This is a genomic window from Alcanivorax sp. MD8A (genome assembly GCF_002888555.1).
Taxonomy (GTDB): Bacteria; Pseudomonadota; Gammaproteobacteria; order Pseudomonadales; family Alcanivoracaceae; genus Alcanivorax.
On sequence record NZ_AQOQ01000028.1, the window covers coordinates 1 to 43,553 of the forward strand.

At 53.5% G+C, this 43,553-nt stretch carries 34 protein-coding genes and 3 pseudogenes; 18 read left to right on the forward strand and 19 right to left on the reverse strand.

Going from position 1 to position 43,553, the window contains the following annotated elements; all coding sequences use genetic code 11:
• Window positions 1-101: 101 nt before the first annotated feature.
• The 4 genes from A15D_RS13290 (at window position 102) to A15D_RS13305 (ending at window position 4,396) form a co-directional block, all read left to right on the forward strand.
• Window positions 102-965: a YicC/YloC family endoribonuclease gene (locus A15D_RS13290; protein WP_102792345.1), complete on the forward strand. Its 864-nt coding sequence runs from the start codon at window positions 102-104 to the stop codon at window positions 963-965.
• A gap of 292 nt (window positions 966-1,257) precedes the next feature.
• The gene (locus tag A15D_RS13295) at window positions 1,258-2,475 is read left to right on the forward strand and encodes a site-specific integrase (RefSeq protein WP_063508271.1); all 1,218 of its coding nucleotides are present in this window, start codon (window positions 1,258-1,260) and stop codon (window positions 2,473-2,475) included.
• 314 nt (window positions 2,476-2,789) lie between these two features.
• A complete protein-coding gene (locus A15D_RS13300) occupies window positions 2,790-3,239 on the forward strand; it encodes a helix-turn-helix domain-containing protein (protein WP_199175918.1) in 450 nt (149 codons plus the stop codon).
• Between the two features lie 233 nt (window positions 3,240-3,472).
• A complete protein-coding gene (locus tag A15D_RS13305) occupies window positions 3,473-4,396 on the forward strand; it encodes an alpha/beta hydrolase (RefSeq protein WP_035248713.1) in 924 nt (307 codons plus the stop codon).
• 74 nt (window positions 4,397-4,470) lie between these two features.
• Here A15D_RS13305 and A15D_RS13310 read toward each other — a convergent pair whose 3' ends face one another.
• The 7 genes and pseudogenes from A15D_RS13310 to A15D_RS13335 all read right to left on the reverse strand — a co-directional run bounded on the left by A15D_RS13310 (window position 4,471) and on the right by A15D_RS13335 (window position 11,677).
• Window positions 4,471-5,040 carry a LysR substrate-binding domain-containing protein gene (locus A15D_RS13310; RefSeq protein ID WP_231866110.1) on the reverse strand — a complete coding sequence of 190 codons (570 nt, stop codon included), beginning with the start codon at window positions 5,038-5,040 and terminating at the stop codon, window positions 4,471-4,473.
• 189 nt (window positions 5,041-5,229) lie between these two features.
• Window positions 5,230-5,356, reverse strand: a pseudogene (locus A15D_RS17375) (LysR family transcriptional regulator); the annotation flags it as partial.
• A 194-nt stretch (window positions 5,357-5,550) separates the two neighbouring features.
• Window positions 5,551-5,712: pseudogene (locus A15D_RS13315) on the reverse strand (integrase core domain-containing protein); the annotation flags it as partial.
• A gap of 19 nt (window positions 5,713-5,731) precedes the next feature.
• Window positions 5,732-6,106: pseudogene (locus A15D_RS13320) on the reverse strand (iron-containing alcohol dehydrogenase); the annotation flags it as partial.
• A gap of 148 nt (window positions 6,107-6,254) precedes the next feature.
• Window positions 6,255-7,436 (reverse strand): lipid-transfer protein, encoded by a 1,182-nt coding sequence (locus A15D_RS13325; protein WP_102792346.1) that lies wholly within the window; start codon window positions 7,434-7,436, stop codon window positions 6,255-6,257.
• 23 nt (window positions 7,437-7,459) lie between these two features.
• Window positions 7,460-10,447, reverse strand: coding sequence for a peroxisomal multifunctional enzyme type 2 (locus A15D_RS13330; RefSeq protein ID WP_199175920.1), 2,988 nt, complete (start codon window positions 10,445-10,447; stop codon window positions 7,460-7,462).
• A 54-nt stretch (window positions 10,448-10,501) separates the two neighbouring features.
• Entirely contained in the window at window positions 10,502-11,677 is a 1,176-nt protein-coding gene (locus A15D_RS13335) for an acyl-CoA dehydrogenase family protein (RefSeq protein WP_022983802.1), read from the reverse strand.
• A gap of 161 nt (window positions 11,678-11,838) precedes the next feature.
• Here A15D_RS13335 and A15D_RS13340 point away from each other — a divergent pair, with 161 nt between their 5' ends.
• On the forward strand, window positions 11,839-12,504 hold the full coding sequence (locus A15D_RS13340) for a TetR/AcrR family transcriptional regulator (protein WP_022983803.1): 666 nt from the start codon (window positions 11,839-11,841) through the stop codon (window positions 12,502-12,504).
• Between the two features lie 186 nt (window positions 12,505-12,690).
• Here the strand turns inward: A15D_RS13340 and A15D_RS13345 are convergent, their stop codons facing one another.
• The 4 genes from A15D_RS13345 to A15D_RS13360 form a co-directional block, all read right to left on the reverse strand.
• Entirely contained in the window at window positions 12,691-13,923 is a 1,233-nt protein-coding gene (locus tag A15D_RS13345) for an NAD(P)/FAD-dependent oxidoreductase (RefSeq protein WP_022983804.1), read from the reverse strand.
• A gap of 97 nt (window positions 13,924-14,020) precedes the next feature.
• Window positions 14,021-15,676: a GMC family oxidoreductase gene (locus A15D_RS13350; RefSeq protein ID WP_102792348.1), complete on the reverse strand. Its 1,656-nt coding sequence runs from the start codon at window positions 15,674-15,676 to the stop codon at window positions 14,021-14,023.
• The gene (locus tag A15D_RS13355) at window positions 15,676-17,088 is read right to left on the reverse strand and encodes a cytochrome P450 (RefSeq protein ID WP_102792349.1); all 1,413 of its coding nucleotides are present in this window, start codon (window positions 17,086-17,088) and stop codon (window positions 15,676-15,678) included. The genes A15D_RS13350 and A15D_RS13355 overlap by 1 nt, the downstream gene beginning before the upstream one ends.
• A 14-nt stretch (window positions 17,089-17,102) precedes the next feature.
• Window positions 17,103-17,423 carry a 2Fe-2S iron-sulfur cluster-binding protein gene (locus A15D_RS13360; RefSeq protein ID WP_022983807.1) on the reverse strand — a complete coding sequence of 107 codons (321 nt, stop codon included), beginning with the start codon at window positions 17,421-17,423 and terminating at the stop codon, window positions 17,103-17,105.
• Window positions 17,424-17,580: 157 nt separating this feature from the next.
• On the opposite strand from A15D_RS13360, the gene A15D_RS13365 reads away from it, so the two are divergent.
• Window positions 17,581-18,585: an AraC family transcriptional regulator gene (locus A15D_RS13365; protein ID WP_102792350.1), complete on the forward strand. Its 1,005-nt coding sequence runs from the start codon at window positions 17,581-17,583 to the stop codon at window positions 18,583-18,585.
• 72 nt (window positions 18,586-18,657) lie between these two features.
• Here the strand turns inward: A15D_RS13365 and A15D_RS13370 are convergent, their stop codons facing one another.
• Window positions 18,658-19,263, reverse strand: a complete 606-nt coding sequence (locus tag A15D_RS13370) for a TetR/AcrR family transcriptional regulator (protein ID WP_102792351.1) — start codon at window positions 19,261-19,263, stop codon at window positions 18,658-18,660.
• Between the two features lie 181 nt (window positions 19,264-19,444).
• Between A15D_RS13370 and A15D_RS13375 the strand changes: the two genes are divergently transcribed.
• From A15D_RS13375 to A15D_RS13420, 10 genes are all read left to right on the forward strand, one after another.
• Entirely contained in the window at window positions 19,445-20,389 is a 945-nt protein-coding gene (locus A15D_RS13375; RefSeq protein WP_008930237.1) for a metal-dependent hydrolase, read from the forward strand.
• Window positions 20,386-21,213, forward strand: coding sequence for an SDR family oxidoreductase (locus A15D_RS13380; protein WP_008930238.1), 828 nt, complete (start codon window positions 20,386-20,388; stop codon window positions 21,211-21,213). Before A15D_RS13375 ends, A15D_RS13380 begins: the two co-directional genes overlap by 4 nt.
• An 86-nt stretch (window positions 21,214-21,299) precedes the next feature.
• Window positions 21,300-22,211 (forward strand): alpha/beta hydrolase, encoded by a 912-nt coding sequence (locus tag A15D_RS13385; protein WP_231880744.1) that lies wholly within the window; start codon window positions 21,300-21,302, stop codon window positions 22,209-22,211.
• Window positions 22,208-23,851 (forward strand): NAD(P)/FAD-dependent oxidoreductase, encoded by a 1,644-nt coding sequence (locus tag A15D_RS13390; protein ID WP_102792352.1) that lies wholly within the window; start codon window positions 22,208-22,210, stop codon window positions 23,849-23,851. Before A15D_RS13385 ends, A15D_RS13390 begins: the two co-directional genes overlap by 4 nt.
• A gap of 334 nt (window positions 23,852-24,185) precedes the next feature.
• Window positions 24,186-25,547 carry an OmpP1/FadL family transporter gene (locus tag A15D_RS13395; protein ID WP_063509526.1) on the forward strand — a complete coding sequence of 454 codons (1,362 nt, stop codon included), beginning with the start codon at window positions 24,186-24,188 and terminating at the stop codon, window positions 25,545-25,547.
• 34 nt (window positions 25,548-25,581) lie between these two features.
• Entirely contained in the window at window positions 25,582-28,662 is a 3,081-nt protein-coding gene (locus A15D_RS13400; protein ID WP_008930242.1) for an Ig-like domain-containing protein, read from the forward strand.
• Window positions 28,663-28,835: 173 nt separating this feature from the next.
• Window positions 28,836-29,792: an alpha/beta fold hydrolase gene (locus A15D_RS13405; protein WP_008930243.1), complete on the forward strand. Its 957-nt coding sequence runs from the start codon at window positions 28,836-28,838 to the stop codon at window positions 29,790-29,792.
• Window positions 29,789-31,300, forward strand: a complete 1,512-nt coding sequence (locus A15D_RS13410) for an NAD(P)/FAD-dependent oxidoreductase (protein WP_008930244.1) — start codon at window positions 29,789-29,791, stop codon at window positions 31,298-31,300. The genes A15D_RS13405 and A15D_RS13410 overlap by 4 nt, the downstream gene beginning before the upstream one ends.
• 10 nt (window positions 31,301-31,310) lie before the next feature.
• Window positions 31,311-32,177, forward strand: coding sequence for an SDR family oxidoreductase (locus A15D_RS13415; protein WP_007150445.1), 867 nt, complete (start codon window positions 31,311-31,313; stop codon window positions 32,175-32,177).
• Window positions 32,178-32,218: 41 nt separating this feature from the next.
• Window positions 32,219-33,103: a metal-dependent hydrolase gene (locus tag A15D_RS13420; RefSeq protein WP_007149555.1), complete on the forward strand. Its 885-nt coding sequence runs from the start codon at window positions 32,219-32,221 to the stop codon at window positions 33,101-33,103.
• Between the two features lie 146 nt (window positions 33,104-33,249).
• Here the strand turns inward: A15D_RS13420 and A15D_RS13425 are convergent, their stop codons facing one another.
• From A15D_RS13425 to A15D_RS13455, 7 genes are read right to left on the reverse strand one after another with little or no spacing between them, the layout of a single operon-like run.
• On the reverse strand, window positions 33,250-34,851 hold the full coding sequence (locus A15D_RS13425; protein WP_035248738.1) for a GMC family oxidoreductase: 1,602 nt from the start codon (window positions 34,849-34,851) through the stop codon (window positions 33,250-33,252).
• Window positions 34,838-35,953: an acyl-CoA dehydrogenase family protein gene (locus A15D_RS13430; RefSeq protein ID WP_035248740.1), complete on the reverse strand. Its 1,116-nt coding sequence runs from the start codon at window positions 35,951-35,953 to the stop codon at window positions 34,838-34,840. Before A15D_RS13430 ends, A15D_RS13425 begins: the two co-directional genes overlap by 14 nt.
• A gap of 8 nt (window positions 35,954-35,961) precedes the next feature.
• Window positions 35,962-37,122, reverse strand: coding sequence for an acyl-CoA dehydrogenase family protein (locus A15D_RS13435; protein WP_007150215.1), 1,161 nt, complete (start codon window positions 37,120-37,122; stop codon window positions 35,962-35,964).
• A 47-nt stretch (window positions 37,123-37,169) separates the two neighbouring features.
• Entirely contained in the window at window positions 37,170-38,720 is a 1,551-nt protein-coding gene (locus A15D_RS13440; RefSeq protein ID WP_035248742.1) for a long-chain-fatty-acid--CoA ligase, read from the reverse strand.
• Window positions 38,721-38,778: 58 nt separating this feature from the next.
• On the reverse strand, window positions 38,779-39,759 hold the full coding sequence (locus A15D_RS13445) for a PaaI family thioesterase (protein ID WP_231866193.1): 981 nt from the start codon (window positions 39,757-39,759) through the stop codon (window positions 38,779-38,781).
• The gene (locus tag A15D_RS13450; protein ID WP_052042942.1) at window positions 39,734-40,735 is read right to left on the reverse strand and encodes a BtrH N-terminal domain-containing protein; all 1,002 of its coding nucleotides are present in this window, start codon (window positions 40,733-40,735) and stop codon (window positions 39,734-39,736) included. Before A15D_RS13450 ends, A15D_RS13445 begins: the two co-directional genes overlap by 26 nt.
• A complete protein-coding gene (locus A15D_RS13455; protein ID WP_035248744.1) occupies window positions 40,735-41,604 on the reverse strand; it encodes a metal-dependent hydrolase in 870 nt (289 codons plus the stop codon). Before A15D_RS13455 ends, A15D_RS13450 begins: the two co-directional genes overlap by 1 nt.
• An 877-nt stretch (window positions 41,605-42,481) precedes the next feature.
• Here A15D_RS13455 and A15D_RS13460 point away from each other — a divergent pair.
• Window positions 42,482-42,814, forward strand: coding sequence for a membrane protein (locus A15D_RS13460; protein WP_035248785.1), 333 nt, complete (start codon window positions 42,482-42,484; stop codon window positions 42,812-42,814).
• 79 nt (window positions 42,815-42,893) lie between these two features.
• A complete protein-coding gene (locus tag A15D_RS13465) occupies window positions 42,894-43,388 on the forward strand; it encodes a RadC family protein (RefSeq protein WP_063508940.1) in 495 nt (164 codons plus the stop codon).
• Window positions 43,389-43,553 lie beyond the last annotated feature (165 nt).

Here is a 43,553-nt window from a genome sequence, read left to right on the forward strand (position 1 = left end):
CACGCTGAGTACGCAAGGAGTTATTCAGAAGCTCCCTAGGGAGCCGGCAAGCTCCCACATATCCGGGGCGGCCCTTCCATCGCCAACATTGAGGTTCTCCCATGATCTGCAGCATGACCGCCTTTGCCCGTGCCGACCGCCACCTGCAAGGCTACAGCCTGGCCTGGGAGATCAAATCGGTGAACCACCGCTACCTGGAGGTCAGCCCCCGCCTGCCCGACGCCCTGCGAGGCCTGGAAAATGGCGTGCGCGAGAAGTGCCGCAAGGCGCTGGCCCGTGGCAAGGTGGAAGTGACCCTGCGCTATCAGCAGGACGACAGTGAGGCCAACCTGGAACTCAACGAAACGCTGGTCAAGCAACTCTCTGATGTGTCCCGCCGGGTTGGCGATATCGTCCAGCACCCCGGCCAGGTCAACCCGATGGAAATCCTCCGTTATCCCGGTGTGCTCAGCAGCCAGGAACTGGATGTGGAGCTGCTGCAGCGCGAAGCCCTGTCCCTGCTGGATGAGGCCCTGCACGCCCTGATCGACACCCGCGCCCGTGAAGGCGAGCAGCTGGGCAAACTCATCGAGGACCGCCTGGATGGCATCGGCACCCAGGTCGAGATCGTCAAGGCGGCCATTCCGCGCATCAAGGAAGCCCAACGCGAACGCCTGCGTCATCGCATTCAGGAAGTGGTGGAGTCACCAGACCCGGACCGCCTGGAGCAGGAACTGGTGTTGCTGGCGCAAAAAATGGACGTGGAAGAAGAACTGGATCGGCTGGTCACCCATGTGGCGGAAGTGCGCCGCATTCTCAAGAAAGGCGGCCACATTGGCCGCCGGCTGGATTTCCTGATGCAGGAACTCAACCGCGAAGCCAACACCACCGCCAGCAAATCCGTGGACAGCGAAACCACCGCTGCCGCGGTAGAGCTGAAGGTGCTCATCGAGCAGATGCGCGAGCAGATCCAGAATATCGAGTAAAATCCAGGTAAGTCCATAATCGTATTTAATACGTTGTTTTTAAAGAATTAAATTCGAAACTCAATCCATGGAAATCCACTGCCATCCACCACTATCCAGACAAAAGTGGTGGGCAAAATGGTGGGCAAAAACGTGACTTTTCCCTCCCTGACACCTATATTGACCTGAAATGGTGGGCAGCCATCAAGAGACTGCCTGCATACCATTGATAACAGAGAATTTTTCTCTTTAATCAACAAAAAAAAAGTGGTGGGCAGCCTGTTTTTATAGGCTCAAACGCCACAAGGTCAAAATGAGCAAACTCAGCGCCACTCAGATCAAGTCCCTGGCAAAGCAGGCCCCCAAGAAGCATACCGATGGTGGCGGCCTCTATTTCTGCGTGCGCAAGTCAGGCACGCCCTACTGGATGCTGCGCTACAGCGCCCAAGGCAAGCGCCACGAGATTACCTTGGGCCAATACCCCCAGATGTCCCTGGGTGACGCCCGGGAAGCCGCTGTGCTGACCAAGCAAGGCATCCGAACGGGCACCGACCCAATCCAGGAAAGGGCCAAAGTTGTCCAGCCCGACATCCGCACCGTCAAAGACCTCTTCCAGGACTGGCATGAGACCGATCTGTCCCGGCGCCTGAAACACCCCAACATCCCCAAGCGCATCTACCAGAAAGAAATCCACCCGGTGATCGGCCTCTACCCGATTGCCGACGTCACCCCAAGGGATATCCGGGCAGTCCTGCAGCGCGTTCAGCGCAGCAACCGCCCCACCATCGCCAATGACACCCTGATGTACATGAAGCAGCTGTTTCGTCATGGCATCAAACTGGACCTGTGCCAGAACAACCCGGCCAGTCCCTTCACCGTCAGCGACGCCGGCGGCGTCGAAGCCAGCCGGGAGCGCACCCTGACGCTGGAAGAAATCGAACATTCCTTTGGGGTCTTCCGGGAGCACATCAGCAGCTTTGGTCGAGACAACTATCGGGCCTGCTGCTTGTTCCTGGTGCTAGGCGTGAGAAAAAGCGAGCTATGCGAGGCCCGCTGGGAAGAATTCGACCTCGAGGCCGGAATCTGGGATCTCTCCAAAGAGCGCAGCAAGACTGGCGCATCGATCACCATCCCTCTGCCAACCCAAGCCATTGAGTGGCTAAAGGTACAGCAAGGCCATGCCTGCGGCTCCCCCTATGTGTTCCCTGCCAGGCGCGCCAGCAAACGCCCCCACATGGGCCCTGACACCCTGAACCGCGCCATTTCCAAGCTATTTGGCCGAGAGGCTGGCCGGAAGGTGCAGCCACCCAACAAAATGGACGACTTGGAACACTTCACCATCCACGACCTGCGACGCACCTTCCGCAGCCTCGCAGCTGCGGAAGGTGTGCCGAGCCATGTGGCGGAGAGGTGTTTGAATCACAAGCTGAAGGGGGTTGAGGGGATTTATGATCGGTATGATTATTTTGAGGAGCGAAAAATAGCTCACCAGCGAGTAGCCAACGCCATAGAAGCCTTAATACACCTATGATGTACAGGTGTGTTTAGGCTGTATTTATTGACTATCGACAACCATAAGCCAAGACCCTGAACTACAACCTATACAAAGAATCGGGATTTTGATGGACTCGCTTGGACACCTCTGGACAATCAGCAGCCTGCATCACACAACAGCAAATGTGGCCACGAATCGCTGTCCTGCTACCCTGCGCCGCCCAATGGCTTATGCATAATCTTTTAACCTGATCCAGCTCCCTAGCGCCACAGGTTGTCGCTTCTGCCTCGGATTCATTTTTGCCAGCCAGGTTGTTTAGTCAATCTATAACCGCTCAAGATACTGGCCGCTTGCGAAAAGATGGCGCCGCTTATACGCAGGGAAATTTGTTGGAGCCTGTTGTGCTCGCCGCTGGGGGGGGGCGGCGGCGTTACACCAAATCGGCAGAAAGACAGCGACATCACTCGCATCGGTCGGGTCACGACTTGGATGCATGCGAATTATCAAAAGTCTTTCAAAGTCGGGGAGCTGACCGCTATGCCGAATATAAGCCCCGCGTTTTTCATCGGCATTTCAAGACCATCAGCCAGCTAACCCAGGTGCAGTTCCAGGAGCGGGTGCGTTTGCAGGAAGCCTGGCGGCTGCTATTCAGCGAGCAGGACGTGGCCAGCGTTGATTACCTGGTCGGTTATGAAAGCCCGTCCCAGTTCAGCCGCGACTACCACAAGCTTTTTGGTGCTCCGTCAGATCGAGACAAGGCGATGATGCGGTCTAGTTTGGCGATTGAGAGTGGGGTTTAGGTGCTCGTAGACATGGAGCTGGCCTACCCCCCTTTGGGGTACGAAATAAGAGATCTGGGAAGATATTGCATCATGCAGTAAAGCGCAGTGTCGAAAATGTAGTACTGCCTTAATTCATTGGCTAAGCTAATAACCCCTTCCTTAAATTGCCATCTAATCAGAACAATCCCCGCTTGCTACCGTGAATCCCATAGTCACTGACCAACCTAATGGATTCACAAGAGGGTAAGACCATGAAAGCTGTGAGCTTCAAGAACCGTAATGTCGATGTGGCCGCCAATCTGTACTTCCCGGAAGGCTTTGATGCGTCCCGGCAGTACCCCACGATTATCTGTGCGCACCCGATCAGTAGCTGCAAGGAGCAGACCTCCGGTGCGATCTATGCCGCCCGGCTGGCGAAAATGGGGTATGTGACGCTGGCGTTTGATGCGTCCTTCCAGGGGGAAAGTGGTGGCGAGCCACGTTTTCTGGAAGACCCGGCGACCCGGGTGGAGGACTTCCGCTGTGCGGTGGACTATCTGGTGACCCAGGATTTTGTGGATGAGAGCCGCATCGGGGTGCTGGGTATTTGTGGCGGTGGCGGTTATGCCGTGCATGCGGCCATGACGGAGCGTCGTATCAAGGCGGTGGGCACCGTGGTGGCGGCCAACTATGGGCGGCTGATGCGCGAGGGGGATATGTCCCCGAATGCAGCGATCCAGACCCTGGAGGCCATTGGCCAGCAGCGTACCGCCGAGGCCCGTGGGGCGGAGCCGCTGATCACCGGCTATATTCCCAACTCGAAAGACGAGTGTGAGCAGGCAGGCATTACCGATATTGATGTGGTGGAAGCGGTGGATTACTACACCACGCCGCGCGGGCAGCAGCCGGGTTCCCCCAACAAGCTGCGTTTCTCAGGGCTGGCACCGGCAGTGGCCTTCGATGCGTTCCATCTGGCTGAGCATCTGCTGACCCAGCCGCTGCAAGTCATCATCGGCAGCAAGACCGGGGCCTTCGGTTCTCACCGGGATGGCTACGAGCTGTATGGCCGTGCGGCGTCGAAAAACAAGGATCTGCTGGTGGTCGATGGTGCCAGCCATTATGACCTGTACGATCAGCCGCAAGCGGTGGATCAGGCGTTGGCAAAACTGCAGCAGTTTTATCAGGATCACTTGTAACACATCGCGACAGCATCAAGGGCGGCCAGGTTGGTCGCCCTTTTTTATATTCGGTCGATTGGTTTCGAGAGCTCTCAGGTAAGGCGCAAGGCATCAACCACCATGGCAAAGGCAGTGGAGGCCTTGCGGCGGCTGGTGTAATAGAGGTGATAGCCGGGAAAGGTGTGGCTATAGCGATCCAGCACGGAGATCAGGCTGCCGTCGTCCAGTCCCGGCTGGGCCAGGGCTTCTGGAAGGTAGGCCAGGCCCATGCCGTCTTTGGCCGCTTGCAGCACTTGCAGGATGCTGTTGAATACCAGTTGTCCTTCCGTGTGGGTTTTCACTTCTTTCTTGCGTACCTGAAACAGCCAGGGGAAGACGCCGCCCTGGGTGGGCAGGCGCAGGTTGATGGCGTTGTGTGCCACCAGGTCCTGGGGTTTTTGCGGTGGCGTGTGTCGGTTGAAGTAGTCCGGTGAGCCCACCACGACCATGCGGATCGGCGGGCAGATCGGTACTGCAATCATGTCCTTGGCAATCAGTCCGGCGCGGCGTACCCCGGCATCGAATCGTTCCTTGGCAATATCCACCAGTCCATAGTCCACGCTTAGTTCCACCTTGATATCCGGGTGGTCACGCAGCAGGGGCTGCAGGGCTGGCCACAGCACGGTGGAGACGGCAAATTCATCGGCGGTGATGCGTACGGTGCCGGCGGGTTTGCCCTTGAGCGAGTGCAGCTCCGCCAGCCCGGCGTCGATATCGTCCAGCGCCGGCCCTACCAGTTCCAGCAGCCGGTCGCCGGCTTCCGTGGTGGTGACGCTGCGGGTGGTGCGGTTGAGCAGCTTCAGGTCCAGCCGCTCCTCCAGGTTACGCAGGGTCTGACTGAGGGGACTGGGACACACCCAGCCCGGCGGCGGCGCGGGTAAAGCTCTGTTCCCGAGCCACGGCCATAAAGGCGATCAGATCGTTCAGGTTCTCTTTCATGACTAATTAGCTGCGCTAATGGCTGATTCGGTATTGATCATGAAAGCATGAAGCGCGGAAGGGTGCCAGATTTAGTGATTCATGCGTGTCACCGACGTCTATCACGGAAAGCAGAATCGTTCTACGGGCTCACTGAGGAAGCAATCCATGAAGGTGTAATCCACCCATTTTTCATCGCTCGTTTGAGTATAGAGTCACTGTAGCAATCGGGCCGGAGGCACTCCGCCAATGGCCGAATTGGGCCATCCGTTATTGTATTGCCACCGCCACTGTGTGGTTAATAGCTGGGCATGGGCAACGCAGGTGAACTCGTGGAGATCCAGCCACTCGCGCCATGTCGTTCGATTAAATCGTTGTCCCCGTTTCCACAAAACCTCAGGCCTGCATCTTCTTCAACAGTGCCTCACACACCGTCTGATTCATATAGCGCGGTACCGCATAACTGAAATGCGCTTCCTGCAATGCAGCCCTGGCAATGTCGGGAACATCTTCGCTGCGCAATGCGTCCAGCTTCTCGGGAATGCCAAGCTCCTGTTTCAGTTCGCGGACACGTTTGATGAATTTTCCTGCCAGCGCTTCATCGGTTTCACCGCCCTGCTCCAGGCCGCTGACGCGGGCCAGTTCGGCCAGGCGCTCAATGCAGGCGGGGGCGGAATATTCGAGTACGTGAGGCAGCACAATGGCATTCGCCAGGCCATGGGGCGTGTGATAGTGGGCGCCGAAGTTGTGGGCAATGCCGTGGGCGTAGCCAAGACCGGCGCGGTGAGAAGCTGGCCTTTACTACCTTGCTTTTACTTTTTGTCGTTACCGCATTCATCCCGGACCTCCTTAACAGGGAAGCCGGCCTGCGAACCGGCAGGCCGGCACCCTGTATGTGACAGTTCAGTCTTTACGGTACTCAGTCATTGCGATACATGGTTACCACACAGGCACCACCCAGACCGAGGTTATGCTGCAAGGCCACCCGTGCACCGTCTACCTGACGCTTGTCCGCCTGACCGCGCAACTGCCACACCAGCTCAGTACATTGCGCCAGCCCGGTGGCGCCCAACGGATGGCCCTTGGACAGCAGGCCACCGGATGGATTGGTCACATACTTGCCGCCATAGGTGTTGTCACCATCCCAGATGAATTGCTCCGCACCGCCTTCCGGGCACAGACCCAGGCCTTCATAAGTGAGCAGCTCATTGGCGGTAAAGCAGTCGTGCAACTCGACCACATTGATGTCTTGCGGGCCGATACCGGCCTGCTCGTACACGCTGTCGGCGGCGGAACGGGTCATGTCGTAACCGACCATCTTGATCATGGATTTTTCATCAAAGCTGCTGGCGAAATCCGTGGTCATCGCCTGGGCGGCGATATACACCGGGTTAGCAATGCCATGCTTCTTGGCGAACTCGTCCGAACACAGAATCGCGGCGCCGGCACCACAGGTGGGCGGGCAGCATTGGAAACGGGTGAGCGGATCAAACACCTCGTCTGACGCCATGATCTCTTCCAGCGACAGCACCTGACTGAACAGTGCGTAAGGATTGTTGGCGGCATGCTGACGCGCCTTCTCGGCAATCTTGCCGAAGGTTTCCCGTTTGGTGCCGTACTTCCAGCGGTATTCACGCCCTGCGCCACCGAACATCTGTGCCGCCGGCGGCGCCTGATTGAAGCCCTGCGTATCCATCATCACCTGCGCATGCTGGCTCATGGGGTTCTCGCGATCATTGAACTTAGCACCAAGCGCGCCGCGCTCCATTTTTTCAAAACCCAGGGCGATGACACATTCAGCCAAACCGCCTTCGATGGCCTGGCGCGCCAGGAACAGGGCCGACGAACCGGTGGAACAATTGTTGTTCACATTGACCACGGGAATGCCGGTCAAGCCCAGTTCATACACGGCACGCTGACCACAGGTGGAATCGCCGTAGACATAACCACAGAACGCCTGCTCAACATCGCTGTACTGGATGCCGGCATCCTTCATTGCGGCGAGGCCAGCCGCTTTTGCCATCACATGGTAATCATCGCAGGCACCGGGCTTGGCAAACTTGGTCATCCCGACACCGATCACATTCACTCTACGTTTCATTCTCTGTTCTCCGAATTATGGCGTTACAGGATTTGTTCAAGTTTGCGCACCAGCGCCAGGTCACCGTCGACGCGCATGTCGCCCTTCTGGTACAAGGTGCTCAAGGCCACCTTGCCGGCAATCAGGTCGGCAAGCTTGCTGTCGTCCAGCGTGATCACCGCCGCCGCGTCCTTCTCGCCGCTGACGATGCCGGGCGACGAGGCGGATAGATCGATAAACCAGGCACTGTCTGGGCTCCGCACCTTGATCTGCAACACACCACCCTGTCCACCAATGGCCGACAGTTTTTCCGCCAGCTCCGGCAGCACTTTCTCCGCCTGCGGTGCTTTCTGCTTTTTCGGTTGTGCGGTAGCGGTATCCGGCTGGCCGGAGGCCAATCGCTTGTCGCGTGCCTGCTCCACCAGCTTAGGGTCCATGTCCTGCAACACGGTGAGCTTGTTGGAGGCCATCACGTTACCTCCGATCTTCAGATCGCCACCAAAAAACAGTTTCTGTACCGCAGCCAGATCACCGCCAAACAGGGTCGGGGCATGTTTGCTGTCCAACTCCAGCGTCACATCCGCCTTGTCCAGCTGGCCCGCCCCGGCGGTACCCGGTGCGTTTTTCAGATCAATATAGAAATCCTGATCCGGGTTGCTGAACGCAAACTGGAAGCTGGTAGCGGCCTTCTCGATCAGATCCGGGTTGTCAGCGATGAAGTGGCCGATGGCACTGAACACATCCGCCATGGTCGGCTCCTGCGATTCGACCGGTACTGCGACAGCTTGTGAACCACCACCGTCAGCCACGCGCTTGTCACGCGCCTGCTCGGCCAGTTTCGGGTCCATGTCCTGCAACACGGTCAACTTGTTGGACGCCATCACGTTGCCGGAAATTTTCAGCTCGCCACCGAAGAACAGTTTCTGCACCGCCGCAAGATCGCCACCAAACACGGTCGCCAGATGCTCGCTGTCCAGCGCCAGAGTCACGTCCGGTTTGTCGATCGTGCCAGGCCCTGCCGCGCCTGGTGCATTTTTCAGATCAATAAAGAACTGCTGATCCGGATTGCTGAACTCGAACTGGAAGCTGGTACCGGTCTGATCAACCAGTTCCGGTTTCTGCTTGATGTAGGTCGCCACCGCCGCGAACACATCGTCAGGCGTCACCGCCTGCTCCACCTGCGGCGCAGACACTTCCTCGGCGGACACCTGTTCCGGCACCGGCGCTTCTGCCGGAATCTCCGAGAACAACTCGATGGCGGCATTCTTCAGCACCACCTCGTTACGCTCTTTCACCCAGGTTTCGAAGACGATGCGGTTATCGGATTCCTTCCACATGCGGGTTTCCAGGGTTTCACCCGGAAAGACCGTCTTGGCAAAGCGCACCTTGATGCTCTTGAAATAACGGCCATCGTTATTGCTGAACGCCTTGATGACATGGCGTCCGGCATAACCGAAGGTACACAGCCCATGCAGGATCGGCTTGTCATAACCGAACGCCCTGGCAAACGCCGGGTCGGCGTGCAGCGGATTCCAGTCACCGCACAGGCGATACAGCAGCGTCTGGTTGGCGTCGGTTTTCTCTTCGATCACCGCATCCGGTTCACGTGCGGGCGGCACATTGATCTCGCCGGAATCGCCCCGCTCACCGCCCCAGCCGCCGGCGTCTTTCACGAACGAGGTCATCTCGTTATAGGCCACCTCGTTACCGTTTTCGTCGGTGGAGGTAATAGCAAAGGTAACTACCGCATTCGGATCCTTGTCCAATGCCTTCTTGAATTTGAAGGTGTGCTTCAGCTTGGCGTGCGGCGGCAGCGGCCGTTTGATTTCGGTGTATTGCTCGCCATGCAGCAACCGGTCGAAGCCAAAGTTCATCCCTGGCAGAGCCAGCGCGCCTTCTTTTGCTGCCTTTAGCATCGCGCCGATCTGTGGCATGACGCCATAGGTGGGCAACGCCTGGAAATTGCCACCCAGCTCGTAGACGAACTTCAGTTCATCCTTGTCGAGCGGATCACGTGCGGCGCCCACACTTAGGGCATACAACGACAGGTCATTTTCATCATAGGACGATTCCAGCTCGAGGCTTTCCTTGCTGGCCACATCCAGATCGATGAATTCGTTGCCGCCCAGTGACGGGTTGTTGATGTTGTCGAGAATCGGCGAGAAGGATTCGTTGACATTGGATGGATGCTCCGCATCGGTGAAGTCGGTGATCTTGCCCCAACGACGCGCTACATCATCAACACTGAAGGCCTTGCCAAGGGGGAAGCTATTGCCCTGGCTACGTTCCCAGCGCAACTTGCTGATGAAGCCGGCACCCACTTCGAAGATACCCTTGGTTTCTTCGCACTTTTCATGGCACAACCAGGCCACCAGCGGACTGACCGCTTCTGGCTTGAGGTTTTCCAGCAAATTCGGCGGCATGATGGTTTCAGTCAGCCGCGAGGCCGCAATCGGCGCAATGGTATTCACATGAATTTTTTTGCTGCGACCTTCCTCCGCCAGACAGTTGGCCAGCCCGGCCAGACCCAACTTGGCAGCACAGTAGTTGGCCTGACCAAAGTTACCGTAGAGGCCGGCTGCCGAGGTCGTCATGATGATGCGGCCATAGCCCTTCTCACGCATGATCGGCCAAGCCGCATGGGTGACGCTCATGGAACCTTCCAGATGGACTTTCAACACCAAGTCCCAGTCCTGCTTCGACATCTTGGCAAAACTGACGTCACGCAGGATGCCGGCATTGTTGACCACGATGTCCACAGTGCCGAAGCTATCCAACGCGGTTTGTACTATCGACTCGCCGTTTTCCACCGAGTCATAGTTGGCAACCGCCTCCCCTCCCATGGCCCGGATCTCATCCACCACCTTGTCTGCGGCAGACGACGACTTGCCATCACCGTGGGCGCTGCCACCCAGGTCGTTAACCACCACCTTGCAGCCACGCGCGGCCAGGGTCAGGGCATGCTGCCGGCCCAGCCCGCCCCCGGCACCGGTGACAATGGCTACACGATCATCAAAACGAAGTTCTGCCATGATACTTTCCTCTTTTCAATACAGGGCACACATGCCGTGCAGGGTCGAGAATCCTCAGATAGAGCGTGAAATAAGTTCTTTCATGATTTCGTTGGTGCCGCCGTAGATGCGGTTGGCACGGGTGTCGATGTAGGCTCGGGCGATCGGATACTCGAGCATGTAGCCATAGCCACCATGCAGTTGCACACAGCGGTCAACCACCTTGCTGAGCAAATCGGATACCCAGTACTTGGCCGCACAGGCAGCCTCGGGCGACAGGGAATTCTTCACCACCAGCTCCATACAGCGATCAACATAAACCCGTGCAATCTGGATTTCAGAACGCATCTCGGCCAATTCAAAGCGGGTGTTCTGGAATGCCGCCACCGGCTTGCCAAACGCCTGGCGCTGTTTCACATATTCCACGGTGGTTGCCAGCGCATGCTCGGCAGCCGACGAACAGATGATGGCGATCATCATCCGCTCCCAGGCCAGCTCCTTCATCAAGGCAATGAAACCCATGCCCTCGGCACCCAGCAGGTTTTCCTTGGGCACCTTGACGTTGTCGAAGAACAACTCGCAGGTGTCCTGCCCGCGCATGCCGACTTTCTTCAGCGGCTTGCCCTTGGAGAAGCCCTCGCGATCCGCCTCAATAATCATCAGGGACACACTTTGTGCACCCAGCTCAGCCGGCCCGGTACGCACCGCCACCACCGCCATGTCACAGAGGTAACCGTTGGTGATAAAGATTTTCGAGCCATTTACCACGTAGTGATCGCCCTCAAGGGTGGCCGTGGTCTTGATACGTTGAAGATCGGAACCGGTACCCGGCTCGGTCATGGCCACGGCAGTGACCGCTTCACCGGTGGCCATTTTGGGCAGCCACTGGCTTTTCTGTTCATGGGAACCAAAGTTGTTGATGTAGTTGGCAACAATGTCCGAGTGCAGGGCAAAGCCGCTGGCCGAATCCCCCACCCTCGCCTGCTCCTCCATCAGTATCATCGAATAGAGACGGTCAACGCCGCAGCCGCCGTACTCTTCAGGCATCGTTGGACACAGCAGCCCCAGCTCCCCCGCCTTATTCCACAGTTCACGATCAATATGTTGCTGCTCCTCCCACTTCTCGTGGTAAGGGGAGATTTCAGTCTCGAAGAAACGCCTTGCTGTGGCGCGGAACGCCTCATGGTCTTCATTGAAGAGAGTACGGGGGATCATCGGCGATACAGCCGCCGGTACATGCACATCACTCATTACAGGCTTCCAACGTTGATTCAGGAACAATGGCAAGACTTTATAACTTACAATACGTACGTTCAACTTGTTTATTGGCGAGCTACGCTACAATCCATTTATCATTTAGAATCAGGCCTCTGCATCCCAGTGACCATGCTCAGTAATAGACAGAGAACGCGATGAATGCTCAACGACGCACCCAGGAACAACGTAGCGACGCCATGCGGGAACGCATCATTCAGGCAGTGCTCACCTGTCTAGAGAAGGATGGATTCGCTGGCACCACCGTCAGTCGCATTATCAACATCGCTGGCGTATCTAGGGGCGCCCCACTACACCATTTCTCTAGTAAAGCAGACATGATCGCTGCGGCAGCTGAGCATTTAATTCGCCAGCACTATATTCAGCTGGGTAAAGCCATCGCCAAACTCCATGGATCTGAAGATCGACTAGAAGCCCTTATCTTTGGTGCATGGAAGAATGTTTTCGATCAGCCGGAATTTATCCCGTTGATGCAACTATTGACAGCCAGCCAACATGACCCTGAGCTTGCATCCATTTTGCAACGTGTCTGGACTTCCAATTACTTCATCGTCGGTAACGCGGCTGACCATTATCTGGAGGCCATTAGTGAAGACACCGATGTGCGCTCGATGATGATGTTGACGCAATGGCTGTTGCGCGGCATGGCGCAGGATTTGCACATCGTTGCCGACAAAACGCTCTTTGACCGCTATCTCAAAGTCTGGTGCAACATGCTCGCCGTTCATCTGCGAGCCCGTGCAGATGTAAACGACCCACCGCCTTACCCGCCCAAGTGGGAACTACCGCTGAGCGATGCTTGACCGCCCCACTTGGGCTTGCGGCATCTCTACACATAGCTACGTTGTCGTTAACACCCAACGAATAAAGCTGTATATCGACCATGTCCACGCCACTTGATTGCTCAGATCGACCTTCGGTACCGGATACGGTTTCCGTTGACACAAGTCGTCATCGAGACTATTGGAGATAGCAATTCTTGCAGTGCTTCAGATTAAAGACTTCAGTTCGATATTCGGATTAGACAATACTTCAGCGCTGACACTCTTGCGCAGTTTAACCAACTGTTTACCCACCATGAATGCAACTGGAAAATTGACTGCATCAACAGCAATAACATGACCAAGACATAGATAGAAAACTGCGAATTCCTTGTCAAGGATACTGCCACGCAGTACACGCTGGTCATGATTTTGGGACAATCCTACCATCTGCAAACGAACATCATACTGGTTCGACCAGAACCAGGGAGGGCTATCGTAGGGCTTTTCTTCACTCATAAGTGTAGCTGCCGCCGTACGAGCTTGCTCAACAGCGTTAGCGACTGATTCAAGACGCTGCCTTTTGTCGAAGAACAGATTATGATGGCGGGTACAATCTCCTATCGCCAGAATGTCTGGGTCATCGGTGCGGGTAAATTCATCGACGACAACGCCATCATCGCAAAGCAGGCCAGCATTTTCAGCCAAGGCCGTTTCTGGTATGACACCAATCGAAACGAGAACGATGTCCGCTGACACCTTACCCCCATCGGCCAAGGTCACACCATTCACGCACCCTTGATCATCTGATTCAAAACCAATTACGGCCGCCCCCAGACGAACATCGACTCCTGCACTCGTGTGTTTGGCGTAGAGAAATTCAGATATCTCTGGCCCAGTAACACGCTGCATTAAGCGCTCGGCAGCTTCCAAGACAGTAACTTTAACACCTTGCTTAGTCGCACTGGCAGCCACTTCAAGTCCGATATACCCGCCCCCCACGATAACCAGGCGTTTGCCGGGTACTAGCTCACGACGCAGGGCATCTGTGTCCTCGATACCATGCAAATAATGAATACCTTTCAAGTCTGAACCCCGCACGTTAAGACGGCGGACATGTGAGCCAGTGGCCAAGACCAGTTGGTCGTACTTTAAAGTGCTTTGATCTGACAAAATGAGGCTTTTGTCGTCTCTGTTAATCTTTTCTACGCGCACGCCGAGCTGTAATTCCTGCCCCGCTTTCTCGTAGATTGAAGGCGGTTTAAGGTATAAAGACGCCTTATCAACCTCCCCCGCGAGATAATTCTTGGACAAGGGCGGTCGCTGATAGGGAGGGTGCAGCTCTTCGCTAACCATAACCACTTTGTGAGGGTATTTTTTTTGCAGCAAGGCGGTCAAAAGTGTTCCTGCTGCGTGTCCACCACCAATAATGACGGTGACCTCTTTATTTTTGTTAATCATAACCTGTCTCTTTCTATGCGTACTGAAACCGAGTTACCCACAAAAAATTCATGAATAACTATAACTTGCAACATCATCCGAGCTAAACACATGATGCCTAAAATCCAGCCACCGCGGCGTCCTCAAGTATCATATCTGCCCCTTTCTCTCCAATCATGGTCGCCGGCTGATTGGTATTTCCGCCAACCAGGGTTGGCATGATAGACGCATCAACTACCCGCAACGACTGCAAGCCACGCACACGGAGACGAGGGTCGACCACTGCCATATGATCAATCCCCATCTTACAAGTGCCGACCGGGTGGTATGCGGACTCACCATTACGGCGCACCCACTCGGTGAGACTCGCGTCATCCTGTATTTCCAGCCCTGGTGAAATTTCTACATCCTGATGAAAATAAAGTGCACGCTGGGACAAAATATTACGAACAAGCCGAACACCACGAATGAGTTGTTCGACATCGGCAGGGTCAGCCATGTAATTGGGGTCAATCAATGGTGCAGCGAGCGGATCAGCACTGTGTAAACCAATGCGGCCCCGGGACAAGGGCCTGAGCCCATAGATCATTACAATGTAGCCATAGCCACTCATTGCAATTTTCATGTCACGGCCGTGATCAGCGTACAGCATTGGCCCAAAGTGCAATTGCAGATCAGGTATCGGTTGCTCTTCTTGGGAGCAGATGAATCCGCCTGCCTCAGCGCCATTGCTAGACAGCACACCTCGACGACCGCTCAGGTATTGCATTAAGGCCCGCCCCCCCTTCAACCAATAGCTCGGATGCATCGATATTCCCAGTCGGCTTCGCGATCTGACCCGTACAAAAACGTCAACATGGTCTTGAAGATTACGCCCCACCCCCTCCAGCGAATGACGCAGCTCAATGCCATGTCGAGCAAGCTCCTCGCGGGGGCCGACACCTGACAGCATAAGAAGTTGTGGCGAGTTGAATGCACCGCCGCATAGGATAACCTCCCGCTTGGCATGAGCTCTAACCAAACTTTTTGCGTGGCGATACTCGACACCAATAGCGCGAGCCCCATCAAACAGCACGCGGGTAACATGTGCATCGCTGCGAATGGTCAAGTTAGATCGACCCTCAGCAGGCTCAAGATAAGCACGCGCATTACTGCAACGGGAACCATCCTTCTGATAGGCGTAGTAATAGCCGACGCCTTCCTGATCAGGGCCGTTGAAATCCCGATTGCGTCGATACCCCGCCTGTACTGCAGCCTCGACAAACGCCCTACTCAACGGGTTTGTATAACGCCGCTCCGCCACATTGAGAGGCCCATCCTGACCATGGAAGCCTGCGGTACCCGGCACCACCTCAGGCTCGTAATGTTCTGACTTACGAAAATACGGCAGCACCTCGGCGTATGACCAACCGTTACACCCTTGCCGGGCCCACTCGTCGTAGTCCCTGGCATGCCCACGGATATAGACTTGGGCGTTAATCCCACTCGAACCGCCAAGCATCTTGCCCCGCGGCTGGAACAACGAACGACCGTACATGTGACGCTGTGGCTCGGTATAGAACTGCCAGTTGAAACGGCGACTGAACATCAACTGCAAAAATCCCAGCGGCGTGTTGACGAAAGGGTTGCGGCGACTCTCCGGCCCGGCTTCGAGTAGCAACACCGAATAGAGGCCACTCTCGGACAAACGATTGGCTACCGCGCACCCTGCCGAGCCAGCGCCCACAACGATATAGTCGAATTCTTCAGTCGCCAGCCCGGTCAAACTTTTCATTAATTTTTTGCCGTCAGTTTGACCATCAACTTCGAATAACCGCGCACGAAGTTGGACTGTACACGCTCCGGCTCGCCAACCACTTCGATATTTTCGAAGCGCTTGAGCAGTTCTTCCCACAAAATGCGCAATTGCAGTTCGGCCAGGCGGTTACCCATACAACGATGAATACCGTAGCCAAAAGAAATATGGTTCCGTGCGTCCTTGCGATCAATAATGAGTTGATCGGGGTTGTCAAACTTGCGTTCGTCTCGATTACCTGAGGCATACCACATTAACACCCGGTCCCCTTTCTTGATGGTCTGGCCACGAAGTTCTACGTCCTGTGTCGCGACCCTGCGCATGTTGGCCAGTGGAGTTTGCCAACGAATGATTTCCGAAACCATGTTCGGAATCAGGTCCGGATTAGCCTTCAGCTTGGTGAACTCCTCGGGGAATTGATTCAAGGCCAAGACACCACCGCTCATGGAGTTCCGCGTGGTGTCATTACCTCCAACAATCAATAGAGCAAGATTACCGATAAACTCCATCGGCCTATTGATCAGGTCTTTTGTGTCGTCGTTGCCCTGTAGCATACTGATCAAATCAAAACCCGGCTCTTCACCAGCCACACGTCGAGCCTCTTTGTCGCGCCACAATCTTGAGAAAGCTCTAGCCATGTCTGCTGCATCATCGAACATGACATCCTCATCCGTGAACTCTCCACCGGTGGCAGATGCTGCACCAGACAGACGATCAGACCAATCAACAAGCTTGTGACGCTCCTCATAAGGGAAATCAAGTAGCGTTGCCAACATGCGACCTGTAAGCTCTTTTGATACTGCAGGAACCCAGTTGAATGGTTTATCTAGCGGCAGACTATCGAGCACTTCTGCAGCTCGAGAACGGATCAGCCCCTCCATTTCCTTAAGATTTTTCGGCGCTACTACGCCCTGCACCGCCCGGCGTTGTACATCATGCTTGGGCGGATCCATAGCAATGAACATTTCAACCGATAAGCCTTCAGGTGGATCACCAAGAATAATTTGTGGCTCGGATGAGAAAAGTTCGTGATTTTTATCCACGAACAATATGTCCTCATAGCGCGTTATGGACCAGAAAGGACCGAATGGACTTTTCTTCTGGTAGTGCACCGGGGCCTCATCACGCAATCGCTTAAAATACGCGCGCCACTGATCTTGCCGGTACAAAAAGGGGTTACTGGTGTCAATATCTTCAATTGCCAAGCTATTGACATCAGGAACAGGCTTTTCAACGAAATTTACTTGTGGTCGCCGAGACCCAACCGTTTTTTTCTTGGCTTTCATCAACATCTTCAGTGCCTTAATTTGCAAATGCATCGGCAGCACTTTGGAGGAAGCGTTGATCATCTTAGTCTGAATAGCATTGGTTGAGCTTGTTTTTGTTGACATAGCTTTCTCCTTGCTTACATCTGGAACTCGGGAAGTTGGACGGTCATACCGTCCATTGCTTTAGTCGTTTGCACCTGACACCCCAGGCGTGAAGTTCTCGCACGCTCCGGAGTCATTGACAGCATCTGTTCTTCTGCATCACCAACCTTACCGGTCTTTTCGAACCACTCATCTGACACAATCATGTGACAGGTTCCACAAGCGCACTCCCCACCACAATCACCATCAATACCAGGAACGGCATTATCAACGGCGATTTGCATAAGAGTAGCCCCCTCATCAAATTGCGTAACATGCTCGGTGCTGTCATGTTCAATGAAAATAATTTTTCCCACAGTGTGTCTCCTGCCAGTTATATCTACCCTGAAGACTGGCTATATGCAGGAACACCGACGAGGACTTTTCTTGACATAACAGGGACATTAAAAGACAGTTGGCACATTCCGAGGAATCGCTGATGGCGATAACGTCGCACAAACAGGGTTTGAAAAAGTGGATGCTGATATCCCGTCGAATTACTCACGCCTTATCGCTCGCGAACTTGGCCTGAGTGCACGAGAACTCCCCAAGCTCTTGCGCAACACGGGTGTAGATGTTGCGCAGTTGCTCAAAGACGAAAGTCTGTTCACTGCGGCCCAGCAGATTCAGGTTTTCCGCAATGCTTTAGATTTGTCCTGCAAACCGGAGTTCGGCTTACTGCTAGGCCGACGCCTCACCCCTGCAACCCACGGGGCAATGGGATTTGTTGCAAACAGCAGCCCAGATCTTTATACAGCATTGCATGCTGTCCACACTTTCCTGCCAACTCGGGCAAGCTTTATTCATGTTCACTTACAACAAAAAGAGGAATTTCTGGAATGCGTTGTAAACTTCCAAGTTTCGATGGATACGGATGTGGAACGCTGCTTGGCCGATGCCGTAATCAAAGCTTTTTTTGAAATTGGTGAATTCATCGTAGGCCGCCCCTTATATGAATCGGAGGTTTACTTCACCCATCCAGCCCCAGCCTACAAAGATATGTACAGGGACTATTTGCCTGGCAGAGTTTACTTTAACTGTGACAAATTCAAACTAAAGCTGGCAATGGCGTTGTGCCGTAAACCAAACGCATCAGCCAATCATGAAAGTTACCGTCTAGCGTTACAGCAATGCGAATCCATGCTTGCGCGGCTTCAGACTCGTGAGCAGGATTATCGGACCCAGGTTGAGAAAATGATGTTGTCTCGCCCTCCCGGGACGCTTAGTGAAGAAGAAGCAGCAGCCACGCTATTCATAAGCAAGCGGACACTCGCTCGCAAACTGAGAAGCGAAAACAGCAGTTTCAGGAAAATTCGCGACGAGGTGCTATCCAGGCAGGCTGCAAGCTATTTGCGTGACAGCAATCTGTCTGTTGAAGCCATTGCCTCATTGCTGAATTATCACGACTCAGCAAGCTTCAGGCGGGCTTTCAAGCGCTGGTTCGGCCGAACGCCTGACCAGTACAGACAGAATATTTGAGGGAACTTTTAACCTATGCCCACGATTTCAATACAATCGTAGGGATATAAACACCAAATAAAGTAGAATTATCTAGCGTTTGAGCACACCATCCTTAATTACTGTCCAAACAAAGTCCCCGATATCCTTAGCGGTATATCGTCCGCCCTCGTTGAACCATGTTGCCACCCAATTTAACGCTCCCAGTCCGATTAGGCGCAAAAGATCACGATCGACATTGGATCGAATTAAATCCTGAGAGGACAATGATTGCAGCATCGCAGACCAAAGAAGCTCGTATCTATCTCGGAGATCAATCATTTCCTTACGGGATGAACCGTGTAATGAGCGCCATTCAAACAGGAGAACATAGACCATATCCGACCCACCAACCAACAATTCAAGGTGGGCATTGATCCCTTGTCGCAACTGCTCAAGGGGCTCCTCTTCTCCCCGAATAGCTTCGGACAACGCCATCGAGGCTTGCTCAAGCGCGAGTCTCATCAGGTCTACCAGGATGCTTTCCTTGGAGGGATAACGATAATGCAGGCTTCCGGGCAACATGTCACAAGCTTCGGCGATTTCCTTAACGGTAGTTTTATCGAACCCCTTTTGACGAAATAGACGAGCCGCAGCACCGAGCACAAACTCTCGATCCGCTTGCGCCACCGGTGTTACCTGATTTTTCTTTCTTCCCACAAGCCACTCCCATGCTGTAAGCCTTTGATTCTAGCATTCCTTTTAAAGTCGGCCCAGCCTTCCTGGCCGATGGCGCCATTCGACCTATACAGATAAAGACACGCTGTCTACTTTAGAATCTTGAATTTGGTTGGTCATACAAATAAAGTCCAATGAATGCACTTTACTTGGGAGCGATCCAATGGCTCTGGCAAACCGCAAGATTGGTTACGACGAGGTTGTAACCCGTGACATTCACTTTCCCATGAACATCGAAAACGTGGCTCGCCACTGGTTTCGCAACGACCCGTGGTCCACTCACTGGATGAATGCCATTCTCGCCGCCGTCCCCGACGGTGAACGCTGGGTGATGAATTCTGCAAGACGGCAGCTTGGCAAGCTTGACGATCCAGAAGTGCTGAACGCAGCTAAAGAATTCATTCGCCAGGAGCGCATTCATGCTCGTGAGCACGATGAAATGAACGCCATCGGCGTGCAACACGGGGTTCCCATCGACAAGGTTGAAGGCGTGTTCAAGCTGATCCGTAAGCAACTCCAACACCGCCTCAGTGACGATATGCAGAGCTCCATCGCAGCGGCGTTTGAACATTTCACGGCCATTATTTCCTCGGTACTGCTTGAGCACCCGGAGCTGTTTGACGAAACCCACCCGGATTTGCGTGCCATGCTCTACTGGCACTTTGTCGAAGAAACCGAGCACAAGAGCGTCAGTTATGACGTCTTCGTCGATGCCAGTGGTGGTGGCTACCGCAGTTACCGACTGCGTATCAGTGGCATGCTACTGGCCATTGCCCTGGGCTTCCCCATTATGATCGGCAACCAGACCTATCTGCTCTACAAGGATCGTCAAATTCTGAATTTGTGGTCCGCCGCCAAAATGACCAAAGTCCTGTTCTGGCGTCCCGGCATTCTTTCCAAGGTACTCGCTGGCGTGCCCCCCTATTTCTCCCCCACTTTCCACCCGTGGGATGACGATAACCGTGATGTAATCCGGATCTGGAAACGCGCCTACGAAAGAACTGGCGACCCTCATAAGGCCTATCAAGCGCTCAGAGACCACCGAGCCAACAATGTACACGGTACATTCGAAACGCCACAACCTGAACCCGCATGGGGGCAGGCATGAAAAAGAAACCCTTGCACCCGTCAACTCAGGCGGCAGCTGTCATCACCGGGGCGGGTAGCGGCATCGGTCGTAGCTTTGCTTACGAAGTTGCCCGTCGAGGCGGTTCGGTACTGTGTGTCGATATCAATGAAGAGCGCGCCGAACAGGTGGCGATCAGCCTGCGAGCACTCGGTACTCACGCGGTAGCCCTGGGGTGTGATGTCGGCGATGAAAAACAGATGGCATACCTGGCGGAAAATGCCGAGCCTTTGCTCGGCAGGCCGGTAACCCTGGTAATCAACAACGCCGGCGTCGGCCTCGGTGGCCCAATCGGCGAGGTGTCACTTGAAGATTGGCACTGGTGCATGAACGTCAATCTATGGGGAGTTATTCACGGCTGCCATTATTTTGCCCCTCAGCTTCGCGATCTGGGCTATGGAGGCATCATCAATGTGGCCTCTGCTGCCGCATTCGGGTCCGCCCCGGAAATGGCCGCCTACAACGTCACCAAGGCGGGGGTGCTGGCCCTGTCCGAAACGCTGTCTTCTGAACTGACCGGTACCGGCGTAAAAATCACGGCCCTGTGCCCAACCGTGGTCCCGACCAATATCGTCGAGAATGGGCGCCTGCCTGAACGTCGCCGTGACTTTGCCCGTTCAGCGATGACCCGCTATGCCCTCACCAACGCCGACCAGGTGGCCCGACAGACCCTCAGTGCCCTTGATCGAGGTGAGCTTTACATGCTGCCACAAATTGACGGCCGGCTTGCCTGGCGGTTGAAACGCCTGACGCCACGACTATACGCCCGCGCGATTGGCGAAGCTTACAGAATGCTGGCTGATTAAACCGCATTAGTGGAAACGAAACACGCAAGGAATTCAATATGGCCTCCATTCCTACAACAATTTTGAAGCTACTTTTTCGCGCCGGCATGAAGCGTGATATACGCGACCCGGACAAACTGGTAAGACATCTTCGCAGGGTGATGAACGCGCCTTTGGCCCCCTCTCTGCTGCCACGCGGAGTGCGACTCAAGCGAGGCAAGGTTGCAGGAATAGCTGGCCACTGGCTAGGCACCGCAGACCCACAAATCACCATACTCTACCTGCATGGTGGCGCCTTCATCGGCGGGCGGCTTGATACCTATCACCACTTTTGTGGCCGTTTGGCTCACGCCCTGAATGCGCGGGTCTTTCTTCCGGATTACCGACTAGCCCCTGAGCACCCCTTCCCGGCAGCAACGGATGACGCCTTTAATGTGTATCGTGAACTGATCGCAGACCCTCGCCCTGTGGTCATTGCGGGAGACTCTGCGGGAGGCAACCTGACGTTAGTCACATTGCTGCGTGCCCGTGATCAGCTGCTGAAAATGCCGGCTTGCGCCCTCGCCATTTCGCCGGCATCGGATGCGCGAGGCACCCTGATGTCCAGACAGGCGAATAGCGACAGCGATACCATGCTTTCCCATGGCATGATTGAGGTGGCAACGGATATCTATCTGGCCGGCGCGGACCCCGCTCACCCGTATGCCTCACCAATCACCGCGGATTTCACCGGCTTGCCCCCTCTACTTTTCACTGTCAGTAGCGAAGAGTGTCTGCGCGACGATACCCATGCAGCAGCACAATGCGCGCGAGATGCGGGGGTGCCCGTGCAGGTTCTGGAGCGCGATGATATGCCGCACGTGTGGCCCGTATTCACCTTTTTGCTACCAGAGGCAAAGCAGGACTTCCCTACCATCGTCCGAATTCTGGAAAAGTATCTGACCAGCAATAACGTCGGCAAAGCCCCATCCCAAACGGTCAATGCTAGCGATAGCGCCATAGTTGAGGTTGCATCATGAATATGGCTGCTGTTGCAATCCATAACCCTCGTCCCAGCGTTACTCCTGATCATGAAGTCATTATCATCGGCGCGGGAATTTCTGGAATTGGTGCGGCAATCCAGCTGCGTGCCGATGGCATCAAAGATATCTTGATCCTTGAGCGAAGCAAGGATGTGGGAGGAACCTGGCGCGACAACCGTTATCCGGGAATCGCTGTCGACATTACCTCGTTTACCTATTCATTTTCCTTCGAACAAAACGCAAATTGGTCTCGCGTTTTTGCGCCGGGAAACGAGCTTTACCAGTATACAAGACAGGTAACAAGCAAGTATGGCATCTACCCACTGATTCGCTTTGGTGTCGAAGTCGCTAGCGCCCGTTTTGATCTCGACAGCCATGTCTGGTTGATCGATCTTACGGATGGCAGGCGACTTAGTGCACGCCATATTGTCTCGGCCTGTGGCGGTTTGATATCACCCAAGATGCCAGATATTGAAGGGCTTGATACGTTCCAGGGCAATGTCATTCACACTGCACGCTGGCCAGATGACCTTGATCTTAGTGACAAGCGAGTAGCGGTAATAGGCACTGGCGCCACTGCAGTGCAACTGATTCCGAAAATTGCCCGCCAGGCTCGTCAACTTGACGTCTACCAGCGCACCCCCATCTGGGTGCTGAAGAAGCCGGATCAGACTCTGCCTGGCTGGCTCAAGGTATTGTTCCGAACCGTACCGGGCTTGCAACGCAGCCTTCGCGGCGCTACCGACACCGTCAGCGAAACCCTGATGGTGCTTTCCGCAATATATTACCGGCAGGCCCCTTGGCTGGTTCGCATGTGTGAAAAGGCGGGCATAAACAACCTGCGCGAACAGCTGCCCAACCGCCAGGACCTGTGGCAAGCACTGACACCGAAATACGGCTTCGGCTGTAAAAGACCAACCTTCTCCAACGACTATTTCCGCACCTTCGGCCGGGACAACGTCGAGCTGGTGACGACGCCGATCAAACGCATCACCTCCCGTGGCATCACCACCGAAGACGGCCGCTCACGACGCATAGATACCTTGATCCTCGCCACCGGTTACAAAACCTTCGAGAAAGGAAATATTCCCTCGTTCGACGTCATCGGCAGCAACAACATCAATTTGGGCGATTTCTGGCATGACTACCGTTACCAGGCCTATGAAGGGTTGACCATTCCGGGCTACCCGAACTTTTACATCATGCTCGGTCCCTATGCCCTTATCGGCACCTCTTACTTCAAGATGGTCGAAGGGAATGCCATCCACCTCTCTCGCTGTATTCGCGAAGCCAACCGACGTGGAGCCAGCCAAGTGGAAATACGTCAGTCCGTCCATGACGCGTATTTCCGCAATATCCAGAAACGCCAGCAAAACACCGTGTTCCTTAACCACAACTGCGCGCTGTCGAACAGTTATTACTTCGACCATCATGGTGACGCGCCAATGCTGCGGCCCTCTACCTCTCTGGAAATGCTGTGGCGAGCCAAGCATTTACCGATGGATCACTACCGGTTCAGTGTACTGGCCGGGCACACTCCCAGCAGACACGACGGCGGGAGACAAGCCTGTGAGCCACATCCCCAGCTGCCAGAGAAGGGCATTCCGGCAAAACAAACAGATAACAATTCTCAGTGACTGTGCCAGAGAAAGTGTGGAGCCTGCTTGTACATGTCACGCCAGCAGAGCTCTCCAGATCCAGTTGACCGTGCGCTTTAGCGCTGCCCAGGAGGCGTTACACCACTCGATAACCCATGCCTGGTCAGCAACAGAACACGGCATCTCGTCATAGACGACGACTGGGCGTCACGCATTAATGTGTGACATTACCGGAGCGCCAGAGCACAACGTCATTACAGTCATGGACACAGACAGCTAAGCCTGAGACCAATATTGGTTGTTTAACCAAACAAACAGAAAATCAGAACAACTCACCATCTATAACCAGAACAGCCCCCTTTAGGAGCCTGAAATGTCTGCAAAAAAAACAAAACGGTTACCTCTCCTTTTCTTCACGTGCACTACAGCATTGCTCTCACCCGGCTTGGCCATTGGCGGTGCTGGCGACGGAGCGAGCACTTATGGGCTAGGCCCGATGAATGCCGGCACTGCCTTGGCATTCAGTCCTTTTGCATCCAACAGCTGGTCGGTGTACTACAACCCGGCCGCCATGGCCCGCTCCCCGGAGGGCGAACTGGGAGTCATTGTGCAGTATGGCGACCAGGAATTACGTGCCAAATCACTGGGAGGAACAGACCCTTTGGAGCGAGAGAATGATATCCTCTCTGACACCAGTTCCGAACTATTATTAATCGGCTTCAAAAGCCGCGTCGCCGGCATTTCCAGCATCGACAAGCCCATTTACTTTGGCCTGAACGTGGGTGTAGACCAATACACATCCAACCTATTGCCCTATCAGGCCAATACCAGCCAGAAAGGGCAGTTTCTACGCTATGAATCTCAGCCACTTTATCTCGCCTTTGGTGGCGCTATCAGCAACGTCCTGAGGGGCGTTGACGTCGGCGCATCAGCACGTCTTACCCTCCAGGCCAAAGCCAACCTGGAAGCAGTTTCAGACCTTGGCGGCAACACAGACTCTGAAAAACTTTCCCTGGAAGCCTCTCCATCCCTATCACCGGCACTAGGTATCAATATCCGCTCTGGAGAAATGTTCTGCGGTACAAGCGAGTGCATGCCTTTTGGAATGGATAAGATGGAGCTGGCTCTTTTCTGGCGGGGGGAAAGTAGCTATGAGGTATCCGTGGATGCCAATGTGGTTGTGCCGGGAGTTATCCCTGAACCAGGCCTGAGCCTAGCGCTTAGTACAATTGATACCTATCAACCTGAAGTTCTCGGCGCAGCCATTTTGCTTCCCGTTGGCAAATTCGAATTGACGGCAGGCATTGAGCAGCACAATTGGTCTGCGCTTGAAAGCGAGTTTGCCGACGATACTATTCGCGATCAGGCTAATCTAGCGTTTGACGACATCACCATTCCCCGAATTGGCGTTAGCTATCAGTGGTCGGAGTCCATGAAACTCTTTGCCGGCGCAGCCCTGGAGGACTCACCTTTAAAATCCAGCCGATCCCAGGACGTTAACTATCTTGACACCGATAAAAAGGTTTTCGGTCTGGGTGCCAGCTACCGTCTGTCCAGCGCGCCAATAATAGATATGCCATTAGAACTCTCCTTCGCTTACCAGTATCAAATGCTGGATGAAGCTGATTTCGAATTGACCTCCATCAACTCTTCCACCGATCCAGCCCCTTATGAAACGGTAAGGGCTGATGGTGAAATAAACGTATTTTCTTCCTCCCTGTCGCTAAAGTTTTAACAACAGGCATGCGATTAATACCAGGAGAAGAGCAATGAATAATAACCCCATCACAATCCACCAGTTTCTGATTAGTCTGGCGGTCGCCATAGCAGCCCTTCTGACCGGGTGCGGTGGCGATCAGGGCGATGTAAGCAATCCCTGGAGCACACCAGAGACATTAATTTTTTCTTACCCTTATCCTGGCCAGACCGAGGTTCCAGCTACCGCGCCAGTAATCCTGCGATTTTCCTCTGCACTTGAGCAAGAGGTTATTGATGACATTGACTCACGCCTACAGCTGGTCAGTGATACTGATGGGAATACCGTCATGGTTGACTATCAGGTGGTAGACAATGGCAGAGGCCTGGCCCTGTATCCTCAATCGCGGCTGGCTCCGGCGGAAGCGTACCATCTGGTTGTCAACGATGATGGCCTTGGAGCCATTGATGATAACTCCGTGGCCCGCGTTCGGTTTCGGACTGCAGGCAGTCAAGCCGGCGCATCGCAAACCATGGGAAGCGGCTCTTTCACCCTGCTTTCAGCCACTCCTCTAGACCAACCGTCATTGCTAGAGCCGATTGATGATGCCAGCCATCCCAACGACATGAGCACCTTCAGGATGTCGTTTAACCAAACGGTTGATCCGACCAGCACAGCATATGGCGAAACCGGATCGGTTCAACTTCGTGACAACCTCGGCAAGTTGGTTCCCGCATCGCTATTTTTGCAGGGTCGTTACCTGACACTGGATCCTGACCAGGATCTGAAACCTGTGGAACACACACTAACGATTGCTGGGCTGCGGGCCCAGACTACCGGTGAACAGTTGCCGGAGTACAATCGGACTTTTGTTCCGGAAGCCACTCTTCCCCGTGCTACATCCGTTCTAAAAGTTGGCAGTCTTGGAGCTGAGCAACCTGGACTAGTGTCAACTTTAACCGGCAACCCGATCAATCAGGTGCCAGTACAATCCTTTGTGCTGGGAGATGAATCATTTACCGGGTTGAGCGGGGATCTAGCTGCAGATCTGGCTTTTGCTCCCAACTTTCCTAATGCCGTTCCACTGCGAGTACCCGCTGGTTCCGTACTCCGAGGCACCCCCGTGGACGTCAATATACTGGGCGAAATACCGTCCGGGCTGGAAACCGGTGAAGTCACCATCACGATACTCAGCGACGCTAATGGGTATCTGATCCCTAATCCATTCAGTGATTCCCCATCGGTTCCCCGCTATGCCCTGCTTAATATGGACGCAGCAATGACTGCAGCAGGTCAAGAGCCCAATGCGGCTCTCAGCCAGAACCTGCTTAATGTGCAGGTAGCGGGTTTAGCCGTTGTAAAGGATGGTGTACTAGTACTGGATGCGGTCAGTGTGGTTGAACCTGATGTACTGGGCCTGGAGAAGGCATCCGGTCTGCTCTCATTCCGCATGGAGGCCTATCAAAACCAGCGCCAAGCGCCTGCCCCAAGCCAAGACACTCGACCCTTGCAGCTTCAGTCTTGGGCACCGGGAGAAACGTTCCAACCCAATGCAAGGCCTGGTGACCCCGTTATCCTGAACTTCAACAAACCATTAGACCCAGCTTCGGTGTTCCTTGACGGTGCCGTACAGGTTTCTGTTGATGATGTAGTAAAGACGTACCCAATACGTCACGATGGAGCCACGATCATCATCGGAGGAGATATCCTTCAACACGGAAAAGACGTCGAGCTCACCCTCACCAGCCTGCTCCGAGATACGCAGGGAAACCCGCTCAACCAGGACCAGACACTCAACATCCGCCTACCGGACTTCGTGCTTCCCAATGGCAGCACCAATGAGCTACGTGCACCACTTGTCGCTGCTGTTTTTCCCGGTTACCCCTGTGCGTTAACCGATGTCGATCTTACCGGCGAAAGAGAGACTTGGCGCAATGGCCGATGTGTAGGAGGTAAAAATAGCGACCCGCTCTATCCTGTACCGAATATGTTCAAGGATTTTAGTATTCGAGTCATCTTTAGCCGCAGTATCGACGGCGACACGGTTAATGATCAGACTTTTGTTGTTGAACACTTCGATACCGTTAATAACGTATGGCAACCCGTCAATGGTCGCCATAAAGTACTTTCACAGCGAATCGAATTTTTACCGAACAGTCCCTGGCGGGTTGGTGACCTTTACCGTTATACCCTGCACTCCGAGGAAGGAGCGCCGAACTGTGGAGTCAACGCCATATGTTCAAATGATGGAGCCCCTCTGCAAACACGGCAAATTTCTCAGTCCAGCTCCACAGCGCCTGGCCTTAGACAAGGAGGTCCGGACCTGACCAATCACTTTGTGGTAACAGGAGAAGAGGACAGGATTACCCGCGTATCATTACGGTCACTACCTGTAGCGGATGTCAACGCGAACCTCAGTCTCGATGACAATGAGCAAGGTGCGGTACCCGATGGTAACGGCGGTGCCATTGCCGATGCCAACTACCTACAGCTTAGGCTAAAAAACAAATCGGGAGTAATAACCCATGCCAACATTGGCTGTGGTATAGGCGACGATTGCCCGGAAAAGAAATTTGCCTTTGTCGGGTCAGGCGCCTTGCAAGCCGGGGTAAGCCAGTATGAGCCGGATGTCACCATCAACCGACGCCTCATCGACAGCGACCCAATGACATCAAATGAAGTCACCGGCGCCGTCATTGCCAAAGTCTTCCCTACCGTTCTCTCAACGACCAGTGTCTTTCTGGAAGCTCGCGCACTGGGATTAATCACAATACCGCTGGACACCGGTCCTCTGGTACTTCGATTGGGATACGAAAACAATCAACCCATTACGGGCTATATCACCGAAACCCCGGATGGCCCCTGGTTCAGTACTACGTTTGATCTCATGGTGGATGCACCAGAGTTAGAACCACGGCTAATTATAGAACTCGGGCATGACATCCGCAGCAAAGTAATTACCGGAGTCACCCTCGAAGGCCCCCTGCGCTTTGTCGATGATGGTCGTCTGATTCTCAAAGTCCGTAACCCCGACCCTCTCATCATACCGGCCAACATTGATCTCTTGGGAATCGGCTTGGCGGGTGTTGAGCTGGAAGTCCCCCCCCTCGGCGTAGATCTGACCTTTACCTTTTTGCCGGTAAAAGATTTTTAATATATTCCCCTTGTGCTAACGCACTTTCATGCCCCCTTTATGGGGGCTTTTTTCTGTCCTCACCGTATGCCACACCGCTGAATGATCATCAATATCGTCAAATAGGACTTTTCTTTGTGTAGAAGAAACGCTAATATTTGGTTGTTTGGCCAAATAAATAAATGCCTATAATGATGCATCCTCACGACAGCCTCGCAAGCCTTGCCTACAGCGATTCAAAGCACTCACCGGAATCTGGCAGGGATATACAGTTCCCGGGAAACGGCGGGTTGGTTCTTAGTGCAACCCAGTTCGGGGACCCGAAGTCACCGCAGGTGCTTTTGCTGCATGGCGGCGGACAGACCCGTCATGCCTGGGCGCACACGGCAACAGCTCTGGCCAGATCAGGGTACTGCGCTACCTGCATTGATGCCCGCGGTCATGGTCAAAGCCAGTGGTGCCCTGAAGGGGATTACAGCGGCACCGCGCTGGTATCAGACCTCCGCGCCATCATCCAATCACTTCCCACATCACCTTATATCGTGGGAGCGTCAATGGGCGGACTGACGGCCATGCTTACCCTTGGGGAGGAGCCCCCCTTGCCCTGTCGAGGTCTGGTACTGGTGGATGTGGCCCCACGGCTTGAGACCAAAGGCGTTCGCCGGGTGATTGAGTTCATGCGCCGCCACCCTGACGGTTTCGACTCTCTGGATCAGGTTCAGGATGCCGTGGCTGCCTATAACCCAACACGAAAAGCACCATCAAGCTCACAGGGCTTGCGAAAAAACCTCCGCCAGGACGCTAATGGCCGTCTCCATTGGCACTGGGATCCTGCGTTTCTTGATCATGCGGTAATCCCTGAAGCAAATGAAGGCATGTTCGGCCGAGCGCGACTCAATCTTGCAGCAAGCAAACTCAAATTACCGATATTACTCATCCGCGGCCATCACAGTGATGTACTCAGCGAAGCAGGAGCCCAGGAATTATTAGCCCTCGTGCCACATGCCAAGTACCGAGTAATCCATCAAGCAGGTCATATGGTAGCGGGTGACCGCAACAGTATTTTTACCGGAGCAGTGCTGGACTTTCTTCAGCACCTTGACCCGCAAGGAAATCACATACGCTCCACCGATCGGAGACTTACACCATGAAACATAAACACCTCGACGTGCTGATCATTGGCGCGGGCCTTTCCGGCGTCGGTGCGGCTTGTCACCTAAGCCGCAAGTGCCCAGATCTACGCTATGGCATCCTTGAGCGACGCAAGCGCGTTGGTGGCACCTGGGATTTATTTCGCTATCCCGGCATCCGTTCGGACTCCGATATGTTCACACTCGGCTATAACTTTCGGCCTTGGACAGACACCAAGATGCTTGCCGATGGCCCCTCTATTCGCAATTACATCGAAGAAACCGCTGAGCATCATCAGGTCCACAAGAAAATTCATTTTGGCCTGAAAGTCACTGCCGAGGACTGGAGCAGCGAATTCAATCGCTGGACGGTTACCGCGTTGAACGAGGAAACCGGTGAAGAAGAAGTTTTCACCGCTGGGTTTGTCCTCAACTGTACCGGTTATTATAACTATGACGCCGGCTACACACCGAAAATTCCTGGAATCAATCGCTTTGGCGGCGACGTAATTCACCCGCAGCACTGGCCAGATAACTACGACTATACGGGTAAGCGAGTTGTCGTGATCGGCAGCGGCGCCACCGCCGTAACACTGGTGCCCGCGATGACCGACCGCGCTGCGCATGTCACCATGTTACAGCGCTCCCCTACTTATGTTGCCTCCGTCCCTGAGCAAGATCTCATCTCGAAAAACCTGCGCCGAGTACTGCCAGAAATGCTTGTTTACCGCATGGCGCGCACACGCAATATCCTGCTGCAGAGAACCGTATTTAACCTATCGATTCGTAAGCCCAAAGCGATCCGCAGATTACTGCTGGCCGCTGCTCGCAAACAACTGGGGCCGGATATCGACATGAAGCATTTTCAACCTCACTACAACCCATGGGAGGAACGAATGTGCGCAGTTCCCAAGGGGGATCTGTTCAAGGTGCTTCGTGAAGGCAAGGCTTCCGTGGTGACGGATCATATAAAAAATGTCACCAAAACCGGTATAAAACTGGAATCTGGGGATTGGATACCTGCCGATATTATCGTCACAGCTACCGGTCTGGATTTGCAAATGTTGGGCGGCGCAGAGCTACGTGTTGATGGTACGCACGTCAATCTCTCAAACACCATGATGTACAAAGGCTTAATGCTTGAAAAAGTGCCTAATATGGCACTGGTCTTTGGCTATACCAACGCGTCCTGGACCCTCAAGGCAGATATTGCCTCCGAATTTGTTTGTCGGCTTCTCAAGCATATGCGCAAGACAGGCGCAGAAAAGGTGACCCCTATCGACGAGGAAGGGTGTGGCTCTGATGTCAACTTTCTCAACCTTCGATCTGGCTACATTCAACGTGCTGATGACCGCCTGCCACGCCAAGGCAACAAAGATCCTTGGCAAAACCTCAACGATTATCTTCACGACCTGCCGGCGCTTCGTTATGGAAAAATGAATGATGGCCACCTTAAATTCGAAACGACAAACCTACATAAAACGAAACGCAATCTCGTCCAAAAACTTCTGAGCAACACATCAATATAGAGGCGCAACGATGAAATCATTTTCAGGAAAAGTCGCGGCGATCACTGGCGCCGGGTCGGGCATCGGGCAAGCCACGGCGATTGCTCTAGCAAAAGAAGGCTGCCACTTAGCGATCTCTGATATCAGCGAAGAAAGCCTAGAGAAGACGGTCGAATTACTGGCAGGCTACGCCGTCAACATCAGCACTCATGTTGTTGATGTCAGCAACAAAAATGCGGTTTATCAATACGCGGAAGATACCGTATCAACACACGGAAAAGTAAATCTCATCATGAACAATGCCGGTGTGGGACTGGGTGAGACCGTCGAGAACATGAGCTATGAAAACTTTGAATGGCTGATGAATATCAATTTCTGGGGTGTCGTATACGGTACAAAGGCATTTCTTCCCCATCTCCAGAAAATAGGTGAAGGCCATATCGTCAATATCTCCAGCGTTTTCGGCATTATCGGTGTTCCAACCCAGTCAGCCTACAACGCCGCAAAATTTGCTGTTCGCGGATTTACAGAATCATTACGTGAAGAGCTGGATATCGCGGGCGGCCTTGTCAGCGCGACTTGCGTTCATCCAGGTGGAGTAAAGACCAACATCGCGCGTAATAGTCGCATGGGAGACATGGGCAGCATGAACATGGGCGACAAAGAAGAGATTGCCAGCATGTTCGAAAAAATTGCCATGACCACACCCGAAGCTGCCGCTAGAACCATCCTGAAAGGCGTGCGGAAAAACCGGCGAAGAGTTTTGGTAGGCGGTGACGCGGTCATGCTGGACACCACACAGAGACTGATACCCACAGGCTACCAACGCTTGCTTGAAATTATGTTTAAAAAACAGCAAAGCAGCAAAAATAAAAAAACGCATCAGGGCATGGCCTGACATTTTTCTCTTTAACTATCACATTATTGATTGGAGGCGATATGCGCTCGTCTAATACGGTAAAAAGCATTAAGAAACTCAGCGGCGCACTGGTGGGCATTCCACCGCGTCATATCAATTTTCAATTTCCGGATTCCATTCCAAAGTATTTTTATGCTGGAAATGCCACAGCAACGACTTTCTTTGCCATGCTCTCCGGTTTTTTCCCACCTGGTGAACGCTATTTCATGGAGTCCGTTAGACACTTTCGTGGTCAGGTTAAGGACGAATCTCTACGGGCGGCCATATCGGGCTTCATGGGGCAGGAGGCCATTCACGGACGAGAGCACGACAGGCTGAACCAGATTCTCGCCGAGTACGGCTATGACATGCAGTCGCCAGATCGGTTTGTCAAAATTGGCTTGGCCATACTAGAGAAGTTGCCGCCGAGCACTCGGCTAGCCGCCACCACGTTTATGGAGCACTTTACTGCGCTTCTCGCCGAGCAGCTGCTTGAAGACGAGAATTTTGTACGCCAGGCAGACCCTGAAATGCTCAAAATATGGCAGTGGCATGCGCTCGAAGAGCTGGAACACAAATCTGTTGCCTACGACGTATATGAGCTTATTGGTAACAGCCGTACAGAGCGCGTGGCTGCAGCCCTCGCCTCGATGGTCGTCTTGCTGCCGATGCTGGGCATCACCTGGAGCTGGATGCTTGTCAAAGACGGCCAGCTCGGCAACATCAGCGATAATGTTAAAGGTCTGAATATTTTGCTAGGTCGTAACGGGTTTGTATCGCAAATCCTTTCGCGCCTTCCTGAGTTCATTCAGCCGGATTTCCACCCTGATCAACATGACACCAAAGGGCTGGAAAAACTGTGGCGTGAGAAGTTGTTCGCTGAAGGTGGCCAACTGCATGAGCTGTATAGCAATCCGGCGGCATAATAATGCTCAAGGGGGTTTAGGGAACCTCTGAATAGTTGACGACTCTGTCACCACCGTTTGCTAAAAGACACACAAAAAAATGCCGGAATTGCTTCCATGCAACTCCGGCATTACACCTTTTATCATAGCTTTTCTCTAGCCGATCTTTATTGCGCATCCTCTAGAATGAATTGTGCCGCTCGCTCGCCAATCATCATACATGGCGCGTTCGTATTACCACTGATCAACAGTGGCATGATCGAGGCATCGGCGACACGCAACCCCTTCACACCGTTTACCCGCAGACGGACATCCACCACCGCTTTTTCATCACTACCCATTCGGCAAGTGCCGACGGGATGGTAGATTGTTTCAGCGCGCTGGCGAATATCCGCGTCAATCTGGTCATCACTCTCCACGCTGGAAGCCGGTTCGTCATCACCGCCAAAAGCAGAGCTGAAAGAATGACTGTGAAACACTTTTCTGGCTAGTTTCACGCCTTCACGGAGCACAAGAATATCGTCAGGATGAGAAAGATAGTTTGGGTCTATCAAAGGCGCAGCAAATGGATCGCTATTGGCCAATCGAATCTGTCCTCGACTCTTAGGCCTGAGTTGGCACACATGAATCGTACAACCAAACCCTGGCGTCAACTGACGTCCATGATCTCGAAGATAAGCCGGTAAAAAGTGTAGCTGAGCATCCGGACGATCCGGCTCGCTGAGCAGGCTGACAAAAGCCCCTGCTTCCGCCGCGTTACTGGCAAGAAAGCCGCGCCGATGACGAAAATACTGGTAGAAGGCACTAATCAGCCGAGGTATAAAAAACGGTGACATGCCGATTGATTGACGGCTTTTGTCCTTGATCATGACGGTCATATCAAGGTGATCTTGAAGGTTCTCCCCAACTTCCGGCGAGTCTTGCAAACAGGTGATGCCGATTTTCGATAGGTGCTCTCGCTCTCCAATACCCGACAACATCAGCAACTGAGGGGTATTGATCGCCCCACCGGACAGGATGACTTCTTTGTTCGTACGAATGACCGATTGAGCACCATCACTATCACAAATTTCGACGCCAATCGCCCTGCCGCAATCCAGTAACACCTTGGTTACCTGCACATCCGTCATGATGTGCAAGTTATCGCGGCCACGTGCAGGATCCAGGAAAGCACGCGCGGCACTCCACCGGCGCCCTTCTTTTTGTGTTACCTGAAACCGGCCAAAGCCTTTCTGTTCCGGCCCGTTAAAATCATCGTTTCGGGTATAACCCAGCTCTTCACCGGACTTAATAAACAGCGGGGTTAACGGGTTAACATCCCTGACTCGGGTAACATTCAGTGGCCCACCCACACCATGCCAATTGTCAGCGGAGTATTGTTCATTGTTTTCATGTGCATTGAATACCGGCTGCACATCTTTCCACGCCCACCCTGTTGCGCCTTGCGCTGCCCAGTCATCATAGTCTTGTTGTTGGCCTCGAATGTAGACCATGGCATTGATTGAGCTGCTGCCCCCCAGTGTTTTTCCTCGCGGCCAGTAGAGGCGCCTTTTATTAAGGTGACTTTGTGGCGCGGTGTCGTAGCCCCAGTTTCGCTTTCCTTGTTTAATTAGACCGATGAGTCCAAACGGAATATTAATAAAACCGCTATTATCGTGGGGGCCGGCCTCAATAAGACAAACGGAATACTTGCCGCACTCGCTTAACCGGTTGGCAAGAACACAGCCCGAAGAGCCCGCCCCCACGACGATAAAATCAAACGACTTCATTTTGCTTCTCCCCCGCCTGAATAAACCGTGACATGTGGTGCTCTCGGTCGCCATGACTCAATGATGCATGTGTCACCAGACGGAAGTAATGGCCAATGTTCAGCTCTTCCGTAACACCAACGCCACCATGGATCTGGATACCTTGCTGAGTGATACCAACGGCCCGGTTTGCGTAGTAAGCCTTTGCCGCCGCTGTCGCGCGCCCGCGCTCACCGACGTTTGCGCTCTCTCCTTTTACTGACACCATCAAGAGCATGGATTCCAGCTGCTGGAGATCAATAAACGCATCAACAAGGTAGTGCTGGATTACCTGAAAACTGCCAATCGTTCTACCAAACTGTTTACGCGTTCGAGCGTATTCCAGAGTGGCCTGATACACCTCTCGGCAGGCGCCGTACATACGTGCGCAGTCCAATGCGCACAGATAATCGAACCAGGCAGAAACCGCTTGCTTTGCCGCATCACCACGACACAAAACCATTTCGTCTGTGATGAGCACATCATCAAGCGTCAAACTGGCAGCACGGCTTCCATCGAGCAGTCGATATCTTTCAACGTCACAGGCGTCGAAAGGTAGCGCGACAATGACCAACTCATCACCAGACATAGCGGAGACGAGCACGGCGTCTGCAACGCCACCATCAGACACAACGTGCTTCTGCCCGGAAAGTCGTTCTCCGTTTAGCCTCAAGGAAGGGTTCAGCACGTGATAACCGGCATGCCGGTCATAAAGACCGCAAGCCACACGTGCCTCACCAGCAATAATGCGATCAAGCAACGCCAAGGATGTTGGCGTATTGGCGAACTCCAATAACTTGCCGGGGGAAACAATTAAATCGACAAAAGGGTCAAGACAAAGCGCGGCTCCTAACTCCTGAACAATGGCGCACACGTCAAGCAATGAGCCGCCATACCCTCCAACAGATTCAGCAAACGGAAGGCCAAACCAACCCAAATCATTCATGGCCTGCCAGCGATTCGCTTCAAGGTGATTACTCTCATTCAACTGTGCAATGTAGGTGTCAAATGAATAGTTGTCTTTAAGATAACGGCGCGCGGTATCCGCAATCATGGTGGTATTTTCGGGTAACTTGAAATCCATTTTTCACCTCACAATCCGAGCAACATCTTCGCCAACACGTTTTTCTGGATCTCGTTAGATCCACCATAGATGGTGCACGCACGCAGGAAGTTATAGCGGCGACTGGCCTGATTAAAAATTTGCTCCCCAATGGGCTCCTCGTTATCCCATGGCAAAGACATCAAACCTCCGATTTCCACCATCGCTTGGGAAACCCTTTGCTGTAGTTCCGTGCCTTTGATTTTCAGTCCTGACGATTCTGGGCCGAACGGCTTGCCTTCATCTGTGGCAGCAACGGTGCGAAAGTTGGTGTATTCCAGTGCCATAAGATCGACTTCCAAGCCAGCCAACCGACGCACCGCCAACTGCTTATCTGTTTCCGTTGGTAGCGCATCGATAGCACTTTTAAGGCGATTGATTTCGTAGTGAATATCCGCCACACCGGCAATGGTGGTGCGTTCGTGGGTAAGAAGAAACTTGGCAATGGTCCACCCCATTCCTTCTTGACCCACCAAATTTTCCACAGGCACTTTCACGTCGGTAAAATAGACTTCGTTAAGGTGATGATGCCCATCAATTGAATAAATCGGCCGTACTTCAAGCCCGGGGGTTTTCATATCGATCAGCAGGAATGAAATACCCTGCTGCTGTTTCACGGTGCTATCCGTTCGCACCAAGCAAAACATCATGTCTGCCCAATGGGCCTGTGTCGTCCAGATTTTTTGACCATTAACCAAATAATGGTCGCCATTACGCGTGGCTCGCGTTTTTAACGAGGCCAGATCTGAGCCCGCATTGGGCTCAGAATAACCTTGGCACCATAGCGTTTCGCCACGCTGAATGCCGGGCAACCACCGTTCCTTCTGTGCTTCAGAACCAAAGGTATATAACACCGGCCCAACCATGGCCACACCAAAAGGACTTGTTGGCGGAGCCCCTGCCGAGGCGCGTTCCTGATCGAAAATATACCGCTGGGTTGCGCTCCACCCTGGGCCACCAAATTGTTCTGGCCAAGTAGACGTGAGCCAACCTTGACTGCCCAGCAAACGCTCCCATCGTTGCTGCATATTCTTGTCTGGCATCGCTCCTCGGGCAGTACAGCGCCGAATATCATCAGGCACATTTTCCTTCATCCACTGCCGGATACTCTTACGAAATTCTTTTTCGTCATTACTGAAATCCAGATTCATGGAAGCCTCCAAGCCAATAAATTTCGCAATACAAGGTCATCAATTACTCAATTAACCTGTTTACCGTTGCTCTCCCAAAAGGGGGCTCGCAGTTCGTTTTTCAGCACCTTACCTGCCCCACTCACCGGCAACGACTCTGCCTTAAAATCAACGCTACGAGGCACTTTGTAACCTGCAATTCTTTCACGGCAATGTTCGATAATCTCTGCCTCACTGGCGTGCTCTCCTTCACGCAGCACCACGATTGCATGCACAGCTTCACCCCAGCGTTCATCGGGAATACCAATTACCGCGCACTCCTGTACCGCAGGATGGCTATAAATGGCACCTTCAACTTCAACAGAGAAAATATTTTCTCCACCGCTGATTACCATGTCCTTGGCTCGATCAACGATGAAGACAAATCCATCCTCGTCCATGTAGCCAAGGTCGCCGGTATGTAGCCAACCATTGCGCAAGGTATCAGCGGTTGTTGATTCCATTCCCCAGTAACCCAACATGACGTTTGGTCCCCGCGCACATATTTCGCCAACCGTACCTTGAGATACCACCTGATCATTTTCATCAAGCACCACCACCTCCACACCCAGTGCTGCGCGACCGGCGCTACGTAATTTTTCTCCGCCGGGAATGTGATGTTCTGGCCCGAGTGAGGTAATGATTGGGGAGGCTTCGGTCTGGCCATAGCCCTGAGCAAATGACACTGTCGGCATTTGTTCCATAGCACTAATCAATACCGCCTCTGGCATTGGCGAGGCGCCATACAGCATGCGTTTTATGCTGCTGACATCGTAATTGGCGATGCGCCCAGATGAGGCTAGAAGATTGACCATGGTCGGCACCAACAGGGTGTTCGTGACTTTCTCCTGCTCAATGAAAGCCAGCACTTCATCAACATCAAAGCGAGGAACAATGCCATGTGTCCCCGCAGCCAGTGTCACGGCAAACGTGCTGGCCATATCAGCCAAGTGGAACATGGGCCCGGCATGCATATATATGGTGTCACTGTCATAGCCCATCTCGGCAACCACGTTTAGGGCATTGAATACCAGGTTGTCATGACTCAGCATCACGCCTTTTGACCGCCCAGTGGTACCACCGGTATAAAACAGCCCCGCCAGATCGTCACCGCCAGCATTGGCGTCACGGATTCGATCGGCGTTGGCGACAAGGGATTCATAATCAATACACCCTTGTGGACACTCACCCTCACCCATGAAGACAACATGCTTGATAGACTCAAGCTGTGGCTGTAGGGATGGCAGCAATGCTGCAAAGGTGTCATCAACGAAAAGCACTTTAGAACCTGAGTCATTCAAGGTATAGGCGATTTCAGGTGGTGCGAGCCGAATATTGACGGGATTCACTGCCGCACCGGCCCACGGCACTGCATAGAAATACTCCAGGTAGCGATCGCTGTTTAATGCCAGTATGGCAACCCTGTCACCCGCATTGACGCCCAGACTTAGCAACCCGTTAGCAAGGCATGCGATACGGTCTTCAAACTCTCGCCAGGTTTGCCGCCGACCAGCAAAAACGGTAGCCGTACCTTGGCCGTTTAATTGAACCGCACGGCGCAAAGTCTGTGAAATATACATAACAGAACTCCTCTATTGAGGCAGAAAAGGAAGGGGGGAGGGTTGTTTATAGATTGGATTAGCTGGAAGCGAAGGCTCTCTTATAAATGAAGCGACCTCGGGAAACCTGGGCGCCATCAAGAAACACATCCACAACAACCACAATGAAGCGCTTTCCTTCACGAATAATGTTCGGCTTGGCCACCAACGTACCCGCAAAGGCCGGGCGCAAATAATCCAGAGTCATACTTGAACATACTGGCTTATTTTGTTCAGTCTGATTCGCTGTTAAGTGCGCGCCAGCAACAAGCTCCGCGAAGCTTGCGATAATACCGCCATGAAAAGTCTTGATCAGAGGGTTGCCAATGTGCTGCTCGCGAAACGGCATTTTATAGGTTGCTTCGCCATTATCGTCCGAAGCCGTCATACCAAGAAATTTTTCGTATGGTGATACATCGCCGACCACAGTAGAGAGAGCGGTTACCCTTTCTGTTTCGAAGCTGATGATTCCTTCATCATCGATTGTTTTTTTCTTGGAGGGGGCTCTCTTATTGCTAGGATTCACAGATTGATCAAAGGACGGGCCTGCCGTTCCTATCGCAAAACTGCCTGATACCGACGCCAGCAAATTGCCGCCATCACGCCCAAATGCCTCTCCACGGACATAAGCAATATTTTCTTCAACTGCAAAACAGGTGACATTACATGCCACCCCTTCGCCAGCCTCGGGTTTAGCGATGAAATCAACGCGCAAGTCAATTGTCGCAATTGGGCGCATGTCGCCGAGGCGCACAAAAATCGCCAAACCACATGCCGTATCAAGCAAGGTAGCGATGGCTCCCCGATGAAGCTTTCCCTGTTGATCACAAACCTCTTCCACACAAGGCATGCTCATTACCGCGCCATCTTTGGTAATGTCATCCATTGCGATACCAAAAACCCTGAACAACGGATGCCCTGAACCAAAAAAAGCCTTTGCGGCAAGCAGTTCTCTCGGGAGTGATGTCTCAGCTGTCATAGTTAGCAACTTTTTATCAGAATGTTGAAGCGGCATCCGCATACCGGGTCTCTGCAACACGCACAGATTCAATGGCGTCCGTTATTGCCTCTTCAGGGAATGTTTCACTTTCGGACCCCTTTCGCAGACAATCAGCCAGAGCGGACCATGCCGCAGCACTCGTGCGCATCAACTCGACCAAGCCTGCCTCATGTATTTCAGGAACAATTTCACTCGCTTCATCGAGAAATTCTGAATACATCGCTCTAAAGCCGCTGCCCCCCGTTCCACGCTTCTCGATCACTTGATAGGCGAAACGGAGCAACCATTGCCATTTATCCACTGCCTTCCAGCGAGGAAGTTCCTGGATCCAAGTTGTTAGCGCTTGAATACCGTGATTCCTGCTTCCTTGCAGGAGATTATCTGCATTCTTCACAATCGCACTGCGCACGTTATCGGCAGACACCTGAACCGAAACACTTTCGGGTGCGAACAATGAACCATGATGGATAAAGGGTGGCGACAAGGAGAATCTGGCTTCAACCAACTTGTCACGAGGCACCTCTAAAAGCCCTGGGCGCTCGGTATCGCTAACGAGCATCGTCTCGCCCTTCTCGGCTCGCTGCCAGGCGACGATGGCGTGACCGGGGAAATGTGTACTGCTCTTGAAATAAGGAAGGTAAAAAATATCAGTTAAGAGAAGCGCAGGCCGCCCCGCATCAAGATGGGCATCCAGCGCATCGGCGGCAGCACATTTATCTTGCCAAGTTTCCCAGCGAAACGGCACGCCCAGTGTAGAGAACACCGTTTCCTCAAATCCCATTGAACGGACATGGACAATAAACGGGGTGTCCGTGCCTGGTATTTCCACATAAGTAATACCAAGCCCGGCACCCAGCCCGAAGCAGAAAGCTTCCGTCAAATTAAGCCCATGAAACTCCAGCAGGTCTCTGATAGCTGAACTGCCACAGTGACGCCCAGGCCGATGTGTATGAGGAACATCGACGGTACTGGGGACATCCTGCTTGTCTCCATGCATCAGGCTGCCTCACTCACTGGAGCCGGACCGTAAATGGTTTCCGATGCCCGCATCGGATCTCCATGAGTCTCATACTCCGCCAACCACGCGGCAACCTTCTCAGGCATACCGGTATCCCAAGGGTGAAATCCAGGGCGGAACCAAGCGAGGAAATCAGGCAGCATGCCTGTGAGAATACCTTTTCGCCCATAAAGCTTGTTCAGGCCTCGCAGAATCACACCAGGCTGGCGCGTTACGCCATCAAGCTTGAGCATATTCCAAAATACTGGAGCCACGACAAGGTGAACCATCAGGGTCGCAACCACCAACGCAGACGCGCGCGTCAAGTAGCCTCCACCTGCTGCGCCCTGATAAAGATCATAGGCCACGGCCTTGTGCTCTACTTCTTCGACCCCGTGCCACAGAAATAGCGCTCTCATGACGGGGTCAGCCTCGCTAAACATCTCGCTCTTCTCGCTGACCATGGTTTCGCCCAGGGTTGCCGTAAAGTGCTCAAACGCCGCCGTCATGGCGAGCTGATACTTCTTCGGCAGGTACTTTTGTGTGGTGCGAATAAAGGTCCTTAGATTCGCAGTGACCTTATCCACATCCACGCCCTGGCTGGCCATCACATCGTTGAAACGATCATGGACAATCCCGTGCTGACCTTCCTGGCGAATAAAGTGACGAATATCCTCGCTCAGCTGATCATCTGTCACTTGATCCTTGAAGTTACGCACTGACTGGATAAAGAAGCGCTCCCCCTCCGGGAAATGCACTGAGAGGGCATCAAAGAAGCGGGTCAGCACGGGGTCACCGCCATTCCAGTGCCGTGGCACTGACGAGACATCAAAAGCGACTTTGCGCGGCTGAATTGATACAGAACTCATAATTCCTCCAAATAAACAGGCTGTCTACGTAGTGACATCCCTTGATCTTATTTGGCTGAACAACCAAATGTCAATAACCTTAGGTCGCAAGTCTCCTCTGTGAAGCAGTCGTTATGCATAAAGCTGCATTTAAATGGTTTTGGAAGTGTGGTCCGACCATGGAAGATACGCTGTATAAAATTGAATCGGTGTGCTGTTTTTCGAATATTTATCTTTCCCGGAATGCCGATGAAACTTCCACCTTGAACTTTCGATGCCTGCGGGATGAGCTGAATCTGTGCAAGATTCTAGTTATTGCAATATCCAGAATCGCAAAGAAAGAAGCGCAAGACTAAGTGATTTATCGCTGAACGTTCTGGAATGCAATCCACGACGAGGAAGACAGCACAGCAATGCGAGACCAGCAAACCAGCGCGCGAACTAACGTGAACATACATTCCGGGTGATTAAAGGTATCTTCGGCTACAGAAAGGTGCCACCTTGGCCAAGCCTAGAATACCAACAGGCTATATACCTTGGCGGGGCCAATAACCTGTTCGGAGTGAAACGGGAGCTGCCGCGCCTGATTGCTGCTTTTCTTGAGCATCATAAAACCGAAAAATGCACGATATTCAGGCCCGCCCTAACTCGTATGAGAATTCACCAAGCAGGTGCTGTCGAGAAGATGAGAGGCATGTTAGGCCGCAGCTCACCAACATCGGCCAACTAAATAGAGAAGAGCGATCGGCGTAGTATCGAACTATCCAAATACTACACAGAAACTTCAACTACCCGCATGAAGAGAAATGCGGCCACTATCCCAGATTTTTTCAACCATATATCACCTCTATGAAGCCAGGAAGGAATGGCCTTCCTGACCCTGTCTCATGGAGGTTTCATGATCATTCAATGTCCGTCCTGCCGTTCCATCCGCGTTGTCGCCCTGCAGAATGGCCGCAAGGTCGGCGGCTCTGTAGGCACGGTTGCAGGTGCCGCCAGCGGCATTGCCATGGCTAGCAGCGGTGCTCGCGTGGGCGCTACGGTCGGCCTGGCGTTTGGCCCTGCCGGGTCCGCCATCGGCGGTATCGCCGGTGCCGTGTTTGGCGGTTTGGCTGGCGGCGTGGCCGGTGGTGAAGCTGGTGCTGCGCTGGGCGCCAAGCTCGACGAGACCTATCTCGACAACCTGGAATGCCTGGATTGCGGACACAGCTTCCGCCTCGATGCCGAGTAAGTCCCACTCTCCCCTTACCACTCACACACCCCTGAAGCCCGCCCAGTGCGGGCTTCTTTATGCCGCTATGGAGGCCTGGATGGATATTCCCACTTTCGTAAAGAACGAGCAGGGCCTGTACCACGTACAGGGCTGCGTTAAGCCTGAGGAAATTGTCAGTACGGCGGCCACCATTCTTCTGGATGAGCTGACCGGTCGGGAGGCGCTAACCACTCCCACCGATGTCGCCCAGTTCCTGCAGATGGCCCTGGCCCAGAAGAAGAACGAGGTCTTCGCGGCCATCTTCCTCAACAACAAGCATAAGGTGCTCAGTTTCGAGCCCTTGTTCAACGGCACCATTGATGGCGCGGCGGTGTACCCCCGTGTGGTGGTACAGCAGGCCCTGGCCTGCAATGCCGCTGCCGTAATCTTCGCCCATAACCATCCCTCCGGGTGCTGTGAGCCCTCCCAGGCTGATCGCACCATCACTACCCGGCTCAAGGACGCTCTGGCCCTGATCGATGTGCGGGTCTTGGATCACTTCGTCGTGTCCCGCTCCGAGTGGGTCAGCTTAGCCCAGCGTGGCTGGCTCTGAGCCTTCACTCTTCGGCTTTTGCTCTACCACTGACTCAACCACCTCTTCTCATTCGTTAAGCCGCCCGTTTTGGGCTCATCGTTATTCTTGGAGATTTACCATGGCACATCTTGTCGAAAGCATGGCCTATGCAGGACGTACCCCCTGGCACGGGCTGGGCAACCA

Excerpts from the sequence above, each read along its gene's own strand:
- A15D_RS13290 (WP_102792345.1), top strand. The coding sequence starts at position 102 with ATGATCTGCAGCATGACCGCCTTTGCCCGTGCCGACCGCCACCTGCAA.
- A15D_RS13295 (WP_063508271.1), top strand. The coding sequence starts at position 1,258 with ATGAGCAAACTCAGCGCCACTCAGATCAAGTCCCTGGCAAAGCAGGCC.
- A15D_RS13305 (WP_035248713.1), top strand. The coding sequence starts at position 3,473 with ATGAAAGCTGTGAGCTTCAAGAACCGTAATGTCGATGTGGCCGCCAAT.
- A15D_RS13325 (WP_102792346.1), bottom strand. The coding sequence starts at position 7,436 with ATGAAACGTAGAGTGAATGTGATCGGTGTCGGGATGACCAAGTTTGCC.
- A15D_RS13330 (WP_199175920.1), bottom strand. The coding sequence starts at position 10,447 with ATGGCAGAACTTCGTTTTGATGATCGTGTAGCCATTGTCACCGGTGCC.
- A15D_RS13335 (WP_022983802.1), bottom strand. The coding sequence starts at position 11,677 with ATGAGTGATGTGCATGTACCGGCGGCTGTATCGCCGATGATCCCCCGT.
- A15D_RS13340 (WP_022983803.1), top strand. The coding sequence starts at position 11,839 with ATGAATGCTCAACGACGCACCCAGGAACAACGTAGCGACGCCATGCGG.
- A15D_RS13345 (WP_022983804.1), bottom strand. The coding sequence starts at position 13,923 with ATGATTAACAAAAATAAAGAGGTCACCGTCATTATTGGTGGTGGACAC.
- A15D_RS13350 (WP_102792348.1), bottom strand. The coding sequence starts at position 15,676 with ATGAAAAGTTTGACCGGGCTGGCGACTGAAGAATTCGACTATATCGTT.
- A15D_RS13355 (WP_102792349.1), bottom strand. The coding sequence starts at position 17,088 with ATGTCAACAAAAACAAGCTCAACCAATGCTATTCAGACTAAGATGATC.
- A15D_RS13375 (WP_008930237.1), top strand. The coding sequence starts at position 19,445 with ATGGCTCTGGCAAACCGCAAGATTGGTTACGACGAGGTTGTAACCCGT.
- A15D_RS13380 (WP_008930238.1), top strand. The coding sequence starts at position 20,386 with ATGAAAAAGAAACCCTTGCACCCGTCAACTCAGGCGGCAGCTGTCATC.
- A15D_RS13385 (WP_231880744.1), top strand. The coding sequence starts at position 21,300 with ATGAAGCGTGATATACGCGACCCGGACAAACTGGTAAGACATCTTCGC.
- A15D_RS13390 (WP_102792352.1), top strand. The coding sequence starts at position 22,208 with ATGAATATGGCTGCTGTTGCAATCCATAACCCTCGTCCCAGCGTTACT.
- A15D_RS13395 (WP_063509526.1), top strand. The coding sequence starts at position 24,186 with ATGTCTGCAAAAAAAACAAAACGGTTACCTCTCCTTTTCTTCACGTGC.
- A15D_RS13400 (WP_008930242.1), top strand. The coding sequence starts at position 25,582 with ATGAATAATAACCCCATCACAATCCACCAGTTTCTGATTAGTCTGGCG.
- A15D_RS13405 (WP_008930243.1), top strand. The coding sequence starts at position 28,836 with ATGCATCCTCACGACAGCCTCGCAAGCCTTGCCTACAGCGATTCAAAG.
- A15D_RS13410 (WP_008930244.1), top strand. The coding sequence starts at position 29,789 with ATGAAACATAAACACCTCGACGTGCTGATCATTGGCGCGGGCCTTTCC.
- A15D_RS13415 (WP_007150445.1), top strand. The coding sequence starts at position 31,311 with ATGAAATCATTTTCAGGAAAAGTCGCGGCGATCACTGGCGCCGGGTCG.
- A15D_RS13420 (WP_007149555.1), top strand. The coding sequence starts at position 32,219 with ATGCGCTCGTCTAATACGGTAAAAAGCATTAAGAAACTCAGCGGCGCA.
- A15D_RS13425 (WP_035248738.1), bottom strand. The coding sequence starts at position 34,851 with ATGAAGTCGTTTGATTTTATCGTCGTGGGGGCGGGCTCTTCGGGCTGT.
- A15D_RS13430 (WP_035248740.1), bottom strand. The coding sequence starts at position 35,953 with ATGGATTTCAAGTTACCCGAAAATACCACCATGATTGCGGATACCGCG.
- A15D_RS13435 (WP_007150215.1), bottom strand. The coding sequence starts at position 37,122 with ATGAATCTGGATTTCAGTAATGACGAAAAAGAATTTCGTAAGAGTATC.
- A15D_RS13440 (WP_035248742.1), bottom strand. The coding sequence starts at position 38,720 with ATGTATATTTCACAGACTTTGCGCCGTGCGGTTCAATTAAACGGCCAA.
- A15D_RS13445 (WP_231866193.1), bottom strand. The coding sequence starts at position 39,759 with ATGCGGATGCCGCTTCAACATTCTGATAAAAAGTTGCTAACTATGACA.
- A15D_RS13450 (WP_052042942.1), bottom strand. The coding sequence starts at position 40,735 with ATGCATGGAGACAAGCAGGATGTCCCCAGTACCGTCGATGTTCCTCAT.
- A15D_RS13455 (WP_035248744.1), bottom strand. The coding sequence starts at position 41,604 with ATGAGTTCTGTATCAATTCAGCCGCGCAAAGTCGCTTTTGATGTCTCG.
- A15D_RS13460 (WP_035248785.1), top strand. The coding sequence starts at position 42,482 with ATGATCATTCAATGTCCGTCCTGCCGTTCCATCCGCGTTGTCGCCCTG.
- A15D_RS13465 (WP_063508940.1), top strand. The coding sequence starts at position 42,894 with ATGGATATTCCCACTTTCGTAAAGAACGAGCAGGGCCTGTACCACGTA.